The sequence below is a fragment of the Streptomyces sp. NPDC005648 genome, from assembly GCF_040605395.1.
Taxonomy (GTDB): domain Bacteria; phylum Actinomycetota; class Actinomycetes; order Streptomycetales; family Streptomycetaceae; genus Streptomyces.
In genome coordinates this window covers 1-54,755 of the sequence record NZ_JBEXCS010000033.1, presented here as the reverse complement: position 1 = coordinate 54,755, position 54,755 = coordinate 1, and the positions used below count along the sequence as shown (strand labels likewise).

Genomic DNA, 54,755 nt, shown 5'->3' with positions numbered 1-54,755 from the left:
GTCGACGGGCTGATGACCCGGGCCGGCACCGACCTCGTGCTCGCCAACTCGGCCTATGACGCCTGTCGTTTCCGTTCCGTCTTCGAGAACGTCGGCATCGACCCGGAGTCGGTGGTGGAGTGCGCGCTGCCGTTCCTCGGCGGCGACCCCTACCGCCCCTCCCGGGACCGGCCGTTCACGGTCACCTTCGCGGTCCAGCCGTCGGTGCCGAAGGAGCGCGGCGGCCGGCTCAAGCTCCTGGAGCGCGCGGCCGGTCATGCCCGCCGCCATCCCGAGCGCCAGGTCCTGATCAAGCTGCGCAGCCTCCCCGGCGAGCAGACCACCCACGTCGAGTCGGACCCCTACCAGCTCCTGATCACCGACCTCACCGAACCACCGCCCCCCAACCTCCGGCTCGTCTACGGCAACATGGGCGAGGTCCTCGACCGCACCGACCTCCTGGTCACCGTCAGCTCGACGGCCGCCCTGGAGTCCATGCACCGCCGTATCCCCACCGCGATCCTCACCGACATGGGTGTGCGCGAGGCCCACGGCAACCACTACTTCGTACGCTCCGGCTGCCTGGCCTCCTGGGACGACATCGACGCGGGCGCCCTTCCGCAGCCGGACCCCGCGTGGGCGGCGGCGCAGGGCATCGGCAAGGACGACCCGTACGCGGCGGCCCGCACCCGGATCACCGCACTGCGCGCGGCCGGCCCCCTGCCCCCGCTGCGGCCCTACTACTCCCCCCGGACCGCCGAGATCTACCTCACGAGCATCCTGCGCGCCAACGGCTTCGACGAGAAGGGCCGCCCGCTGCTCGTCCCCCTGGGGGCCGGCGGGCCGGGACGGGCCCGGAAGGCCGTCCGCAGGGTCGCGGGCCGCAGCGCGAGGAAGCTGTACCGCATGGGCCACCAGCGGGTGGCACCGGCGCTGCGCCGGTGGGGTGCGGGGTGACCCCGCCGGCGGCGGGCGGCTTCCCGGTCCCGGAAGCCCCCGCTACCGTTCCGTCGGCGTGAGCGGATGGGTCCAGGGCCGTCCCTCCATGAGGTTGCCCAGCCCCGCCCAGGCGAAGTTCATCAGGGTGGCCGCCGCCTGCCGGGCCGTGACGCCCGGGGTGGCGTTGGCCCAGGCGGCGAGGGACTCGGCGGCGCCGACCAGCGCCTCCGCGAGCCCGGCGACCTCGCGCTCGGCCAGGTTCGGGTCGCGGTGGGCCTCGCGCGCCGCGACCACGATCAGCTCCGTCACGAACGCGACGATCTCCTCGCGCATCGCCGTGACCTCGGCGGCGAACGGTTCGCGGGTACGGGCCTGGAGGTGCAACACCGCCCAGCCGTCCGGGTTCTGGCCGGTGTGCGTGAAGAACGCCCGTAGCCCTTCCCAGAGTTGGCGGTCGGCGGGCAGCTCGGGCTGCACACCGGCGCGCACGGCGCCGACCAGCGCGGTGGCCTCACGGCGGATACAGGCCGAGAACAGGTCTTCCTTGGAGTTCAGATACAGATAGACCAACGGCTTGGACACACCGGCGAGTTCGGCGATCTCGTCCATGGACGCGGCCATGTACCCCCGGCGACCGAAGGTCTGCACGGCGGCGTCCAGCATCTGCTGCTCACGGACCGCGCGCGGCATGCGCTTGGTCTTCACGGCACCCATGGGGCCAAGACTAGGACGTCTGCCCCTGAGCGCGCGCCGCCTCGTCGACGGCCTCGTCCTCCTGGGACCGGTTGGCCTCGAGGTTGGCCTTCATCCGGTCGACCCGCTGCGCGACCTTGACGGACGCCCGGTCGCGCTCACCGCGCAGCACCACGAAGCTGATCGGGGCCGAGACCAGCAGGGCGAGCAGCACCATCCACATGCCGTTGGAGGCGCCGAAGCCGCGCGGGACGACACGGAAGTAGACGAGACCCCAGACAACCACGAAGCAGCCCGCGAAGATCCCGAGGCGCATCAGCGTGTAGCGGAACATCTCAATCCACTCTTCCGTAACGAACAGTCCCACCCAGTGAAGCACGCGGCGCGGGAGATCTTGGAGGCGGGTGTGTGGCTCAGGCCAGCGACAGCAGCATGAAGATGTCGTCCCGGTCGTCACCGGGCGCGACACGGATCGCGCCGGGCACCCGGCCGACCTCCTTGTACCCGCAGGAGCCGTAGAACCGCTCCAGGCCGTTCCCGCCACGGCACGTCAGCCGGATCGCCTCGATGCCGTCGAGGGACCGGGCGGCCTCCTCGGCGGCGGCCAGCAGGTCACGGCCGTACCCCTTGCCCTGATGGCCGGGGTGCACCATCACGGTGTACAGCCACACCCAGTGCCGCATCAGCCGGTGCGTGTTGAAGGTGAGGAAGGCGCTCGCGGCCACCCGTCCGTCCTCGTCGTGCCCGACCAGCAGCCGGGTGCGCCCCTCCGCCATCCCCACCAGGTGCTTCACCAGCTCGGGCCGGACCACGTCCCGGGTCACCGGCGGCACGAACCCGACGGACCCGCCCGCGTTGGAGACATCCGTCCACAGGTCGAGAAGACCGTCACGAAGCTCGGCGGTGACGGCGGGGTCAAGAGTGAAGGTAAGGGCCACCCGGGTATCGTAGCCATTACTCCAGTACGCGGGCGGCCGTCTTGAGATCCGAGACGAGCCCCCGGTACGCCGACTCCCTGTCCTCCGCCCGCAGCACGGACGACGGATGCACGGTCGGCAGCAGCCGCTCCCGCCTCCCGTGGATCTCCTCCTCCAGTACGGTCCCCCGCACCCGCGTCACCCTGAACGACGACCCGAGCAACGCCTTCCCGGCCGTCGCCCCCAGCACCACGATCAACTCGGGTTCGACCACGGCCAGTTCGGCGGCCAGCCAGGGCCCGCACGCCGTCATCTCCCGCAGGCTCGGCGCCTTGTGGATCCGCCGCCTGCGCGGCTCGGCCCGCGTGAACTTGAAGTGCTTCACGGCGTTGGTGACGTAGGCGTCCGCCGGGTCGAGACCGGCCTCTTCGAGGGCCCGGTCGAGCAGCTTCCCGGCGGGCCCGACGAAGGGCTTCCCCTGCCGGTCCTCCTGATCACCGGGCTGCTCGCCCACGAGCATCAGCCGGGCGTCCGCACTCCCGGCCCCGAAGACGGTCTGGGTGGCATCCCGATACAGCGGACAGCCCCGGCACTCGGCAGCGGCCCGACGAAGGGCAGGCAGCCCACCACGCTCCGGCAGAAACGGCTCGGCGCCATAGACGTCTTCGGACGACACAGGACGCGAGTACCCACCCAAGGGCGCGGGGAACAGCGCGGCCGGCCCCCACCGACCCGCACCCGCACCCGCCCTACGACCGCGATCAAACCCTCATCGGCTGCGGCGCCTCCCGACGCGCCGGGTCCGGGCCCTCGTACTCCCGGATGATCTCGTACCGGGTGTTCCGCTCCACCGGCCGGAACCCCGCGTCCCGGATCAGGTCCAGCAGATCCTCGCGGGTGAGCTTGTTGGGCGTCCCGAAGTTGTCCGCGTCGTGCGTGATCTTGTACTCGACGACCGAGCCGTCCATGTCGTCGGCGCCGTGCTGGAGCGCCAGCTGCGCGGTCTGGACGCCGTGCATGACCCAGAACACCTTGACGTGCGGGACGTTGTCGAAGAGCAGCCGGGAGACGGCGAAGGTCTTCAGCGCCTCCGCTCCGGTCGCCATCTGCGTCCGCGCCTGGAGGCGGTTGCGGACCTTGCCGTCCTTCAGGTCCACGAAGTCGTGCTGGTAGCGCAGCGGGATGAAGACCTGGAAACCGCCGGTCTCGTCCTGCAGCTCACGCAGCCGCAGCACGTGGTCGACGCGGTGGCGGGGCTCCTCGATATGGCCGTAGAGCATGGTGCAGGGGGTCTTCAGACCCTTCTCGTGCGCCAGCCGGTGGATCCGGGACCAGTCCTCCCAGTGGGTGCGGTGGTCCACGATGTGCTGCCGGACCTCCCAGTCGAAGATCTCGGCGCCGCCACCGGTGAGGGACTCCAGACCCGCGTCGATCAGCTCGTCGAGGATCTCCGACGCCGACAGCCCGCTGATCGTCTCGAAGTGGTGGATCTCGGTCGCGGTGAACGCCTTCAGCGAGACGTCCGGCAGCGCGGCCTTCAGCTCCCGCAGGGACCGCGGGTAGTAGCGCCACGGCAGGTTCGGGTGCAGCCCGTTGACGATGTGCAGCTCGGTGAGGTTCTCGCCCTCCATCGCCTTGGCGAGCTTCACCGCCTCCTCGATGCGCATCGTGTACGCGTCCTTCTCGCCCGGCTTGCGCTGGAAGGAGCAGTAGGCGCAGGACGCCGTGCACACGTTGGTCATGTTGAGGTGCCGGTTGACGTTGAAATGAACGACATCGCCGTTCTTCCGTGTCCGCACCTCGTGCGCCAGCCCGCCCAGCCATGCCAGGTCGTCCGACTCGTACAGCGCGATGCCGTCCTCGCGGGACAGCCGCTCACCGGAGCGGACCTTCTCCTCCAGCTCGCGCTTGAGCCCGACGTCCATGCCTCACCCTTTCCACGACAACGCCGACAACCGTACTCCCACGTGCTCAGACTTCCTCGGGCAGCTCTCCGACGCGGTTCTCCCACTTGGTGGAGAGCACGATGGTGGTACGGGTCCTGGAGACGCCCTTGGTCCCGGACAGCCGCCGGATGATCTTCTCCAGGCCGTCCACGTCGTTGGCCCGCACCTTGAGCATGTACGAGTCGTCGCCCGCGATGAACCAGCAGTCCTCGATCTCGCCGAGGTCCCTCATCCGGCGGGCCACGTCCTCGTGGTCGGTCGCGTCGGAGAGGGAGATGCCGATCAGCGCGGTGACGCCGAGGCCGAGCGAGGCGGCGTCGACGGTGGCGCGGTAGCCGGTGATGACGCCGGCCGCCTCCAGCCGGTTGATGCGGTCGGTGACGCTGGGTCCCGACAGGCCGACGAGGCGCCCCAGCTCCGCGTACGAGGCCCGGCCGTTCTCCCTCAGGGCCTGGATGAGCTGCCTGTCCACCGCGTCCATGCGATTCGATGCCTTCCGCTGAAGAGTCCCCGAAGTGAATCCGAGGTGCTGACGTACTGGTGTGTTCAGGTACCGGGGTACCGAGGTCCTAGTGAGGGGCGCCCAGTTCGCCCTGCCACCTTCGGTACAGGTCGTGCCGGACGCCCGCCGCGTCCAGCACCCGCCCGGCGACGAAGTCCACGAGGTCCTGGATGTGGGTGGCGCCCGCGTAGAAGGCGGGCGAGGTCGGGACGACGACGGCGCCCAGGTCGTCCAGGGTCACCAGATGCCGCAGCGTCTGGCCGTTCAGCGGGGTCTCGCGTACGGCCACCACGAGCGGCCGGCGCTCCTTGAGCGTGACGCTCGCCGCCCGTTGCAGCAGGTCCTTGGACAGACCCAGCGCGACACCCGCCACGGACGCCGTCGAGGCCGGCACGATCAGCATGCCCTTCGTCGGGTACGAGCCCGAGGACGGGCCCGCGGCCAGGTCACCCGCGTGCCAGTAACGCACCCGGTCGAGGTCCGCCGCGAAGACGCCGGGCTTGCCGTCGGCCCCACGGCCGAGCCATTCCCGCAGGTCGTCGCGCCAGTGCGCGTCCCGGAAGGAGATGCCCGTCTCATCCAGCAGGGTGAGCCGGGAGGCCCGGCTGACGACCAGGTCCACGCTCTCTCCCGCGTCGAGGAGTGCGCGGAGCACCGACGCGGCATAAGGCGTGCCCGAAGCGCCCGACACCCCTACGATCCAAGGTGTACGCGGCGTCTCTCCTGGCTTGACTGGGTTCACGACACCGAGCCTATCCGGCGTCGCGGGGTGGGAACCGGTCGAGGGGGCCGGACCGTTCCTCATGGGGGACGGTCGAGAGACGGTCGGACAGTGGGGGACGTCATGGCGGGAACCGAACCGGAGTGGTCGCGCGGCGACCGCGCGAAGGCCGCGGCCAAGCTGATGGTGGGCTGGGTCGCGCTGTTGTGGCTGCTGGAAGTGGTCGACGTGGTCAGCGGTCACGCCCTGGACGGCCTGGGCATCATGCCGCGCCGGGCGTCCGAGCTGGTGGACGTCGTCCCCGCCGCGTTCATCCACTTCGGCTTCGCCCATGTGGCGTCGAACAGCATCCCGCTGCTGGTCATGGGCTTCCTCGCGGCGCTGGGCGGCCTGCGCCGCTTCGCCGCCGTCTGCGCGGTGATCATCGTCGCCGACGGGCTGGGTGTCTGGCTGATATCACCGGCCAACAGCAACACCGCGGGCGCCTCCGGCCTGATCTTCGGCCTCTTCGGCTTCCTCCTGGTCACCGGTTTCGTGGAGCGCCGCCCGCTGGGCATCGTGGTCGGCCTCCTGGTCGGCGCGATCTGGGGCACGTCGATCCTGCTGGGCCTCTCGCCCCTCCAGACGGGCGTCAGCTGGCAGGGCCACCTGGTGGGGTTGATAGCGGGAGTCGCGGCCGCGTTCGTGTTCCGGCGCCGGGCAGAAGAGCCTCGCGCCCTTCAGCGCTGAGGGCGCGCCTCCGGGGCCGCGGGCAGGCGGTCGGTGCCGATGCCCCGGCCTCCCTGTCTCCGCACTCGACGGGAGGCCGCGCCGGGGTCAGGCGGTCAGTCCCCGGAGCCCGAGATCCAGCACCGCGCACACGAACAGGGCGATCCCGATGAAGCCGTTGACGCTGAAGAAGGCCCTGTTCAGGCGGGACAGGTCATGGGGGCGGACAATGTTGTGCTCGTAGACGAAGGCCGCCGCGACGATCATCAGGCCGACCCAGAACAACACGCCCGCGTCGGTGGCGACGGCGTACCAGACGAGCAGGACCATGGTCGCCAGGTGGCACACCCGCGCGCCCCAGATGGCCGCCGGGATGCCGAAGCGGGCCGGGACCGACATGACGCCGATCTCACGGTCGGTCTCCACGTCCTGGCAGGCGTAGATCAGGTCGAAGCCGCCGATCCAGATGCCGACGGCGAGACCGAGCAGCACCGCGTTCCAGGACCACTCACCGGTGATGGCGAGCCAGCCGCCGACCGGGCCCATGGCCTGGGCGAGACCGAGGATGGCCTGGGGGAAGTTGGTGAACCGTTTCCCGTAGGGATAGACCACCATCGGGATCACCGCGACGGGAGCGAGGGCCAGGCAGAGGGGGTTGAGCAGGGCCGCCGAGCCCAGGAAGATCACGACCGCCACCAGGGCGCCGGTCCAGGCGTGCCGCACCGACATCGCGCCGGTGACCAGCTCGCGGTGGGCCGTGCGGGGGTTGCGGGCGTCGATCTCCCGGTCGATGATCCGGTTGACCGCCATGGCGAACGTACGCAGGCCCACCATGCAGATGGTGACCAGGAGCAGCCGGCCCCAGTGGATGTTCCTGTCCCACTCGAACATCGCGGTCAGCGCGGCGATGTAGGCGAAGGGCAGCGCGAAGACCGAGTGCTCGATCATCACCAGGCGCAGAAAGGCCTTGGTGCGTCCCGGCTGTGGGATCGCGGCAGAGGCGGAGCTCACAGGCCGTACTCCTTCCAGCGGCGGTCGACCTTCGCCGCCGTATCCGGGTCGGACAGAACCATGTCGGGCCAGCCGCCGTCGCGTGTGTAGCCCTCCTCGGGCCACTTCCTCGTCGCGTCGATGCCCGCCTTGCCGCCCCAGAACTGCTGGTAGGAGGCGTGGTCGAGATGGTCGACGGGGCCTTCGACGACGCTGAGGTCACGGGCGTAGTCCGTGTTGCCGAGGGCCCGCCAGGCGACCTCGTGCAGATCGTGGACATCGCAGTCGGAGTCCACGACCACGATCAGCTTCGTCAGGGACATCATGTGTGCCCCCCATACAGCGTGCATCACCTTCTGGGCGTGCTTGGGGTACTTCTTGTCGATCGAGACGATCGCGCAGTTGTGGAAGCCGCCGGCCTCGGGCAGGTGGTAGTCCACGATGTCCGGGACGATGATCTTCAGCAGGGGCAGGAAGAACCGCTCCGTCGCCCGCCCCAGCGGTCCGTCCTCCGTCGGAGGCCGGCCTACGACGATCGACTGAAGCAGCGGCCGCTTCCGCATCGTCACACAGTCGATCTTCAGGGCCGGGAAGGGCTCCTGCGGGGTGTAGAAGCCGGTGTGGTCGCCGAAGGGGCCCTCGGGCAGCATCTCGCCGGGCTCCAGCCAGCCCTCGATGACGACCTCCGCCTGCGCCGGGACCTGCAGCGGCACGGTCTTGCAGTCGACCATCTCGATCCGCTTGCCGGCGATGAACCCGGCGAACAGGTACTCGTCGATGTCACCGGGGAGGGGTGCGGTGGACGCGTACGTCACCGCGGGCGGGCAGCCGAAGGCGATCGCGACCGGCAGCCGCTCGCCCCTGCGCGCCGCCACCTGGTAGTGGTTCCGGCTGTCCTTGTGGATCTGCCAGTGCATACCGATGGTGCGCCGGTCGTGGCGCTGCAGGCGGTAGAGCCCGAGGTTGCGGATCCCGGTCTCCGGGTCCTTGGTGTGCGTGAGCCCCAGGTTGAAGAAGGAACCGCCGTCCTGCGGCCAGGTGAACAGCGCGGGCAGCTGGTCCAGATCCACGTCGTCGCCGGTGAGGACGACCTCCTGCACCGGCGCGTCCTTCACCTTCTTCGGCGGTACGTGCGTCATCGCGCCGAGCTTGCCGAAGGCCTCCCGCACCCCGACGAACCCGTGCGGCAGCTCGGGCCGCAGCAGCCCGCCGATCTTGTCGGAGATCTCGCCGTACGACTTGAGGCCCAGGGCCTTCAGCAGCCGCCGGTCGGTCCCGAAGACGTTCATCGCGAGGGGCATGGCGGAGCCCTTCACGTTCTCGAAGAGCAGCGCGGGCCCGCCCGCCTTCTGCACCCGGTCGACGATCTCCCCGACCTCCAGATACGGATCGACCTCGGCCTTCACGCGCTTGAGGTCGCCCTCGCGCTCCAGGGCCCTGAGCAGAGAGCGAAGATCGTCGTAAGCCATGCGTCCCAGTATCGGCCACCCGCTACCCTGACCCCGTCACCGGGGCCGTCACACCACCGCTGGGAGAGCACACGAGCATGCTGAGGTATCTGCCGTTTCTTCTGGTGCTGGCCCTGTGGATCTACGCCTTCGTGGACTGTCTGAACACTCCCGAGGAAGAGGTGCGCGGTCTGCCGAAGGTGGTGTGGATCATCATCATCCTGCTGTTCGGCGAGGTGCTGGTCGGTCCGATCGCCTGGCTGATCGCGGGCAGGAACCGGTCGGCCGCCACCGGGTCCGCGGGGCGCGCCACGCCGGGGCGCTGGGTCGCGCCGGACGACAACCCCGAGTTCCTGAAGTCCCTGGACGACACCAAGGGCGACAAGGACACGGACAGGAACAAGGACTGAGCTCCGTGGCGGCGGGCCGTACAAGGTGTACGTCGCCGCGGCCCCCGAAGCGGACAGTGCGCCCCTGGGCCGGGACCGGCCGGAACCGGACACTTGGCTCGCATGACGACTGCACCCGCCGACTCCGCCGGCACCCTCGCCCCCGCTTACGGTGACAAGGTCATCGCCGTCGAGACGGCGGGCTCCGAGCCCATCCCCGACGCCGAGCGCCATGGCTCCCCGCTCCAGCTGCTGTGGACGTGGGCCTCGCCGAACATCGAGTTCGCGACCGTCTTCATCGGCGTGATCGCGGTGCTGTTCTTCGGGCTGAGCTTCTGGGCGGCGACCGCCGCCATCGTCCTCGGCACCGCCGTGGGCGCGATCACCCAGGGCTTCCTGTCCCTCGACGGCCCGCGCTTCGGCGTCCCGCAGATGGTGATCGGCCGGTTCTCCTTCGGCTACTTCGGCAACATCCTGCCGTCCGCCGCCAACGGTCTGATCGCCGGTGTGGGCTGGTTCGCGGTGAACAGCGTGAGCGCGGCCTTCGCGCTCAACACGCTCACGGGCCTGCGACCGCTGCCGTCCCTCCTGCTGGTCGTGGTCGCCGAGATCGTGATCGGCTTCATCGGCCACAACTTCGTGCACACCTTCGAGAAGTACGCGTTCCCCGCGCTCGCCGTGATCTTCCTGCTCGCCGGGGTGTGGACCTTCAAGGACGCGCACCTGAGCGGAGGCGGCTCGGGCGGCGGCGTCGGCGGCTTCCTGCTCGCCTTCAGCGCGGCCTGGGGCTACGCGGCCGGCTGGAACCCGTACGCCACGGACTACTCCCGCTACCTCCCCCGCACCGCGAACAGGCTGAAGACGATCGTCTACCCGGCCGTCGGCCTGTTCGTCTCCGTCGCTCTGGTCGCGGTCATCGGCGCGGCCTCGGCGACCATCGTGGCCCCGAAGGACGCCACCCCGACCGCGGCCTTCACCGGCCATCTCCCGGGCTGGCTGGGCGACCTGGTCCTGCTCGCCATCATCCTCGGCGCCATCTCCGCCAACGCGCTCAACATCTACTCGGGCGCGATCTCCATCGCCTCCTTCGGCCTGCGGCTGCCCACCTGGCTGAGCCGCAGCGTGCTGGTCGTGGTGTCGGGTGTGGCGGGTACGGCGGCGGCCTGGGCGTCGCTGGACGACGCGGGGTCGGCGTACGAGGCGTTCCTGCTGGTGATCGCGTACTGGGTCGCGCCGTGGCTCGGTGTGGTCCTGGTGGAGCGGTGGCTGCAGACCCGGACCGCCACGGACGAGGAGCTCGCGGCCCGGCTGACCGACCGCACCTTCGCCAACTGGCCCGGGTTGGCGGCCCTGTTGATCGGCGTCGCGGTCTCCGTCCCACTCTTCTCCAACCAGGAGGACTACGTCGGCTACGTCCCCAAGCACTGGCCGTCCTTCGGTGACATCACACCGCTGGTCGGCTTCGTGGTGGCGGCGGTGCTGTACGCGGCGCTGCGGCGGGGGCCGAAGGCTCAGCCGGCCAGTGCCTCGGCCTGATCGACGTACACGACCTTGATGTAGCCGCTGTCGGCCTTCCCGTAGGCCTTCTCGATGATCGGCCGGGCCTTGTCGGGGTGATCGACCCCGACAAGGACGAACCCCCTTTCGTCCACGCCCACTTGACGCATCTGGAAGGTGCCGTCCCAGCGCCGCATGTCGTCGGCGATCCGGTCGGAGAGGGCGTCGAGGGTCTTCCGGTCGACATCGGTGCTGTACAGCCGGACGGTCACGCCCTTGACCGCCGACCCGCAGACATCGGCGTCGAAGGCGTCCGAGGGGACGCGCCAGACGTTGGCGATCTGGCGGTCCTCGTCGATGGAGAGCCCGGTGAAGACGGTCGCGTACCGCTCACGCTGAGCCAGCTTGTCGATGTGGGCGAGGACCCGCTCCAGCGGGGAGCCGTCGTCGACCGCGGGCAGGCTGCCGACGGGCCGGTGCCCCGCGCACTCGTGCCGGGTGGCGAGGGGCGCCACGACCGAGGGCACCCGCCCGGGATCCACCCTGAGACCGCCGCCGTCCTCGCCGTGCCCGGTCTCCAGCGCCTGGACATACAGCCCCGAGGCCACCAACAGGGCGACGGTCGCTCCGGCCGACGCGATCCAGGTGCGATTGCGCATATCCCCTCCGTCCGTTGGCGTCAGCACTGTGACGCCGGAGGGGGCCCGAAGGTTCAGCCGCCCCGGTTCAGCCGCCCCAATTCGGCCGCCTGCTGATCCCGGGTGAGGACCTTCCGCGAGGCCGACCACACAACCTCAGGCGTCCTCGGGGTTGGTCTCCAGCCAGGTCAGTTGCATGTCGTCGAGGAGGGCCTCCAACGGGCGGCCGGAGGCATGGGCGTTGATCTCCACCTGGACGGTCGCCCAGCAGGTGAGGCTCATGACGAGGACACGCAGGCCCTCCACGCCGTAGCGCTCCAGGACGTCGTCGGCGCAGTCGAGGGCTTCCTGGGCGACGCGTTCGGCCGGGAAGGTGCCGACGGATCGGCGCAGCAGGGCGATGGAGAGCCGGGACACCTCCGGCGCGAGGGCGGCCAGCCGCCGGTCCTCATCCTCACCGAGACCGCTCTGCCAGTCCGGGAGACCCTCGCCGAAGCCCTCGTCATCCACACGGTTCAGCCTATGCCCGGACGTCGATCCGATACGGGTTCCCACCCGAATCCCCCCGCTGGTGAAGATCGCCCCCGCGCCCCCACAGCGCTTCCCTAGGCCCCCCTAGGCCACCGTCCGCAACCCCCGCACGGCCGCCGCTCCCATCCCCCGGACCACCCGGTGCGCACACGTCGCCGCCAGCAACTCCCCCAGCAGATCGGGGTCGTCGATCTCCAGGCCGAGCAACGACTCGATGCGCTCCAGGCGTTGGTAGAGGGACTGACGGCCGATGTGGAGGAGGGACGCCGTGCGGGTCGGGGAGCAGCCGTTGCGGAGGTGGACCTCCAGGGTGCGGACGAGATCGCTCGGGTGGGCCGCCTCCCAGGCCAGCAGCGGGGCGAGGGCGTGCTCGACGAGACGGGCCAGCCGGTCCCGGTTGGTGTCGACACCGCCCCGCGTCAGCTCCCGCTCCAGCGCGAGCGCCCGCGCGGAGGTCACCAACGGACCGTCGGGCACGGAGGGTTCGGCCGCCGGCACGGTGAGCGCCAGCTCCAGCGTCGTACGGGCCGCACGCAGTGTGTCGCTCCACCGCAGCCACCCGCCGCCCGCGTCCACGGCATGGCCGACGGCGACGGTGAGCCCCGGTTCGGCGGCCGCGCGGAACGCCTCCTGGACGGCACGGATCGGGTCGCCCGCCCTCCCCGCGGGCAACGCGATCAACGCCAGTACGTCCCCCGGAAGCGCCGCCCGCATCACCCCCACCCCGCCCAGCACCCGTACCGCCCGGTCCACCGCGCCCACTTCCCGCGTCCCGTGCACCGACACCCCGATCAGCCGCGCCCCCGGCCGGGGATGGAACCCGGCGAGCGCCGACCGCGCCTCGACCTCCGGCTGGTTCAGCGCCGCCCGGTCGGCGAGATCCGCCAGCAGCGCCGCCGTATGGTCGTCGCCCCAGGGCCGTACCACCGAACGGCCCGACAGCCCGCGCGCGACGATCGCCCGGTTGGCCGCCTCGGTGATGCGCACGAAGGGCACGACCCGGTGCAGGGCGAAGAGGGGCAGGCCGAGGAGCCGCGCCTCGTCGGTGACCTCCTCCGGCATCCGGGGCAGCGACCGGCCCACCTCCACCGCGAGCCCGGCGGCGCCCCGCGCGGCCAGCTCACGGACGTACCGACGCCGAGTCTCCTCGTCCGCGCCGGTCAGGCCGAAACCGTTGGTGAGCAGCAGTTCCCCGCCGTCGAGGAAGTTCGCGCCCTCGTAGACCTCACTGGAGTGCACCCAGCGCACCGGGCGGTCCAGCGCGCCCTGTCCGGCCAGCAGCTCGGGCGCCGAGGCACGTACGGGATCGAGGTCCAGGACCTCGCGGAGGGTGAGTGCGGCCACGGGCACCTCCAGGGACAGTGCGTGGACAGTTCGTCCGGCGGCGGGATGCCCGGAGAGTACTTTCCGCACGTTGCCCTCGTGTTTCGGCCACAGGAGAGTGGGACGTATGGATCAGGCACAGGCACGCACCTGGCTCGCCACCGCCGTGGCGGAGGCCCGCGCCGGCCTCGCGGCGGGCGGCATCCCGATCGGCGCCGCGCTCTACGGCGCCGACGGCACCCTTCTCGGCCGCGGCCACAACCGGCGCGTCCAGGACGACGACCCCTCGACGCACGCGGAGACGGCCGCGTTCCGGAACGCGGGACGGCAGCGCTCGTATCGCGGGACGACCATGGTCACCACGCTCTCCCCCTGCTGGTACTGCTCCGGTCTGGTCCGCCAGTTCGGGATCTCCCGGGTGGTCGTCGGCGAGTCGGCGACCTTCCACGGCGGACACGACTGGCTGGCCGAGCACGGTGTGGAGATCGTGCTGCTCGACGACCCCGAGTGCGAGGCCATGATGCGCGACTTCATCAAGAACAATCCGGCTCTGTGGAATGAGGACATCGGTGAGTAGCACCCCCGGCGGCTCCGGCGAGCCGCGCATCCCGACCATCGACCTGCGGCCCTGGCTGGAGGGCGGCGAGGAGGACCGCGCCGCCATCGCCCGGACCGTCGACGAGGCTCTGCAGACCGCCGGATTCCTGCTGGTGACCGGGCATGGAGTGGACCCGGAGCTGCGGTCCGCGATCCGTGCGGCGGCCCGCGCCTTCTTCCGGCTGCCCGTCGACGTCAAACAGCCGTACGAGGCGAAGGTCGGCGGCCGCGGCTGGCTCGGACCCGGCGCCGAGGCCAACGGCTACTCGGAGGGCACCGAGACCCCGCCGGACCTCAAGGAGTCGCTGACCTTCGCGACCCACGACCCCTTCGAGGACCCGGTGGTCAACGCGGAGTGGTACGCGCCGAACGTCTGGCCCGACGAGGTCCCGGAACTGCGCACCCTGTGCGAGGAGTACCTGGACCGGATGGCCGAACTGGAGAAGCGGCTCCTCTCCCTGCTGGGCGAGGCCCTGGGCCTGGAACCCGACTTCTTCTCCCGCCACATGGACCACCCCACCTACGGCTTCAACATCAACTGGTACCCGGGCACCGAGGTCATCGGGGAGCCGCAGCCGGGCCAGTTCCGCATCGGCCCGCACACCGACTTCGGGACGGTGACGATCCTCGACCGGCAGGCCGGCAAGGGCGGCCTCCAGGTCTTCACCGACGAGGGCGGCTGGGAGGACGCGCCCTTCGACCCGGAGGCCTTCACCATCAACATCGGTGATCTGATGGCCCGTTGGACCGGTGACCGCTGGCGCTCCGGCCGCCACCGGGTGCTGCCGCCGCCCTCCGACGCCCCCGCCGAGGAGCTGCTGTCCCTGGTCTACTTCGGCGAGTGCACACCGGGGACGACGGTGGAGTCGGTGCCCGCGCCGGTGGGGCGGGTGGCGTACGAGCCGGTGGACTCGCACGTGTACCTGAGGGCGAAGCTGGACTCGATCACCGTCGACTGACCGGTTCCGTCGGCTGCTCAGTCTCCCGGACCGCCGGCCAGCCGCTCGAAGCGTGACCGCCACAGCGGCTCGGGTCCGGTCCCGGCCCGGTACTCATGGGTGAAGCGGAGCGTCGTCGCGTCGTCCCCGTCCCGCTCCAGATGGAACCGGATCCGGTCGCCGCCCTCCACCGTGTACTCGGCGACCCGGTCCACGTCCCAGGCGGTGATCCGGCCGCTTCCCAGCTCACGCAGGGCGACCGCGCCGCCGAGCCGCGGTTCGAGGACGTCGGCGGCGGTGAACCACTCCGCGAGCCCCTCCGGGGTGGCCACCGCCTGCCAGACCTCACCCATGGGACGGGGGACCCGCACCAGGAAGTGCAGCAGGGAACCAGTCATGACTCCAGACTGACCCGAAAGGGCGACATCCGCACCCCTCAGGGCCGCTGACCTGCGCGATCGACGACAGCCCAGTCCAGGATCGCGTCGCTGCGCGCCTCCCTGCCGCGTCCAGCTCCCGCTCCCCGAGGAACACGTACGTCCGCGCCGTCCCGGGTGACCGCGACGCCCGCGCGGCCCACCGCGTCCTTCACCCCGGCAGACCCCGGTGCCTGCCGTCGACCGACAGCCAGTTCTCCCGGTCATGGACGGGATCGATGTCCGTACGACGAAGGCCGGTTCCGGTGACCTGAGTCACACGGAACCGGCCTTCGACCGGGTGCACCGGCCTCAACCGGTCAGACCCGTACCGGACTTACACGCCCGCGTACGAGTGCTTGCCGCTCACGAAGATGTTGACGCCGTAGTAGTTGAACAGCCAGCAGCCGAAGGCGATCAGGGCCAGATAGGCGGCCTTGCGGCCCTTCCAGCCGGCCGTGGCGCGGGCGTGGAGGTAGCAGGCGTAGGCGACCCAGGTGATGAACGCCCAGGTCTCCTTGGGGTCCCAGCCCCAGTAGCGGCCCCAGGCCGACTCGGCCCAGATGGCGCCCGCGATGATCGTGAACGTCCACAGCGGGAAGACGGCCGCGTTCAGGCGGTAGGAGAACTTGTCCAGGGACGAGGACGCGGGCAGCCGCTCCAGGAAGGACGTGGCGAAACGGCCGGGCGTGCCGCCGTTCTCCAGCTTGGTCTCGTAGGAGTCCTTGAAGAGGTAGAGCAGCGTGCCGGCCGCGCCGACGTAGAAGACCGCGCCGCAGAGGATGGCGGTCGAGACGTGGATGTACAGCCAGTACGAGTGAAGGGCGGGAACCAACTGGTCGCTGGCGGTGTACAAGACAGTGACGGCGATGCCGAGATCGAGGAGGACCGTCGTGACCAGGAACAGCCCGAGCCAGCGCACGTTCTTCTTCAGCGCGAGCAGCCCGAGGTACACGGCGACCGCGACGGTGGAGAAGGTGATGTTGAACTCGTACATGTTGCCCCACGGCGCCCGCTCCACCGAGGCCGCGCGGGCGACCACCCCACCGAGATGGATGAGGAAGGCGAGCACGGTGAGCGAGATGGCGATACGCCCGTAGAGATCGCCCTTCTCGTCCCCACCGTGCGCCCCCGGCCCGTCGGGCACGTCCCGCGCCCCGGCCGACGACCGTACGACGACCTTGGGCCGTTCCAGCACAGCGGTCCCGCCGGCCGTCTGCACGGTCACGGCCGGCGCCTTCGCCGCCTTGGCCCTGGCCTCGGGGGTGAGCGCGGCGGCGGTCCGGCCGATCTTGCTGCGGCTACCGAAGATCCACTCGGCGATGTAGGTGAAGAAGGCCAGGGTGTAGACGGCCATCGCGGAGTAGATCAGCGTGTTGCTGATGTTCGCGAGGTGTTCGTTGGTGGCCGTGGCCAACTCGGTTCCGGCGGCGAGAGTCATTTCGTCTCAGCCCCTTCGGCAGGCAGGACTTGGGGGTCGGGGGTGGTGGTGTCGTCTTGGTCTGCGGAGCCGGCGTCGGAATCGGCGTCGGTGTCCTGGGGATCGGCGGCAGCGGGCTCGGGCGCGCCCGGCAGCCGGTCATAGAGGATTCCGGCGAGGTCACCGAGTTCCTCGGGCACCTTGGCGGACTCGCTGCGGCCGAGGCCGCCCATTTCCACCACCGTCGCCCCGTCGGCACCGCGCGTGGCGCGCACCCATACACGGCGGCGCTGGATGAACAGGGAGCCGGCTAGGCCGAAGATGGCGACGAGGGCGCCGCCGAGCGCCCAGGTGGTGCCGGCCTGCTGCACCACCTGGAAGTTGGCCCACTCCTTGGTGGACTCATAGGTGATGGAGCCGGCGCCGTTCGGGAGCTGCATGGTCTGGCCCGGCTTCAGGTTGTCCCGCAGCTGCCGGCCCTGGGCGTCCTTGTATTCCTTCACATGCGACTTGTCGAGCTGGTACACGCTCTGCGGGATACCGGAGTCGACACCGAGGTCGCCGTGGTACGGCGTCAGGTTGAGGACCGGGTTGTCCAGCGCCGGGAAGGTGGACGCCGTCTCGCTGCCCTGGGTGTAGGTCGGCAGGAAGAAGGCCGAGATGCCGATCTGCTCGCTGACGCCCTTCGCGTTCCTGTAGCCGTCGAGGACCTTGACCACACCGGTGGAGGTGACATTGGAGTCGAGCGGGAGGAGGGGCACGGCATCGCGGTAGACGACGTTGCCCTTGCCGTCGCGGACGGTGATGACGGGGGCGTAGCCATGGGCGGTGAGATACACCTTGGCATCGCCGATGTGCAGCGGCTCGTTGACCTTGACGAGGTCCTTCTTGTCCTTGCCGTAGGCGCCCTTGGCGTAGGTGAGGGCGGCCTGGTAGGTGCGCGGGGTGCCCCTGTTCGGGCCGCTGGTCTCGTAGGTGCCGGTGAACTTGTCCAGGGTGAAGCTGAACGGCACCAGGTCGTCGGTGGTGAAGAGGTTGCCGGACTTGAAGTCGTCGTACTGGGTGATGGTGTTGGAGAAGCCGTCGCCCTCGACGATGAGCTTGTTGCCCTCGGACTTGTAGAGCTGGCCCCAGGCGAAGGCGATCAGCATCACGATCAGCGCGATGTGGAAGGCGAGGTTGCCGACCTCGCGCAGATAGCCCTTCTCGGCGGCGACGGCGTCACCGGAGAGGTGGGCGCGGAAGCGGCGCTTCTTGAGGAGGGCGAGCGCGGCCTCGCGGACCTGCTCGGGCTCGGCCCCGGTGCGCCAGGTCGTGTAGGCGGGCAGCCGGGTCAGCCGCCTGGGCGCGCCCGGCGGGCGGCCGCGCAGCTGGCCGACGAACTGCCAGGTGCGGGGGATGATGCAGCCGATGAGGGAGACGAACAGCAGGATGTAGATCGCGGAGAACCACACCGAGCTGTAGACATGGAAGAGGCCGAGCCTGTCGTAGACCGGCGCGAGGAAGGTGTGGGACTTGCGGAAGTCGGCGACCTTCGTGGCGTCGATACCGGACTGCGGGATGAGCGAGCCGGGGATCGCGCCGAGGGACAGGAGCAGGAGCAGCAGCAGCGCGACCCGCATCGAGGTGAGCTGCCGCCAGAACCAGCGGGCCCAGCCGATGACGCCCAGGGAGGGCAGATTGGGCAGCTCCTCCTTGGGGGCGGTGGACAGCTGCGAGCCGGCCGCGCCGAGGTCCGGGTCCTCGGCCGTCTCGGTGGGCGTGCCGGTGGCGGTGGTCTTGCTCATCGATCAGATCCCCACGGTGAAGCCGGCGGACCAGGACTGCATGTCCTGCACGAGTTGGTCCCAGACGCCGGTGAGCAGCAGCAGACCGGTCACGATCATCATCGTGCCGCCGATCCGCATCACCCACACATAGTGGCGCTTGACCCAGCCGAAGGCGCCGAGCGCCTTGCGGAAGGCGACCGCGGCGAGCACGAAGGGCACACCGAGGCCGAGGCAGTAGGCGATGGTCAGTACGGCCCCGCGGCCGGCGCTGCCCTGCTGGGAGGAGAGAGCGATGACGGAGGCGAGGGTGGGTCCGATGCACGGAGTCCAGCCGATGCCGAACAGCGCGCCGAGCAGCGGGGCACCGACCAGTCCGCCCACCGGGCGCCTGTGGATACGGAACTCACGCTGGGTCATCCAGGGCATCAGCCCCATGAAGAAGACGCCCAGCAGGATCATGAGCGCGCCCAGCACCTTGTTCAGGACGCCCTTGTTGTCCTGGAGGGTGTCGCCGAAGTAGCCGAACAGGGCGCCGCTGGAGACGAACACGGCGGTGAAACCGAGCACGAAGAGCGAGGCCCCCGCGACCATCCGCCCCCGGCGGGCCTCGGCGAGATCGGTGCCGGCGACTCCGGTGACGTACGACAGATAGCCGGGTACGAGCGGCAGCACACAGGGCGAGAAGAAGGAGACGAGACCGCCGAGCAGGGCGATGGGCAGGGCGAGCAGCAGGGCGCCGTTGAGCACCGTGCCGTTGTAGCCCGCCTCGGCGAGCGTGGTCGCTGCGCTCACGTCACTTCTCCGCGAGGACCGGGTCGATCATCTTGCGCAGCTTGTCCTCGCTGAGCGCGGCCAGCGACCGGGCGGCGATCTTCCCCTCGCGGTCGATGACGAGGGTGGAGGGGATCGCCTGCGGGTTGAGCGTGCCCTTCTTGAAGCGGAGCATCAGCTTGCCGGTGGGGTCGTACAGGCTGGGGAAGGTGACGCCGTACTGCTTCTCGAAGGCGGCGGCGTTGGAGGTCTTGGCGTCGCGGGTGTTGATGCCGACGAACTGGACGCCCTTGGGGCCGAGGGCCTTGTAGACCGTCTCCAGGTTGGGCGCCTCGGCGCGGCAGGGAGCGCACCACGAGCCCCAGACGTTCACGACGACGATCTTGCCCTTGAAGTCGGCGTCCACGTCGAGCTGTTTGCCGTCGACGGTCGTGCCGGACAGGTCGGGCGCGTCGGCCCGCTCCCCCTTCTTGGCGGTGGAGATGCCGTCCTTGCCCATGACGAAGTTGGTGTCACCGCCGCCACCCGAGGTGCCGCCCGAACTGCACGCGGACAGGGTGAGAGCGGAGGCCGCGGCCACCGCGGCGAGCAGGGTGGCACGGCTTCGATTCGAGCGCAGGGGGGTGCGGCTGGTGGCACTCATGTGAAAAGTTTCGCATGCCCGTTCTGGGGATCTTGCGCGCCCCCCTCAAGGGCGCCCGCCGGGCCGAAACCCGCATTTCAGGCGGCCTGTCCGGTGGGGGATGCGGAGTTGGCGGGGGCGGTCGAGGACGAGGACGAGGGGGCTTCCTTCAGGAAGGTCTTCCAGCCGCCCGCCGGGGCCTGCCCGACATCGAGGGTCCGCAGCTTGGCGAGCACCTGCGGCTTCTGCACGTCCATCCAGTCGACGTACTGCCGGAAGGAGACCAGTCGTACGTCCGCGCCCTTCTCCCTCTCCCGGGCGATGTGCTTGAACGCCTCCTCGACGGCGTCCATGTAGATGCCGCCGTTCCAGTGCTCGAAGTGGTTGCCTACGAAGAAGGGTGCCCGATTGGTCTCGTACGCCCGCTTGAAGCCGGATATATAGGCCTGGGCGGACTGGGTGCGCCAGGCCGGGTAGTGGTAGGCGGGCGCCTGGGTGGAGTTGATCGACTGGTTGGCGAGCATGTTGTAGTCCATCGACAGCACCTCGAAGGACCGCCCGGGGAACGGTATCTGCTGCAGCGGCAGGTCCCAGATGCCCAGCTTCCTCTCCGGCCAGACCTGGCGGCCGCCGGGCGAGGAGGCGTCGTAGCGCCAGCCGAGCCGCTTGGCGGTGGGCAGCAGGTTGTCCTGGCCGAGGAGACAGGGCGTACGGCCGCCGACGAGTTCCTTCTCGTAGTCGAAGGGCAGGGCGGGCAGATCGGTCCAGCCGGTGTTGGTCCGCCACTCCTTCACGAAGGCCTTCGCCTGCTGGATCTCGCTCTGCCACTGGGCGGGCGTCCAGTGGCCGACGGTGCCGTAGCCGGAGCAGAAGTGGCCGTTGAAGTGGGTGCCTATCTCGTGGCCCTCGAGCCAGGCGCGGCGGACGTTGGTGAGCGTGGACCTGATGTGCTCGTCGGTGAGGTAGCCGATGTCGGAGGCGCCGCGCGGGTTGTTCGGCGGGTTGTAGAGGCGCTTCTTCGACTCGGGGAGCAGATAGAGGCCGCTCAGGAAGAAGGTCATGGACGCGCCGTGCTGCTTCGCCAGATCGAGGAAGCGGGGGAAGAGGCCGTTGCCGACCTCGCCGGCGCCGTCCCAGGAGAAGATCACGAACTGGGGCGGGGTCTGCCCGGGCTCCAGCGGCTCGGGATGGGACGGCTGGTGGGGCTGCTTGCCCGTGTAGGAGGTGGAGCCGTCGCCCAGGGGCTTGGCGGGGTGGGACGTACTGCCGCCTTTCCCGCCCGTCTTGGAACCCGGGGAGTGGGTCTCCCCGTCTGACGGCTTGAGGGTGCCGCAGCCGGCGAGTCCGGCGGCCGCCGCGGCACCCGCGCCGAGACCGAGCATTCCCCTGCGTGAGAGAGCGCTACGCGTGCGCATTCCAACCCCGATTCGTCATGTGCTCTGGTGGTCACCCATTCAGAGGACATGACGAACCGGGAGGTTCCTCTCGATCACAGAGATCTCACAACAAACGTCACAAGGGTGTCTTAAGCCCCGAAGGCCTTGCTCTTGCCCTTCGCCGGCCTGGCTCCGGCACGCAGATGCGCCGGGACGAGATCGATGGCCGGTTCGCTGTAGCCGACGGACACGATCCTGTCGCCCTGGTACGTGAAGGACGTGAGCGAGGCGAGCGTGCACTGCCGCTTGCGCGGGTCGTGCCACAGCCGCCGCTTCTCGACGTACGACCGCACGGTCCAGATCGGCAGCTGATGACTGACCAGCACGGCCTCGTGCCCCCGCGCCTGCTCCTTCGCGGCGTCCAGCGCCTGCATCATCCGTACGACGATGTCGACGTACGCCTCGCCCCAGGACGGCCTGAACGGGTTGGTGAGGTACTTCCAGTTGGCGGGCTTCTTCAGCGCCCCGTCGCCGACCCCGAAGGTCTTGCCCTGGAAGACGTTGTCGGCCTCGATGAGCCGCTCGTCGGTGGCGAGGTCGAGACCGTGCGCCTTGGCGATCGGCGTCGCGGTCTCCTGCGCGCGCTCCAGCGGGGAGGAGCAGACGTAGGTGATGTCACGCGGCGCCAGCTGCTCGGCGACCCGGTCGGCCATCTGCCGGCCCAGCTCCGACAGGTGGTACCCGGCGAGACGGCCGTAGAGGACCCCGTCCGGGTTGGCGACCTCACCGTGCCGCATGACGTGTACGACGGTGATGTCGCCGGTGGTCGCGTTGTCGCTGTTCGTGTTGTCGCTGCCCGCGTTGTTGCTCTCGCTCATGCTGCCGTGGCCTCCGCCGCCGCTCGGGCCGCCGCCGGGAGGGCGTCGGCGATGCGCTGTACGGCCTGTTCGTCGTGGGCCGTGGACACGAACCAGGACTCGAAGGACGAGGGCGGGAGATAGACGCCCTGCGCCAGCATCGAGTGGAAGAACGCGGTGAAGCGGAAGGACTCCTGCTTCTTGGCGTCCTCGTAGTCACGGACGTCCCGGTCCGTGAAGAAGACCGAGAACATGTTGGAGGCGTTCTGCAGCCGGTGCGCGACGCCTTCCTTGGCGAGCGCCTCGCCGACGAGCCCCCGGACGGTCTCCGACACGGCGTCGACCTTGTCGTAGGCGGCGTCGTCGAGGAGCCGGAGCTGGGCGAGACCGGCCGCGGTGGCGATCGGGTTCCCGGAGAGGGTGCCGGCCTGGTAGACGGGGCCGGCGGGGGCGAGGTGGCCCATGACATCGGCGCGCCCGCCGAAGGCGGCGGCCGGGAAGCCGCCTCCCATCACCTTGCCGAAGGTCATGAGATCGGGCGTGACCCCGTCGATCCCGAACCACCCGGCCCGGCTGGTCCGGAACCCGGTCATGACCTCGTCGGAGATGAAGAGGGCGCCGTTCTTGGAGCAGGCGTCCTTGAGCCCCTGGTTGAAGCCGGGCCGGGGCGGGACGACCCCCATGTTCCCGGGCGAGGCCTCGGTGATCACACAGGCGATCTCGCCGGGGTGGCGGTGGAAGGCCTCGTTGACCGCTTCGAGGTCGTTGTAGGGCAGGACGATGGTGTCGCCGGCCTGGGCGCCCGTGACACCCGGGGTGTCGGGCAGCGCGAAGGTGGCGACACCGGAGCCGGCCGCGGCGAGGAGTGAGTCGACGTGACCGTGGTAACACCCGGCGAACTTGATCACCTTGCTGCGCCGGGTGAAGCCCCGGGCGAGCCGGATGGCGCTCATCGTGGCCTCGGTACCGCTGCTGACGAGCCGTACCTGCTCCACGGGCCCGACCCGGGCGACGATCTCCTCGGCGAGCGCGACCTCTCCCTCACCGGGCGTACCGAAAGACGTACCGCGTGACACCGCGTCCTGGACGGCGGCGATGACGTCGGGGTGCGAGTGCCCGAGGATCATCGGGCCCCACGAACAGACGAGGTCCACGTACTCCCGGCCATCGGCGTCCGTGAGATACGGACCACGGCCGGACACCATGAACCGGGGTGTACCGCCGACCGCGCGGAAGGCGCGCACCGGGGAGTTCACACCACCGGGCGTGACGGCGGACGCGCGGTCGAACAGCGTCTGCGACACGGGTGCTTCGTAGGGGAATGGCAGTTCGCTCATGACCTGCGGCGTCTCCGACTTCTCGACTTCTTCTCGGGCCCCGATTGGCTGTGACCTCCTCAGGGTAGGCCAGGGGGCACGGACGGCAGGGGGCGCCGTTCCCGACGGCCGCCGGCGGTCGCTGCTGACCGGAGGAACAGTGACGCCCCTCGCCGATCTGCGAAACTGGGACGCGAAACACACAGCTCGAACGGCCTTCTCGTACGTATGCATGTACGGAAGCTTGTTCAGAGACTGCGAAGATCCTGCGGACAGGTGTTTCAGCGCACGTTTCGGCGGGCGGCCGTGGGGGAGGTCACTGACACGATGATCGGGTTGCGCGGCGGGGGCCACGCGTCCTAGAAAAGCAGTCGGGTGGAGATATGCATCGCGGTGGCGGACTGGGCGAAGGGACCGATGACCTCGGTCCTCGTCGTGCCCGGCAGGGAAGGCACCGACGCGAGGCGGAGGAAGCGACCGAGACACGTCAGGGCCAGGGTGTACCGGGTGTACCGGTCGGACCGAATGATCCCGAGCGGATCGACCGGCGAGTCGACCGCCGGATCGATCGCCTTCGGGCGGGGAGCAGGAATGGTGGTCGGGTGGGGGTGACGTACAAGTACTTCGGCGCGCCGGACGGCGCGACCGCGGCCCGCGTCCCGATCTCGATGCGCCCCGAGGAACTCGGCGGCGACGAGCTGGGCATGAACGGCATGTTCACCAAGATCAAGCCGGAGACGATGGCGGCGATGGTCCTCACCGGCATCGAAGGCGTCCCCCTCCACAAGGTCCCGCCCCTCGAACTCGTCGTCCTGCACCCGGACTACGCGGTGGTCAAACTCCCCATGACGGTCGTGGACCCCCTGCGCGGCATAGGCGAGGAGGCGGTGGGCGCGGCAGCGTTCATCTGGTCCACGGTGCCGGACCGGGGCGGGCCCCGGGACGCGTTCAACGTGTACCAGCTGCTGCACGAATGGCAGGACTTCAGCCACCGGCTGCACGAGGCGGGGCATCAGCCGTACTGCTTGGTGTGGCCGTGAGCTGAGGTTTCGCTGGTTTCGGGCGGGGTCTTCGGACCCCGCCCTTTTTGATTGGGAGTGAGCAGTTCCAGCGCCTCTTCCCAGCGGTAGCCTTCGGCCCCGCCGCCGGCCTTCGATCGATGCGGCTCGTACGAGCCGATCAGGACGCCCATCTCGCTCAGTCGCTCCAAGCTCTGCCGGTATGCGGGACGGGCGGCCTGGGCCGAGTTCACGTACGGCAGGACTGCGGTGGGGATGCCCATGCCGTACGCCTCGCACAGGATGCCCGGGGCAAGGGTGTCGGAGATCCCTGCCGCCCACTTGTTGACCGTGTGAAGGTGGCCGGCGCCACCGCGATGGCGTCCGCGGGCGGCATTGGACGAGGATCGCCGGGCGAGCGCCAAGCCGAGCGGATCGGGTAGCCGGTCTGGGCCTCGACCGCCTCCGTGTCGATGAAACCCAGGCCCTGCGGAGTGGCCACCACGCCGACGTCCCAGTTTGCCTCTTGAGCGGCCGTGATCAGCTTGCCGGAGTCGCCGGCGACCCCGGCCGCGCACACCACGACGTACAGGAACGGCTTCTTGCCCGGCACCTGCGGCTCGGTCACGTGAAGCCCCTCATAAGCCGATGGTCTCGGTGGGCCGCCAGCATGGCAGCCAGGGCTTCCGGCCCGATCCGGCTCAGCGCCCAGAGGCTGCTGATGTGGCGGGCCCACCGCCAGAGTGGGTCGCCCGTGTCCACAGGGGTGTGGAAGGACAGCACCCGGATGCCGTGGCCATCGAACGCCTGAGTGTCGAGGTAGCGCCAGCCGCCCGTGCCGCAGAGGTAGTGGGTGCTGCTGGTGACCGCGGCGAGGTCGGCGAGTCTCTCTGACCGGCCCACCCGGGTCGGAATCGCGCTGCTGCGCAATACCTCGCCGCTCCAGCCCAACGCGGTGAGCAGGGCGACCGTCGACGCCTTGGCAACGTCGGATACACGGTCGGTGTCCTCGAACTGATCGAGAACCGCGTCCAGGACGTCGCGCACCGCGGGCCAGTAGCGGCTGCGGCCGTAGTACTGGCGTGTCAACAGGCTGACGGTGCGACGGGATCGGCCGGGTTCGGCGAGCCGTGCCTGGTCGATCGGTGTCGGGCGCCCGTGAGGAAGGCGGGTCGGGAGCGTGAGCCACTGCTGCCGAGCGGGCTCGTCCAGGGCCGCCAGACGAGCCCGGTGCTGGTAGTCGCGCCGGGCGAACTGGACGTCGTCGAGGACGATCCACCGGTCGGCGGCGTACAGCTTCGCCACCGTAGACAGCCGCGGGAACAGGTTCGGTTGGTGGATCGCGCACACCCCACCCGGCGAACCGGCACGGGACGGGTCAGGTGCCGATGAGGCGGCTGTCGAATCCGTCGCGCAGAAGGCGCTCGTAAGCGTCATACACATCCCCCGGTACGTCCTGCTCGACGGCGAAGCCGAGCTTCGGGTACTCGATCACCCGTTGCAGGTCGCCGACGAGCATGTCGACGACGAGCTTCTCGTCGCCGATGGACTTGATGTAGTCGTCCAACTCCAGTGGCTCGGAGGCGCAGACAACCTCCGCCTCGGGCCACAGCTTGCGGCACGTCGCGTACGAGCGGCGCTCCATGTACGGCTTGGAGATCAGCAGCAGCGACTCCACCGCGATGTCGGCCTTGGCCAGCAGCTCGCGGGAGAACGTGATGTTCTGACCAGTGTTGGCCGCCTTCGGCTCGACCAGGATCGCTTCGTCCGGCACACCCAGGCTCAGCGCATGCTCGCGGTAGTGCACCGCCTCGCCGCGCGGGAAACGGGCCCGGGTGGTGGGGCTGTTGCCGCCGCTGAACACCACGACCGGGAAGAGACCGGCGCGGTACAGATCGGCGGCCGCGGTGGCCACCCCGAGGTCGTGGCTGCCCAGGCCGATCGCCGCCGAGCAGGGCCGCTGCTCGTGGCCCATCTGGTGGTAGTTCCAGATCAGCGTCGCGTCGTGGAACTGCTCGTCGGTGATCTGGCGCTGCTCGTGCTCCGGCACTGGCACTCCCTGACTCATCCCTGCTGGTCCTTGCGGATGCCCTCGATGCTGCGCAGTTGGTGGCTCAGCCCGTACTGCCGGGCCACGTGTGCCGCCTGATCGAGGACGGACAGCCCATCATTCCGGGTCGCCGCATCCGACAGAAGGATGTGCCCGTACGCGGTGTCCAGCCGCACCCGCTGCATCGGGGAGTCGACCGTGCCGGTCGTGCGCGCGATGCCGATGTAGTGCAGGGCCTGCTTCAGGTCGCCGTCACCGCGGTGGGCCAGGGCCAGCTTCTGGTGCGCGACCGACCAGTCCTCCGGTTCGCCCAGGTCCTCGAAGGAGCGGGTGGCCTCGACCATGACGCCGGTGGCGTACTCGTTGTCGCCCTCCTTGCTCAGCGCCGTACCCACCCAGAGCCGGGCCCTGGCGCGGTCGCGCGGGCTCAAGCGCTCGTCCCCGGCGAGCAGTTCGTAGTGGCGGGCGGAGGATTCCAGCTGGCCCGACATCTCCTGGACGACAGCGAGGGACAGCTCGATCTGGGCCACCCGGCGCGGGATGTCGAGCTCGGTGAACATGCCGCGAGCGGTCAGATAGGAGTGCCGGGCTGAGAGTGGGCCGAGGATCGCGCCCTGATCGCGCTGGAGGTCGCCAAGGAGCACGAGGGAACGGCCGTACAAATAGAGGCCCTTGTCGTCCAGTTGGTGTGGTGCACGGCTGCCCAGCCGGCGGTTCAACAGGGTTGAGGCGAAAGGGAAGTCCTGGCGGCTGATGCAGACAACAGCGCGCTCGATGTCCTCGGTCCAGGTCTCGTAGTCCGTCGGCCGCGCGCTCTGCCGTTCAGGGAACAGCACTGTCTCGAACCGGGATTGGGAGGCGAAATCCGCCCGTGCGAGCGCAGTGTCGAGGATGGCCTGGGTGTCCGGGCGTGGCTGCGTCTCCACGCCGAGGCTCTCCCACTTCGCAACCGTGCGCAGCGCGACACCGAGGTGCTCGGCGAAAGCGCGCATGCTCATACGCAACGCGGCGCGCAGGGCGCTCGCCTCCCGACCTGTCCACTGCTGCACGCTGACCACGGATGACCTCCCTACGTCACGTATGGAAGCACTGTCAGTGACGACGTGGGGCGGGAAGTGCAACGGAAGTACAACAGCAGGTCATTTCGAGGCCGTTCACGACGGCCGACGCTGTGGTCATGGACGACGACCTCATCACCGAACGCCGCCCCATCGCCTTCCCTCAGGTCTTCGGCTACCTGCGTCACGTCACCGGCGGAGCGCCCCGCCATACGGCGCTCGTCGACTGCCTCACGGAATACTGCGACCGGCACGAACTGACGCTGTGCGGCGTCTTCACCGAGCGCGACGCCACAGTGATCATCCGCTCCCCCGCCTTCGTCGGTCTGCTCGACGCGCTCGACCTCCCCGATGCCTACGGGGCCGTGGTTCCGTCCCTCAGCCACCTCGGCCCGAAGGGCCTCGGTGCCGAGCGCAAGCGGCAGATAACGACAGCAGGCGCTCGCCTGATCGTGGTCCGCCCCCTCATGCCGACTACGCGATCCGCCTCGTCACTCGGCGCGAGCCATAGCTTTCGACCGCAGGGAGATGTGTGATGTCCGTGCGTAACGCGTTGCGGAGCGCGCCCATGGTGAACGAGGTGCCGGGGCTGCGGCTGCTGAAGGTCGGCGACGGCTGGGACGTGGTGCGCACCTCGGCCGAGATCGGCCTCTTGGCTCTGGCCTACCTCCGCGGCACCGGCATCTCCGTCGGCCCCGTGCTCTACGACAGGCCCAACGGGCGTCTCTACTACGCCGTGCCGACCGACTCGGCAGCCAGCTGGGACGACCTTCCGGTACGGCACCTCTCCACCAATTCCTGGCTCGTCGCCCCCGGGCTGGAGTTGCTCGACGACTGGTTCGGCGGATGGTGCGAGCTGCCTGACGACGACACCCTCACCGACGCGGATGCCCTCCGCGCCGCGCTCCAGCACCCGTACGTCACCGCGGCCAACGACGAAATGCATCCCGACGCCTGCCTCTAGAACTCGGGCCCATGCCCCTCTACCCCAACCTCAAGGGGACACCTGTGACGACCCACCCCGTCTCACCGAACACCGTCCTCGCCAACGCACTTCTCCGCACAGAGGACGTCCTGACCCCACGCATCCTGGCCACCCCACCCGAGCGGATCGTGCTGGTCGTCGGCACCCAGATCAACGGCGCCCCGCACATCGGCACCTCGCTCGTCCAGTCCCTCGCCTTCGCCATGGCCGCCCGCCTGCGCGACCGATTCGGCATCCCCACCACGGTCCTCTTCAGCGCCCTCGACAACGCCCCGTACGAAATGACCACAGACCCAGCCAGCGGACATCGCTACCAGCGCGCCTACGCCCAGGCCCTTGGCGAGAAGGCTCTGACCGACCTCGTCACCGCCCTATACCAACCCCTGTTCACGGCCCTGTCCCGGCGCCTGGGCATCCCTCACCATGTCGAGACCTACACCCAGCAGCAAGCCGGCGAACTGTTCCGCCGAACCTGGCTACGGCTCCTCCCCCGCATCGACGCAGCCCGCTGGTGGCTGGCCCCCTCCACCGGCACCCCACACCTCCGAGTCCCGTGCCCCCACCACGGCTGCGGCTGGGCCGAAAAGCACGCTGAGCGCACCAGGGTCCTCCTCAGCGAGCGGGAAACCGCCGCCATCTCCGCGGTCTGTCTCCACCACGGCCCCTACCGGGTCACCATCACGCCCACCACCGGCGCCTACCTCGACCTGGCGACCCTGTACCGCAACCTGGTCAAGGAACTCACCCTCACCAGCACACCGAGCCGGGAAGCCCTGTACGTCATGGTCAAGGGCGGCGACTGGGTCTTCGGCTCCCTCCTGGTCGACGAAGCCCTCCAGGCCGTCGGCCTCACCCGTGCACAGCTACCGGCCCGACTGTTCTGCCCACAGGTCGTCACCGACACCGGCGCGAAACTCTCCAAGTCGCTCATCCGCGAAGGCCACGCTCCCTTGCCCGAGGGGGCTGCCCGCTGGATGCTCGACACCCGGGAGTGGCCCGGCACCGTCACCGAGTACGCCGATCAACTGCTGGCCATGACGGAGACGATGCTGTCCGACCCTCGCCACTTCTTCCGCTCGTACTCCGCAGCCGAGATCGGCCGCCTGATCACCGCTCCAGCGCCCAGGAGTGTTACCGCCCCATGAGCAACACCGCCCCGCGCGTCCACGAACTCAACCTCTACCGCCAGTACTTCGACCTCGTCGCATCAGGCGAGAAGACCATCGAGGTACGGGTCAGATACCCGCACCTCGCCGACCTCGCCTCGGGCGACACCATCCGCTTTCGGATCAAAGGCACCGACGAGACCTGTGAGGTCAAGGTCAGACGGGTCACCGAGTATCCCGACTTCGAGGCCCTGCTCGACGGCGAGGGGCCCTCCAACGTCAACCCCACCGCCACCCGCGACGAGCAACTCACCCGAATCCGGGCCATCTACCCACCGGAGAAGGAAGCCCTGGGCGCCATGGCTATCCGGATCGACCTTCTCTCCTAGGGACGGGGTCGTTTCGGAGCCCGCCCTCACCACGTGCGGTCCTACTCGACGTCCCGCTCCCCAGAAGTCCCGGGCGGCGGCGCGGTGGTAGCCCACGGGATCAGCGTCGTCGGCAGGACGATGTGCTGCTCATGGTCCGCTCGGAGTCGTCGATCAGCCGCAGGGCCAGTTCGCCGGCGATGCGGCCCATCTCGGAGGGTGATTGGGCCACCGTCGACAGGTCGAACCACTCCAGCCGCTACGGCCGTAGGCCGCAAAGAAGTGGCTGGCCAACGAGTCGAACGTCCCGGCCGACCTCGCCCTCGGCACCCGGCGCGCCCGCGCCGCAGCCCTCCTCACGCTCGCCCTCCCCGGCGGCGCCCACATCTACCAAGGCGAGGAACTGGGACATTGGTTTCGCAGGGTGCGCTTGGAGTGCTCCTTGGCCCCTCTCCCCCGCGCCCAGCCGTCGTCCGGCGTCTCCTTGAGTACTGGTTCGCGGTCGGCCCGGTGGCGACGCGGGTGGGGAGTTGGCGTTCGCGGAGCACGGCTCCCGGCACTTCTTCCGCTCGTACCCCGCAGCCGGGATCGGCCCGCCTGATCACCGCACCAGCACCCTGCGGTCCCCGAACCTCGGCCCGAAGAACGACGGCCGTTCGAGGACCGCGTCGCCGGTCCGGTGTCAGCCGATCTTGTCCGTGAAGCCCACCGACAGGAACGTCTGACGGGTGACCTTGCCCTTACTGGCTCCCGCCGTCCACGTGAAGGTGTACTCCAGAATGGAGCTCGTCTTCGGGTCGACGATCACCCGGCCGACGCTCTTGGCCTCCGCGAACTCCACGGCGGTCCCGGCGCGCCCGGTGCTGTCCTTGACGCTCCCGACGAGTTTGACGCCCTTCAGTCCCGCCATCGCCTTGAACAGCCCTGCCCGCAGTTTCGGGCTCGCCGGGGACTCGCCGAGCAGGGTGACCGCCTGGTCGAAGGGGGAGATGCTGTCGGGCCCCGGCGGAGTCTGGAGCAGCCGGAGCAGTTGCGCCGGGTCCGTGGTCAGCTGGTCCAGGGACTTCCAGTCGAGGTCCTTCGGCCCCAGCTGCCAGTCGGGCCGTTGACCCTTCTTGTACGCCTTGCCGTTGTTGACGACGTAGAAGTCCATGGACTGCGAGAGGTACGAGTCGCCGATCGTCAGGTGCGTCTTCCAGTACTTCCCCGACGAGACCGACCGGGCGGCGGCCACCGTGGAGATGTCGTCGAGGAAGACGGACGCGGTGTCCGCGCGCGCCTCGCTCCGCGTGCCCGTGTTGGCGGGTGTCTCACCGGTGTTCGCGTACGTCACCACGCCGGCCGCGACCGCTGCGGCGGTGAACAGGCCGACGAGGACCCGGCGACGCCCGGACATCACCCGCAGCGGTGCGACCACCCCAGCGCCCCGCTCGCGCTGGGCGGCGCGCCCTGCCTCCTGCACGGCCACCGCCATCTCGATCCCCTCCATCGCCCTGGCCAGCGCCTGTTCCGACGGCGGCTCGACCCGCCCTGCGGCCACCAGTTCCTCGGCGCCGGGGAAGTCCAGCAACACCGCCCGCTCGTTCATGCCGGTCTCCTCCACGTCCTGCGTGCTCATGCCGGTCCGTTCCATGTCGTCGTACGTACTCATGCCATGTCTCCCGTCACGCTCAGGTGCCGACCGGCCGGGCGTGTTGGCCCGAGCCGGTCGCGCAACCGGCCCCGTGCCCGGTGCAGCCGCGAGCGGACGGTGCCCGCCGGGATGCCCACGGCGGCCGCGGCCTCCGCGGGAGTGAGCTGCTCCCAGCTCACGAGCAGCAGCACCTCCCGCTCCTCGACGGGCAGTTCGGCCAGCGCCCGGCGCAGCGCGGGGGCCAGCGCGGCCGCGTCGAGCCGCTGGTCCACCGCCTGCCAGGGATCGGTGATCTCCACTCCCGGTACGGCCTCCTGCCGCCCCGCCCGCCGCAGGTGCTGGGCCAGTACGTTGCGGGCCACCCCGAACAGCCAGCCCCGCGCCGAGCCGCGCGAGGGGTCGAACGTGCGCCGCGCGGCGAACGCCTGCAACCACGCCTCGGCCAGCAGATCGTCCGCCGCGCCGGGCAGGCGCCGGGCGAAATAGCCGTGCAGGGCGGGCGAGTACGCCTCCACCAGCGGGGTGAACGCCGCCGCGTCCCCCGCCGACCGCGTCAGCAGGGCGTCACTGTCGCCGTCCCGGTCGGGGGCGCCGTCGCCGCGTTCCTCGTGTTGCCGGGTATCCGGTTTCACGGAATCTCCGTCTCCGACCGCCGGACGACGGTCTCACCCAGTACTTGTCATCACGTCGCGGATCCGTTCGCACCCCTCGGCCGCCTCGACGGTGGTGTGTTCGGTGAGGGCCGGGGCGAGGTCGGCGCGGTCGCCGAGCAGGGTGACGCCGGGGGTGGGTTCCCAGGTGTGGGGGACGGGACGCCCGGGAAGCGGTGCATGCTGCCGAGGGCGGGCATCTTCCGACGCGCATCGGTACTTCGGGGAAGCGGGGTCGTACCGGCCGCTCGCTCCGGCTGAGCGGCCTCGATGCGAGCCGTCAGGACCAGTGCCACACCTGGTTGACGCTGCCCGCGCATCCCCAGCCCTGGACCCCCTGCCCGTCCTGCCCGGAGGTTGACGCCTCCGCGTCCAGGCAGAAGCCGTCCGGGGCGCTGACCAGTGTTCCGCCGCTGCCCAGCTGCCATGTCTGGGCGCTCAGCCCGTCGCAGCTCGTGGCCCGCACCTTCTGGCCGTTCTGGCCGGTCGTGCCGGCGTCGGCGTCCAGGCAGAGATGGCTGCCCCGATTGACGACACGGTACTGGGAGTCCTGGCCGGCCACGCGGTACAGGGCCCACTGCTGGGCGTCCGTGCCGTTGCACCCCCACACCTGGACGTCCGAGCCGCGGTTGTCGAGACACCGGGCGACCGAGGCGGCGTTGACGTTCTCGGTCACCGTGACCGAGCCGGCCTGGACGACTCCGCGGGGCAGTGCGTACAGGAGCTTCTTGGTCTGCGCGTCCACCGTGCCGTCGACGGTGAGACCGGCCTCGGTCTGGAAGGCCCTGACCGAGGCGCCGGTCGCGGCGTCGAAGTCCCCGCTGACCGGGGCGTGGAGACCATGGCCGCCGAGGAGGAGTTGCAGGGCCCTGACGCAGGCGCCGGTGGCTCCCGAGGCGAGCTCGGCGCGGCACGCGGCGGTGCGGAGGTCCGGTGTCCCGGAACCCCGCGTGGTGGGGTTCTTCGTCGCCTCCGCACTCGGCGACCGCTTCGCCGCCTGGCCCGCCTGCGACCCGGAGGACGTCGGCGCCTTAGGTGAACTGCTGGGCGTGGAGGCCCGGTTGTCCGTCCCGGTCGCCGAGGTGTCCGGCCCGGGAGCGGCCGCCGTGGAGGAGTGGCTCTGCGGCAGCAGTGCCACGGTGACGGCCGCGACGACCGCGACACCCACCGCGGCGGCCGCGCCCACGACCAGCTTCCCGCGCCGGCCGGGAGAAGGGGTGGCAGGGGAATCGGAGGCGACGGAGCCGGCGGGACGGTCCGCGGGTGGCGCGGGGACGGGGGCGGCGCGTCGTCCGTCGAGGAGGGGCGCCCTGTTCGGCGCGGACCGTGACGGCTGCTCGGTCGGCGCGGGGAACTGGTGCCCGATGGCGGTGCGGAACACCGTCTCCGGCGAAGGGCGCGATCCGGGTTCCTTGTCCAGGCAGGTGCGGATGAACGCGGCCAGTGCCGTGTCTACGGCCGCCACCTTCTCCAGGACCTCCTCCTTCGGCGGTTCGAAGGCGACCCGGTGCAGGACGTCGACACCGGTGCCCTCGCCGAACGGCGCCTGGCCCGTGACGGCGTAGGCGAGGGCGGAGGCCAGCGCGAAGATGTCGGAGGCCGCGGTCACCTCCTTGCCCCTGACCTGTTCCGGGGACATGAAGGCGGGGGTGCCCACGTTCTGGCCGGTGACGGTGATCGAGGTGCCGTCGGTGGCCTGGACGACACCGAAGTCGATGACGCGGGCGCCGTCGGCCGCCAGGATGACATTGGACGGCTTGAGGTCGCGGTGGACGATCCCCGCGCGCCAGATGGCCTCGACCGCGCGCCCCATGTCGGCCAGCAGCCGCCAGGCGGCCCGCGCGTCGATCGGCCCCCGCGCGTCGATGAGTTCGGCGAGTGTCGGGCCGGGGACGTACTCGGTGGCGACCCACACCAGATCCTCGTCGCAGCCGCTGCCCAGCAGCCGTACGATGTGCGCGCCCTGGACGCGGTCGAGCGCGCCGACCTCCCGCTCGAAACGCTTCCGGAACTGGGGGTCCTCCGCGTATTCGGGCCGGATCACCTTGACCGCCGCCAGGCCCGACCCGCCGGTGGCGTCCTGGCCCAGGTAGACCCGGCCCATCCCGCCACTGCCGAGCACCGACATCAGGACGTACGGGCCGACCCGCGTGGGGTCGGTCTTCTTCAGCGGGACCGGAGGCGGGGGTTCCATGCCGACCGCGGCGTAGGCGAGCGCGCTGGACCGGCTGTGGTGGGGGACAGACATGGGAATCCCGGTCTCTCGCGTGACATGTGCGACGTGCGCGCCTGACGTCGGTCAGCGTGGAGACTATCGCAACGGTCCTTCAAAAAAGGCGAGTTAATGTTCGATTCAACCGCGTGCAGCGGGCCGTCCACGACAAGGCCGCCGCACGTGTCCGCCCGTGCCGAGTCCAGTTCCGAACGAGGCAACCGCCCGATCAACGCGGTTGTGACAGACCGCCGAGCGGCAACGCGGCACCCCTGTCGCACAGGTGCCGGATGGCGGCGGCGAGGGAATGGCAGTCGAAGAGGGCCGAGTGTTCCTTGCCGGGGGCGGGCTGGGGCAGCCCCAGCGTCTGCCACAGACGGCCCGAGTTGGAGGTCACCGTCTCCGGTGCGAGGGAGTGCACCCAGGGGCGGATATCGAGGAAATGGGCGTCCAGGAAACCGTTCTTGACTTCCTCTCCACGGGCGCGCGCCCAGCCGATGTTCTCCCCTACGACGACCATGTCATTGCCGTAGGACAGAACCGACTCCCCCCGGCAGAACCCGAGGAACCCCCCGAGCGCTTCCGCCGCGGGCACCCCTTCCCGGTCCAGCCTCTCCTGCTCGATACCGGTGAGCTCCGTGAAGAAGGCGGACAGCCGGGGGTTGACCACGGGGTGGACCAGCGCCTCGTACTCCTCCGCCACGGAACAGTCCTCCCGCAGCCGCAACGCACCGATCTGCACGATCTCGCGCAACTGCCCCGGCGCTCCCCAGTCCCCCTCGAGCGCCCCCGGCCATGACGTGAACTCCAGGTCGAACACGACGAACGTGGACACAGCGCTCTCCCTCTCACCCGACCACCGCCAGGCTACCCAGCCGCAACGGGACGGACCGTCTCCGGCACGAGGTGCGGCGGACCACACCCCGAGGTTGAGCTCAGCACGTCACGGACTCGGCACCGCACGGAGCAGGAGAGCCCCCATGCGGCACCCGACCGCCCGGCTCACACGTCGTCGTCCCCGATGCAGCGGGCGTGGCGCGGGATCGCCCTGACCGCGCGGCTCATCTCCACCAGCACGTCATCGGTGGCGCCGACCCGGTCGGAGATCGCCACCTCGACGGCGGGGTCGCGGCCGTAGGTGACCAGGACTCTGCGGTCCTCACCCGACTTCGCCGGACGCCACACCCAGTCCACGCCGTCGACGCTCACGCACGCGTCCGTCGTCGGGGCCGGCGGCTCGACCCCGCAGCGCGCGGTCACCGTCCCCCCACCCCAGACACCCACCCCGGGCTGCGAGTTGTCGTCCCGCCGCTGTCCGGCGAGGCTGTCGGCATACCCCCGTACGACCCGCGCGCACTGAGCCGTGCCCCCGTGCGCGGCGGCCTCGACCCCGCCTCCCGTCGAGTTCGCCGTACGCCACACGAGCACGCACCCGACCAGCAGCAGCCCCAGCACGACCGCGCCGCGAACCCGGCGATCACGCACAACGCCCTTCACCGGCAGGCCCCTTCCCCCACAGCACGACGGCCGGTCGGCCCCGGCGCAAGTCTCGCACCGGGGCCGACCGGCATCAGGGTCGGCCCTCCTGGACCGCCTCCAGAGCAGCCCTGGACCAGCCCTGGATCAGCCGTGGATCAGCGGGGAGCCCTGAAGCTCCTGTGTGATGGCGCCCTTACCGTCGCCCTCGATGTCGTAGACGATCGTCGAGTCGCTCGACCAGAACACCTCGCCGTCGTAGAGGGCGGAGGGGGCGGCGCAGTTGTTGACCGGCTCGTCCTGGAACCAGGTGTAGTTGTCGTTGACGAGCTTGGTCAGGTCGCAGGTCTTCGACGAGTACACGTTGTCGGTGCCGTCCTTGGTCAGCCGCTCCTCGATCCGGCTGGTGATCTTGAAGCTGGTGAACCGCTTGGACAGGTCGATGGCCTGGTCGTCGAGGATCTGCCAGCTCAACCGCGATCTGCCCGCTATCGTCCCGTCCTTCTGCGTCGCGATGTTGTCGACGTAGTAGCTGGTCGCGGGCTTCTGCCCGGGGAAGTACACGTCGAACTGCGAATGGCCGGTCGTGGTGGCGGCGAGAGCCGGCGCGGCGAGCAGCACGGTGGCGGCGAGGGCGGCTGCGCCGAGGCCCGCCGGGACAAGTGCCTTGCGCGTCATTGTTTCTGATGTCCTTTCAGCAGCTGTAGCTGCGCTTGCCGTTGATGAGGTACCGGTCCTCCGCCTCGGTCTTCATCTTGTACGAGGCCGTCCAGCAGCCGCCCGTGCCCTGACTGATGTAGACCGGGCCGGCGTACTTGCTGTAGTAGCCGTCGTCCGTGCCGCAGGCGCTGCTCGCGCTGGTGCCCGGACAGGCCTGGAGGAACATGTAGTTGGCCTTGCCCGGTGTCTCGTTCTTGAAGATCACACAGAGCAGTCCGCCGCCGGCGTAGGCGGCCATGCTGCCGTCGTCGCCGTTGACGTCACCGGGCAGGTTGCCGTCGATGTAGACGAGGGTGTTGTAGTTGCCGCCGCACTCGGTGGACTGGGCCACGACCTCCTGCGGGTGGGCGACGGCCCAGGCCCGGGTCCCGGCGTCGGCGTTGGAGGCGACGGTCACCTCCGGAGTGACCCCCGCGGCGGACGCGGGGGTGAGCATCGCCGCCGTGGCGGCAACGGTGGCGGCGAGCACGCCGGCTATTCGCTTCATGTTGGGATCTCCCCTGTTCTAACGGAACGTCGCCTCGCGCAGGCCCGCGGCCAGCGCGGGCAGCCGCTCGTCCTGCGGCCCCACGGCGACGTAGAAGAGCGACTCGTCGACGGGCCGGTCCTCGCCGCCCCAGCGGACGACGCCCCGGCAGTCCGCGAGAATGTCCCGCACGGCGTCCACCTGGAGCGGGAAGAGCGAGCCCCGCGCACGGGCACCCGGCCGGATGCGTACGGCGGTGCCGGAGGCGAGGTTGGACTCCGGCAGGTCGCGGCGCAGCCCCTTGGCGGGACGCCATCCGGCCAGGTCCACCGCCGTGAGCTCCTGCACCTCGTAGTGGAAGCGGCGTACGACGTGGACGAGCACCGTCTCCACGTCGCCGATCCACACCGGCACGCCCAGTGCCGTACCGGAGACCGGCCGGGTCCACACCTGCGAGTCGCGGTCCGTGTTCGCCTGCACGGTCCAGCCGTTGGCGGAGGTCGCCGGCCGCTTGGGTCCGCGCCGCTCAGCGGCCGTCGCACTGCCCACGGGCAGCACCGAACCGGCGGCGACGGCCGCGCCGATGACGGCGGAGGCCTTGACGACCGTACGCCGTGTCATGTCGTGATCCACGTTTTCCTGTCTCCCCTTGGACCGGAGTTGTCAGAACAGACCGAAGATCACGAAGAACGGGGCGAGGGAGGCGACGGCACACACCGGCCAGTAGCGGGACGACCGGACCGGAGTCCGGCGTCGCAGCCAGGCGTTGGCCAGTCCCCAGACGAGTCCGAACAGGCAGAACACCGGGGCCGCGATGACCAGCCAGAGCAGCATGCCGTCGTTCTCGTTGGGGTCCTGCATCGTCCAGCCGAGCGCCGCGAGCGGGCCGTTGGCGAGGATGTACCAGGCCAGGAACAGCGGGACGACGGCCGGAATCCCGAGCAGCAGATTGACGGCCACGGGGATCCACAGCTTCCGCATGCGCCCATTCTTCACGATCGTGTCCGGTCTACTTGGCGCGGCTGAGCTTGTTGTAGTTCTCCAGCACGCTGTAGAGGCCGATCAGCTCCTGGCCGTACTTCTCGGCCTTTTCACCGGTGCCGTTGTAGCGGGCGAGGAGCTTTTGCGTGTCGGCCAGGCCGGTGGTGAGCGAGGGCCTGGCGATACCGAGCTGATGGGCGTTGTAGACGGTCAGATAGGCCACGGACGGGATGTTGTACTCGGGCTCCTGGAGGTTGTTCCAGACCGCGCGGGTGTCGGAGCTCGTCAGTGGGGCGCCGTTGATGATCCCCTGCTCCCGGCAGTAGTTGCGGGCATCGATGGTCACCCAGGCGAAGATCTGCCCCCAGCCGGTGCTGCAGTCGTCCTTCACCCCGGCCTTCACCGCCTCGTCGGCGAGCGCGTCCAGCGGGTTGAGCTTCCGCAGCTCCCACAGGACGGGCGCCTGGATGAGCGCCTTGCGCAGCTTCAGCGTCCTGGCCAGGTTGGTGAACAGCCAGTCGGCGTCCATGACCATGTTGAACGCCTCGGTCGTGGAGACGACGTTGTACGTCACCCAGTCGTCGTCCACGGTCCAGCCCTCACCGCCGGTCTCCGGGACGCCGATCGAGTTCAGATAGGTCTGCACGTCCTTGAGCAGGGGAGCGCGATAGGCGGCCTTGTCCAGGTCGACGTCGAGATCGGAGGTGACCGGGACGCCCGGATCGAAGTCTCCCTGTCCGGTGTCCCGTCCGGAGGCGATGTTGTTGTCGATCTCGATGGCGCCGTCGCCGGAGCCGATCTTCACGGTGGCGATCTGGTCGAAGGCCCAGTTGGTGGGCAGCGGGTAGCCGAGGTTGCCGGAGAAGCCGGACGACATGTCGGAGACGAAGCTCGCGGCGGCGTAGCCGGCGTCGGCGACCCGCTGACACACATTGCGCGGTCCGTAGACTCCGACGCCGTACGACGAGTTCTCGCCGACCGTCCGGTAGACGCCCCGGAAGTGCTTCAGCACATAGTCGGTGATCTCACCGTCCTGGGCGTCGTAGTCGACGGCGAAGTAGATGATGGTCCCCGGCTTGAAGCCGTGGATCCTGGCCCACTCGATGGCGTTGGTCGCGTCGACGCAGCCCTGCGGGTAGCTGAAGTAGTCCGCGGACCGCGACCAGGTCTGGTAGATCGGGAAGCAGCGCAGACCGTTCTGCTTGATGGTCGCGAGCTCACCGGGCTGGATCTGCTTCTCCGGCAGGCTGGTGGTGGACGGGTTGGACAGATACCGCCCGATGTACTGGTACCCGGCGCTCTTCAGGGCCTGAGCCCGGGCCGGCGTGATCTTGGTGACGCCGTCGCACGCGGTGCCCTTCCGGGTCTGGTCACCGTAGGAGACCAGCAGCGAGGCCCAGGTCTGGAAATCGCCGACACCGCTCACCGGAAGCTTGGCGAAGGACTGGAACGCCTCGACGCCCGCTTTGACATCACCGGTGAAGTTGCCGAAGGGCACGTTCCGCTTGTTGAGGATCATCGCGGCGGTGAACAACGACGCCCATGTGCCGGTCGTGCCGACCGCCACGGTGTGGTTCTTCAGTCCGCTCTGGGTGCCGGGGCCGAAGACTCCGTTGGCGGTGCCGTCGGCCATACCCAGCTCGAACTGGATGGCGAACAGCATCGACTTCGCGACATCCCGTGAGTGATGCCCGTCGCACGGGATCACGAAGAAGTCCCGGCGTCCGACGTAGCGCCGGTTCAGCCACTGCTGGATCTCACGAACGGTGTCCGACCCGCCGTTGACGGTCACATAGGCGTCCATGTTCAGGAGCCCCTTGACCACCTTCGGCTCAAGCGAACTTCCCGGGTAGACACCGTCGACGCCCATGTTGGCCTTGAGCTTGGCCACGGCGTCCTTGACGCGACCGTTGTAGATACCGTCGATCTCGCCGCCGTCGTACCCCTTGCAGTACAGGGCCGACTGCAGGATGCGGCAGAAGTTGGCCGACGGGACCGTGGAGTCGTCCAGCTTCGGGTACTTCGACTGAAGCGTGGACAGAGTGGTCGGGCCGAACGAGTCCGACAGACTCGTGATCCCCATCTCGTACTGCAGCGCCCGCGTCAGGGCGTACATCACCGGCCAGCCGGTCTTCCCGTTCTCGTCGAGCTTGGATATGCCCAGCGCGGCCCCGTTGTTGTACGTCGTGTTGACGAACCTCTGCGCTCTGAGCACCATCTCGTCGGCCATGCCGAATCAACCCCCGTCGATCCACGCGCTCCCCTCGGCTCGGTCAAGCCGTTGCGCGGCGATCACCATAGGCGTGGCGTCCGGGATCAATACAAGACCGGCAAAGAAACATGGCTGAATGGTCATGTCCAGGCAAAGTTTATGAACGCAGCGTCAACTGGCGTTCCGATCAAGGAGTTTCCTGTGTGAGGGGAGGGGAGCGAGCAGGCGATTGGTTGGCTGGTTTGTGCCGTCGGGGGTGGGGAGTTGTTGGGCGGGTGCGGCGCCGTCGTGGCCGATCGCGCAGTTCCCCGCGCCCCTGAAAAACGTACGGGCACCCGGCGTCGCGATGAGCCCTTGGCCTCGTGCATCACAGTGCGGCGCCATCGTGGCCGATCGCGCAGTTCCCCGCGCCCCCAAGAAAACCCACACGCGGCCGGCGTTGCCATGTGCCGTCGGCCTCGTGGATCACAGTGCGGCGCCGTGGGGGCTGGTCGCGCAGTTCCCCGCGCCCCTGAAAAGCGTGCCGGCGCCCGGCGTTGACACGGGCCGTCGGTCCTGCGCGCCTGAAAAGCAGGGCGTGCAGGCGCCCTCGGGCAGAAGGCCAGGTGGGCTTGGGCGTCGTGCAGGCGCGTACGGCGGGGAGGGGACGGGACGGGGGGTGTCCGCCCGCAGCGGCGGGCGTCCGGCACCGGTGCCCTCTCCAGCTGGCAGTGGCGCCCGACCGAGGACGGATACCCCCCGGCCCGGCCCCGACTCACCCACCACCCCTAGGCGCTACACAAGCCCCCACCCCACCCGCAGCTGCGCCGCAGGCATTCTCAGGCGCCCCGCCCACCCCCACTGGCGCCGCAGGCATTCTCAGGTGGCCGCGCTCACTCAACCGCCGCCCGCGCCGCAGGCATTCTCAGGCGCTCCGCCCACCCGCACTGGCGCCGCAGGCATGCTCAGGCGCCCGCGCCCACGCCGCCCACTGTGAACCCGATCACCGAGCCCCCGCCGTCCCTCGTCATGGCGAACGGTGCTCCCCCATGCGCCATAGCCACCTCCCGCACGATCGACAACCCCAACCCCGACCCCGGCAACGACCTCGCATCCGCCGCCCGGTAGAAGCGGTCGAACACCCGCGTAAGGTCCGGCGCCGAAATCCCCGGCCCCCGGTCAAGCACCTCCACCCGAACCACCCCCGCCCGAGCAGGCCCCGACACCGCGATCTCGATCGGCCCACTCCCCCCACGATCGAACTTCGCCGCGTTCTCGACCAGATTGGAGATCGCCCGCTGCAACATCCCCGGCCGCCCGTCGGTCGTCGTGTCCCCACTCACCCGCACCGTCACAGCCCGCCCCGTCCGCCGCCGAGCCAACCCCGCCACGTCCTCGGCGATATCCGCGAGATCCACCCGCTGCGGCGGCTCCGTATCCGACTGCCCCGCCGCCAGATCCACCAGCTCATTGACCAGATCGGTCAGTTCCCGAGCCTCCTGGCCGAGGTCCGCCACCAGCTCCGCCCGCGTCGAGAGCGGCAGCTCGTCGAGCCTCCGCAGCAACGAGATGTTCGTACGCAAGGACGTCAGCGGCGTACGCAGCTCGTGCCCCGCGTCCTGCACCAGCCGCCGCTGGTCCTCCTCCGACTGCGCGAGCCGCCCCAGCATCCGGTCGAAGGCCCGCCCCAGCCGCCCCACCTCGTCATAACCCGTCACCGGCACCTCGATCCCCAGCTGCCGGGTCCGCGCGACATCCTCCGCCGCCGAGGTCAGGATGATCAGCCGGCGCGTGATGCGCCGAGCGAGCCACCACCCGAACAACCCGGCCGCCGCGACGACCACCGCCATCAGGATCAACGTCCGCTGCTGCAGCGCCCGCAGCAGATCCTCGGTGTCGCTGAACTCCTGCGCGACCTGCACGGCCCCCCGCCCGTCCCCGAGCGAGACGGTGGCGATCCGGTACACATCGCTCGCGACGACGACGTCCTTGTGCTCGACGCTCTTCCCGGCCGTCCCGGCCCCCGCGATCCGCCGGTCCCCGCCCGTCACGGGCAGCCCAGGACTCCCGGCGTCGACCACCGCCCCGTCCGGCCCCAGGACCTGCACATCCGTCCGCGCGGGCCGCACGATGTCATGCCCGGGCGCCGAGGACGAGAAGTCGTCCGGGGTCATCCGATGCTGCCGCACCTCGTCCTGCAGATCCTGTACGACCTGGACGAACACGGACTCCTGGTCCACCCGCACCAGCCGCGCGGCGGCGCTGTACGACAGCACACCGACCAGCACGGTCACCGCCGCGGTGACCGCCGCGAAGGACACCGCGAACGTCGTACGCAGGGAGACCAGCCCCGGCCGCCGTCTCGCCAGCAGCCGTCTGATCCGGCCCACTCAGTCCTCCCGCACCCGTCCCGCCGTCCCACCGTCCCGCCGTCCCACCGATCCGTCGTGCTCAATCCTCCCGCAGCACGTAGCCGACGCCGCGGACCGTGTGGATGAGCTGCGGGGCGCCGGGCTCGTCGAGCTTGCGGCGGAGGTAGCCGACGTAGACGGCGAGGTTCTTCGAGCCGGGCCCGAAGTCGTACCCCCAGATGCGGTCGTAGATGGTCGAGTGGTCGAGCACGATGCCCGCGTTGCGCACGAGCAGCTCCAGCAGCTCGAACTCGGTCCGGGTCAGCTCCAGCTCCCGCTCCCCACGCCAGGCCCGCCGCGCCTGTACGTCCATCCGCAGCCCGGCGGCCTCGATCTGCCGGTCGCCGGAGGTGACGGCGGGAAGCTCCTTCGGTACGTCGGCCACGGCGCCGCTGTCCGAGGAGGTCCGCCGCAGCAGCGCGCGCAGCCGGGCGAAGACCTCCTCGACGTCGAAGGGCTTCACGACGTAGTCGTCGGCACCGGCGTCCAGACCGGCGATGCGATCCGCGGTCTCCACGAGTGCCGTCAGCATCAGGATCGGGGTGCGGTCGCCCTCGGCGCGCAGTACCCGGCAGACCTGGAGGCCGTCGATGCCGGGCATCATCACATCGAGGAGAAGGACGTCGGGCGGGGTCTTGTGGGCCTGCGCCAGCGCCTCCACGCCGTCGGCGACCGCGGTGACCTGGTAGCCCTCCAGGCTCAGGGCCCGCTCCAGGGCATGACGGATGGCGCGGTCGTCTTCGGCGAGCAGCACAGTTTGGGGCACGGACCCAGTCTGCCAAGGCCTCCGGCGGTTCAGCCGGATGAGCGGGTCTAAGATCGGCCTTTTTACCGCGCTCTCACCGTCACATGGGCAACCCGAGGGCCTCTCCTACCGTCTTCTCACGGAGGCCCGGAGGGCTTCACCGCGTGGGCGACAACGCGGCGAGCCGCTCCTCGAACGGAACCAGGCCGACCCCCAGGTCTCCCTGCTCCTCCCGCTCCCCCCTCCGCGAGACAAGCTCCTCACGCAGCCCCTCACTCAGCCCGTCACGCAGCCCCTCACTCAACCCCTTCGTCAGCCCCTTCCTGAGCCCCGTCATCAGCCCCGCCAGCTCCCCCGCGGCCCGCTCGATCCTGCCGTCCAGCCCCTCCGCGCCCCAGTCCTCCGACGCGGCGTACACGCCCGTCGGCACGACCACGGCCCGCAGGTACGCGAACAGCGGACGCAGCGCGTGCTCCAGCACCAGCGAGTGCCGTGCCGTACCGCCGGTCGCCGCGATCAGCACCGGCTTCCCCGCCAGCGCGTCCTTGTCGCTCACGCTCACCACGTCGAAGAACGACTTGAACAGCCCGCTGTACGAGGCCGAGAACACCGGCGTGACGACGATCAGTCCGTCCGCACCCGCGACGGAGTCGATCGCCGCGGAGAGCGCCCGTCCGGGAAACCCGTTGGTGAAGTTGTGCGCGATCTCGACAGCGAGCTCCCGCAACTCGACGACCTCGACCTCCACCTCAGCCCCCAACCCCGACCCAGCACCAGACCCAGACCCAGACCCAGACCCAGCCTGCCGCCCGACCGCCGCGGCCAGCCGGTCCCCCAGCAACCGAGTGGACGACGGGACACTCAGCCCCGCCGAGACGACAACGAGCTTCATGCGACGTTCTCCTTCTGCGCGGCGCCGCTCTCCTTCTCGGCCGCGGCCACCAGCGACGCATGCGTGGGCGCGTCCGGCACCCCCGCCGGCCGCCCCTTCGCGAACTCCTCGCGCAGCACCGGCACGACCTCCTCGCCGAGCATGTCGATCTGCTCCAGCACGGTCTTCAGCGGCAGCCCCGCATGGTCCACCAGGAACAGCTGGCGCTGGTAGTCACCGGCGTACTCGCGGAAGGACAACGTCTTCTCGATCACCTGCTGCGGCGAACCCACCGTCAGCGGGGTCTGCTCGGTGAAGTCCTCGAGGGACGGCCCGTGGCCGTAGACCGGCGCGACATCGAAGTACGGCCGGAACTCCCGCACCGCGTCCTGCGAGTTGCGCCGCATGAACACCTGGCCGCCGAGCCCGACGATCGCCTGCTCGGGAGTCCCGTGCCCGTAGTGGGCGTACCGGGTCCGGTACAGCTCGACCATCCGCTTGGTGTGGTCGGCGGGCCAGAAGATGTTGTTGTGGAAGAAGCCGTCGCCGTAGTAGGCGGCCTGCTCGGCGATCTCCGGCGAGCGGATCGAGCCGTGCCAGACGAACGGGGGCACCCCGTCCAGCGGCCGCGGTGTCGACGTGAACCCCTGCAGAGGGGTGCGGAACTTCCCCTCCCAGTCGACGACGTCCTCGCGCCACAGCCGCCGTAGCAGGGCGTAGTTCTCGATGGCGAGGTTGAGGCCCTGGCGGATGTCCTGGCCGAACCAGGGGTACACCGGGCCCGTGTTCCCACGCCCCATCATCAGGTCCACCCGGCCGTCCGCGAGGTGCTGGAGCATCGCGAAGTCCTCGGCGATCTTCACCGGGTCGTTGGTGGTGATGAGCGTCGTGGAGGTGGAGAGGACCAGCTTCTCCGTCCGCGCGGCGACGTACCCGAGCATCGTGGTCGGGGACGACGGCACGAAGGGCGGGTTGTGGTGCTCGCCCGTGGCGAACACGTCGAGCCCGACCTCCTCGGCCTTCAGCGCGATGGCGACCATGGCCTTGATCCGCTCGCGCTCCGTCGGCGTACGGCCCGTCGTCGGGTCCGGCGTGACATCGCCGACGCTGAAGATCCCGAACTGCATGGTCGCTCAACCTCCAAGTTGTTGACGATTAAACTATACCGCCCAACGGCCTGGCCGCCCCGCGTATTCCAAATGGGTTGCCCCACGTCGACCACCCATGCAATTTTATCTGCGTGACACAGATTCTTCGTAACGCAGATGAAAAACGGACCCCACCACCGCCCCTCACCCCCCGCGCCCGCTGGGCCGTACTCGCCGTGGTCCTCGCCGCCGACGTCCTCGACCTCCTCGACGCGACGATCACCAACCTCGCCGCCCCCACCATCACGCGGGACCTGGGCGGCGGCGCGGGCCTCGTCCAGTGGCTCGGCGCCTCCTACGCACTCGCGCTCGGCGTGCTGCTGGTCCCCGGCGGCCGGCTCGGCGACAAGTACGGGCGCCGCCGGCTGTTCCTGCTCGGCCTCGCCGGGTTCGTCGCCGCCTCACTGGCCTGCGGACTCGCCCCCACCCCGACCGCTCTGGTCGTCGCCCGGCTCGCCCAGGGCGCCTTCGGGGCGCTCGTCGTCCCGCAGGGCTTCGGGATCCTCGGCGCGACCTGGCCCCGGGAGGAGATCGGCAAGGCGTTCAGCCTGTTCGGGCCGGTCATCGGTTTGTCCGCCGTCGGCGGCCCGATCCTCGCCGGCTTCCTGGTCGACGCCGACCTCGCCGGCCTCGGCTGGCGTCCGATGTTCCTGATCAACCTGCTGCTCGGCGGCGCCGCGCTCCTCGCCGCCGCCCGGCTGCTCCCCCGCGACACCGGCGACCGCTCTCTCGCCGTCGACGGCCCGGGGTCGGCGCTCCTCGCGGGCGCGATGCTCGGCCTCCTCGGTGGCCTGATCGACGGCTCTGACGGCGGCTGGGGCCTCCGTCCGCTCGCCCTGCTCCTCCTCGGTGCCGCTCTGTCCGGCGCCTTCTGCCACCGCCAGCGCACCGCGCCCGAGCCGCTGATCCGCCCGAGCCTCCTGGGCAACCGCGGTTTCACCTCGGGTCTGATCCTGGGCGTCCTCACCTTCGCCGCGGTCGCCGGCCTCCTCTACACCGTCTCCCTCTACTTCCAGCGCGGCCTCGGCCGCTCCCCCGCGGGCACCGCGCTCGGACTGATCCCCCTGTCCGCCGGGATCGTGGTCGCGTCGATCGCCTGTTACCGGCTGATCCACCGCTACGGCCGTCGACTGGTCGTCGCCGGACTGCTGCTGATCCTCACCGGCTGCGGCTGCCTCGCCCTGCTCGCGGAAGGCTCGGCCTGGGCCCTGGTCCCGCCGCTCCTCCTCGTCGGCCTCGGCATGGGCACCTGCTTCGGCACGGTCTACGACATCACCATCGGCGACATCGCCCCCGAGGAGGCGGGCAGCGCGAGCGGGTCCCTCAACGCGGTGCAGCAGCTCGCCAACGCCGTCGGGGCGGCCGCCGTGACCACCGTCTACTTCAAGGCGGCCGGCGACGGCGAGACCCACGCCCTGCACCTGAGCCTCACCGTGGTCGCCGCAGCCGTCACCCTGTGCCTGCCCCTCGTACGACTGCTGCCGCGCAAGGCACCGGTGGAGCAGCACCACTAGGAATCGCGAACCATGAGATTCGAGCGCGGGCCTGTGCCTCGGCGGACTTCTCCAGAGCGCGGTTCTCGGCCACCCACAAGATCAGCGCCCCCTCGTCGGACTCCTAGGCGTCCCCGGCCCGCAGCCGCGCCACCTGGGTGCCGCTGAACTCCACCGTCCGCCTCATGTGCGCCACGATCACGGCGAGTTGGGTGTCGTCCAGCTCCTCGAAGAGGTCGTACCAGCCGCCGCCCAGGCGTTCCCACATCCGGCCGAACTCGGCGATCCGCTCCGGCACGGTCACCACCAGCACCTTGCGCCGGTCGGCCGCGTCCCGTTCGCGGACGACGTACCCGGCCTTCTCCAGCCGGTCCACCAGCCGGGTCGCCGACCCGGTCGTCAGCCCGGTCAGCTCGGCGATCCGGCCGGTCGTCACCGGGCCGCCCTCAAGGGTCAGCAGGTTCAGACACTGCAGATCGGTGGGGTGGAGGCCGAGATGGTCGGCGACGGCCTGGTTGAACAGGGCGTACGAGGCCATGTAGCGGCGCGAGACCCCGGCCAGCTCCTCCAGCAGCCGCTCCCGGCCCGTGCTGCCCGCCATCGCCCCGCTCCCTCGACTCGACTCGACTGCCGATCCCTGCCAACCGCCAGGGGAATCCGTACCCGTCAGAAGTAGTACTCGTCCCCCGTGTCCAGCACGAGTACCCGCTGCCGGTCGTTCACCCGGTTCCGGTCCACGGCACCCCCGCTCCACACCGTATCGATCTCCAGCAGCACCTCGGACGGCGCGCCGACCAGCCGTACCCGCAGATCGATCTGTTCCCCCAGGTCGTCCGCGGCCAGCGCCCCCACCCGGCACAGCACCACCCGCTCCTCCGAGCGGGCACACCCCAGCGGCAGCGCCTGCGCGTCGGCCAGCGCCACCGACCATCTGAGCCGCACCGTCGCGTCCGGTACGGCGGACGGCCCGTGGTTGCGCGGGGTGAACCGCACCTCGACCGTGCCGCGGTCCATGGACGCGGCACCGTGATAGGCGAGATCGGCCTCGGGACCACCGTTCGGCACGGCGGCGGCGGGCAGCGCTCCCGCCCCCGCCACCAGCGCCAGGGCCGCCACCCACACACCGAGCACGCTCCGGACTCTCCCCATACGAACCACCACTCCTCGCTCCGCCGCGGACGTACGGATGTATCCCACGCGGCGCCCGGCACAGGCACCCTCCATCAGGTGACAGCCACCCGGCGTGCGAGTCTGGCGCCATGCTCATCGCCCGCTCCGCAGCCCTCTTCGTCGTCGCCGCCCTCTTCGAGATCGGCGGTGCCTGGCTGATCTGGCAGGGCGTACGTGAACACCGCGGCTGGCTCTGGATGGCCGGCGGCGTCCTCGCCCTCGGCGCCTACGGCTTCGTGGCCACCTTCCAGCCCGACGCCCACTTCGGCCGCATCCTCGCGGCGTACGGCGGCATCTTCGTGGCGGGCTCGATCCTGTGGGGGATGGTCGCGGACGGCTACCGGCCCGACCGGTGGGACGTCGCCGGGGCGCTCGTATGCCTGGCGGGAATGGCCCTGATCATGTGGGCGCCGCGAAACGGGGGGTGAGACCACCCGGCCACCCACACCCTCACGGCGCCTGTCCTCGGGCGCCTATCCTTGCGACCACGAACCCGCACAGGTGAACCAACTCCAGGAGCGAACCCCATGGCCTCCCGCATCGCGGTCGTCACCGGCGCCAGCAGCGGAATCGGCGCCGCGACCGCCCGCCGACTGGCAGCCGCCGGCTACCGAGTAGTCCTCACCGCCCGCCGCAAGGACCGTATCGAGGCGCTCGCGGAGGAGATCACCACGGCGGGCCACCAGGCGACGGCGTACCAGCTGGACGTCACCGACCGTGCGGCCGTGGACGAGTTCGCCACCGCCTTCAGGACGATCGCCGTCCTGGTCAACAACGCCGGCGGTGCCCTCGGCGCCGACCCGGTCGCCACCGGCGACCCCGCCGACTGGCGCACGATGTACGAGACGAACGTCATCGGCACCCTGAACGTCACCCAGGCCCTCCTGCCCAAGCTGGTCGCGAGCGGCGACGGCACGGTCGTCGTCGTCTCCTCGACCGCCGGCCACGGCACCTACGAGGGCGGCGCCGGCTATGTCGCCGCCAAGCACGGCAGCCATGTCCTCGCGGAGACCCTGCGCCTGGAGATCGTCGGCCAGCCGGTCCGTGTGATCGAGATCGCACCCGGCATGGTCAGGACGGACGAGTTCGCGCTCACCCGTTTCGGCGGCGACGAGAGCAAGGCGGCGAAGGTGTACGAGGGTGTCGCGGAGCCGTTGACCGCCGACGACGTCGCCGACACCATCACCTGGGCGGTCACCCGCCCCCACCACGTCAACGTCGACCTCCTGGTCCTGCGCCCGCGCGCCCAGGCGTCGAACACCAAGGTCCACCGGGAACTGTGATGCCCGACGACGACGCCGCCGAGCGTGAGGCGGAAGCCGACCGCCGGCGCCTGTCGCTGGAGAAGAAGCGCGAGCGCTATGTCTGGTACTACCTCGCGTACTTCCTCTTCGGCATCCACATCGTGGCGTTCGTGATGATCTACGCCGTGCTGCACGCGAAGTAGGCATAGGGTCACCCTCTGTGGACCGACACATAGCTTTCGACGCGCTGCACAACTTCCGCGACCTGGGCGGCTATCCGGCCTCCGGCTCTCTCCGCGTCCGCCCCGGCCTCCTGTACCGCGCGGACTCCCTGGGCAAGCTGCGCACCGGTACGGCGGACTGGTCCCGCTTTCTGTCCCTCGGCGTCGGCACGGTGATCGACCTCCGCCACCCCTGGGAGGTGGCCAAGCGGGGCCGGGTGCCGGCCGACGCGTCCTTCACCTATCTCAACCTCAGCGTCGAACACCGCCCGTACAACCAGGCGGTCCTGGCCGACGACATCGAGCCGGACCCGTACCTGGCGGAGCGGTACATGGAGGTGGCGGAGGACGGGGTCGAGGAGATCGGCCGCGCCCTGGAGCTGGTGGCGAAGTCGGCGGAGACCGGGGTCCCCCTCGTGTTCCACTGCGCCTCGGGCAAGGACCGCACGGGCCAGCTGGCCGCACTGATCCTGGGCCTGCTGGGCGTCGGGGAGGAGACGATCGTCGAGGACTTCAGCCTCACGGAACTGGCGACGCCGGCGATCGTGGCGACCTGGGCGGCGAGAGAGGGCCGCACCCCGCCCTGGCCGGGCTTCGGACGGGCTCCGGGGGCGGTGATGCGCCGGTACCTGACGTCGTTCAAGGACCGCTACGGCGGAGTCGAGGCGTACGTCGAGAAGGCGCTGTCCCTCGACCCACGGCAGCTCTCCACCACCCTCCGCACCCACCTCCTGGAGCCCCGCCCCACCACCCACCCGCCCCTGACCTACCGCAGGGCGACCCCGTCGGACGCCCCGGCGCTGGTCCGCCTCCGGGACACGGCGGCGCTGTGGCAGCTGGCGCGTGGCATCGACCAGTGGAAGCCGGGCGAGAAGACCGAGGCCCACTTCACCGCCCGTATGCGGGAGGGCGAGGTCTGGCTGGCCCACGCGGACACCCGTCTGACCGGCGCATGGGAACTGTGGTGGGACGACGTGGCGGCCTGGGGCCCGCGCCCCTCGGACGCGGGCTACATCCACCGCCTGATGACGACCCCCCACACGTCCCCGCCCGGCACCGGCCACCGCATGCTCACCGAAGCCGAATCCCGCATCAGGGCGACGGGCCGCCCCTACGCCCGCCTCGACTGCCTCGCCTCCAACCCCCGGCTCCGCGCGTACTACGAGTCGGCGGGCTACCGGGTGGTGGGCGAACAGGCGGCGAAGGAGGACGGCTTGGGCAGCCCGTACGCGGTGACGCTGCTGGAGAAACGGCTGGGGTGAGTCAGCCCTTCACACACACGACCTGCTTCAGCTTGGCCACGACCTCCACCAGGTCCCGCTGCTGGTCGATGACCTGCTCGATCGGCTTGTAGGCACCCGGGATCTCGTCCACGACGCCGGAGTCCTTACGGCACTCCACGCCCCGCGTCTGCTCCTCCAGGTCCTTGGTCGAGAAGCGGCGCTTCGCCGCGTTGCGGCTCATGCGCCGACCGGCGCCGTGCGACGCCGAGTTGAAGGCCTTCTCGTTGCCGAGGCCCTTCACGATGTATGAACTGGTCCCCATCGAACCGGGGATGATCCCGTACTGACCGGAACCCGCACGGATCGCCCCCTTGCGAGTGACCAACAGGTCCATCCCGTCATACCGCTCCTCCGCCACGTAATTGTGATGGCAGGAGATCTCCGGCTCGAAAGCGGGCTTCGCCTTCTTGAACTCCTTGCGGATCACATCCTTGAGGAGCGCCATCATGATCGAGCGGTTGTACTTCGCGTACTCCTGCGCCCAGTAGAGGTCGTTCCGGTACGCGGCCATCTGCGGCGTGTCCGCAATGAAGACGGCGAGGTCGCGATCGACCAGATCCTGGTTGTGCGGAAGCTTCTGGGCAACGCCGATGTGGTGCTCGGCCAGTTCCTTGCCGATGTTCCGCGAGCCGGAATGGAGCGTAAGCCACACCGAACCCTCATCATCGAACAAAAGTTCTATATAATGATTCCCCGACCCAAGTGTCCCCATCTGCTTCTCGGCACGCTCGTGACGGAACTTCACCGCCTCCGCAACCCCGTCGAACCGCCCCCAGAAGTCGTCCCACCCGCCGGTCGCAAACCCGTGCAGCCGCCCCGGGTCCACGGGGTCGTCATGCATCCCCCGCCCCACCGGAATGGCCTGCTCGACCTTCGACCGCAGTCGGGACAGGTCGCCGGGAAGGTCATTGGCCGTCAGGGACGTCTTCACCGCGGACATTCCGCAGCCGATGTCCACCCCGACCGCCGCCGGGCACACCGCGCCCTGCATGGCGATCACGGACCCGACCGTCGCCCCCTTGCCGTAGTGGACGTCCGGCATGACCGCCAGGCCCTTGATCCACGGGAGGGTCGCGACGTTGCGGAGCTGCTGGAGTGCGACCTCCTCGACCGAGGCGGGGTCGGTCCACATACGGATCGGGACCTTGGCGCCCGGTATCTCTACGTACGACATTTCTTCCTCGATCCCCCGAAAACATGACAGAAGTCCTAGAACGCAAAAACCGCGCCAGAGTCAATGAATGGGACAGCGGACCGGCGTTGGCGGTGTTGCGTGCGATAGACATTGTCTGCAGGGGGCGCCCCCGTGCGGCAAGCGAATAACCAGCAGCGTCGAGAGGAGCCCGTCCGTGCAGCGGAAGGCCTACGTATCCGGCACGGCCGCCCTCCTCGCGGCGCTGCTGGCCGGCTGCACCAGCGGCTCCGGCAGCGGCGGCAGCACCGACGACGCGAACCGCGGCCAGGCCGGCACGGCGACCGCCGCGGCCCAGCCGGGCAAGTACGACACGCTCCCGGAGCCGTGCGGCGCGCTCTCGCACAGCACCCTCGACTCCCTCCTCCCCGGCATCAAGCAGATCACCGACGAGGAGCAGCGCGAGAAGGCCTACGAGGGCGATGCCACGGTGACGTTCGACACGGACCGGAAGGCGGGCTGCCGTTGGAAGGTGGAGTCGACCGACGCCACCGACCATCTCTTCGTCGACTTCGAGCGGGTCGTGTCGTACGACAACTCGGTGAGCGACGACGCCCAGGCGCAGGAGCTGTTCGCGGAGAAGCAGACGGCGGCGGATCTGCCCGAGCCGTCGGCCTCCGCCTCCAGCCCCGACTCCGGTTCGAACGCCGCGTCGGCCGCGGACGTCTCCAGCAGCCCCGACCCCGGTTCCTCCCCCTCCTCCACGCCTTCTTCATCGGCCTCTTCCTCCATCACCCCGTCCGCCCTCCAGCCCCGCACTCTCTCCGATCTCGGTGACGAGGCGTTCCTGAACGACGTGGTGAGCGGTTCCGGTTCGACGGTTCAGCAGCGCACGGTGACTGTGGCGTTCCGCACGTCCAACGTCATCGTGACCATCGAGTACGCGGAGCAGCCGGTGACGGTCGGCGTGGTGCCGGACAGCGAGGAAATGCAGGGCAGGGCCCGGAATCTGGCCTCGAAGCTGGCGGACGTACTGGGCGGTTGACGGCGCCTCGCGTGTCTCTCGCGCCTCCTCGCGAAGGTCTTGAAACAAAACCGCGCCGCTTCCTCACCGCGTACCGTGGCCCCTCGGACCGGAACGCCGACCGCGGGAACCACGAGCGTCATGAGTGAAGGAACCATGCAGCGAGCAGCAGAGCGAGACCAGCGGATCCAGCGAGCGCACGCCAAGGGGCGTGGCCGCGTCCTTGTGTGCGCGGCCGCGGTGCCGGTGGTGCTGCTGGTGGCGGGCTGTTCCTCGGACTCTGGTTCGAGCGACAGCGGCAGCAAGGGTTCGGACGGCGCCGGTACGGCGGCCACGGCCGGCGGTCTCGACCCGTCGCCGACGGTGCAGGCGGCGGCGTACAAGAAGCTGCCGGACTCGTGCGGGGTGCTGTCGAAGAAGACGCTGACGTCGCTGGTGCCGAAGGGGGTCAAGTCCGGCAAGGCGGGCACCTCCAGTGACACGGCGACGCGCGCGAGCTGCTCCTGGAGCAGCCTGGCCAACAACGGTGTGAAGGGCTCCCAGTTCCGCTGGCTGAACGTCTCGCTGCTGCGCTTCGACTCGGACGCCACCCGCGGCGAGGGCAACCAGCTGGCGCACACGTACTTCCAGAAGCAGGTCAAGGACGCCCAGGCGGTCGAGGGCGCGAAGAACACCAAGTGGCAGACGGTCGCCGGGACGGGCGACGAGGCGACGCTGGTGCGTTACGACCTGAAGAAGAAGGAAGGCGCCTTCAAGCAGCAGACGCTGGTGGCACGCGTCGAGAACGTCGTCATCACCCTCGACTACAACGGCGCGGGCCTCGCGGGCGAGAAGGCCCCGAAAGCGGACGACCTCGTGAAGCTGGCCGAGCAGGCGGCGAAGGAGGCGGTGGCCACGGTGTCGGCGGCGAACGGCGTCGGTGGCGGCGCGGGGTCGGGAGCGGGCTCCGGCGCGGGCACGACGAGCCCCTCGCCGTCGAAGTCGGCATCGAAGCCGGCCTCGAAGGCACCCTCGGCGTCGCCCTCGAAGGCCGCGGCCTCGTCTTCGGCGTCTCCCTCCTCCTCAGCGTCGAAGAAGAGCTGACTGTCACACCTGGACGCCAACTCGCAGCTCAACACCGCTGTTTGACGGAGCCCGGACCCCGGTGGGGACCGGGCTCCACCCGTCCGGCAATACGTCCGGCGCACACATGTGCCACCCTGTTGCGCGCAACAACACGCAAGGGGAGGGGAGTACGGGTGGCCGCGCCACTGCAGCTGACTCGGATGCACCGCGTTCTCATCGGCGTGGTCGTGACCGGCGCCGTGATCATCGCCGGTATCGGCTTCGCCGGTTCGTACGCGGCGGTCCGCGAGTTGGCCATCAAAAAGGGCTTCGGGAACTTCGCCTACGTCTTCCCGGTCGGCATCGACGCCGGTATCTGTGTCCTGCTCGCCCTGGACCTCCTTCTCACCTGGATCCGCATCCCCTTCCCGCTGCTGCGCCAGACGGCGTGGCTGCTGACGGCGGCGACGATCGCCTTCAACGGCGCGGCGGCCTGGCCGGACCCGCTGGGCGTGGGCATGCACGGTGTCATCCCGGTGCTGTTCATCGTGGCCGTCGAGGCCGCCCGGCACGCGATCGGCCGGATCGCGGACATCACGGCCGACAAGCACATGGAGGGCGTCCGCCTCACCCGCTGGCTGCTCTCGCCCATCCCCACGTTCCTGCTCTGGCGCCGTATGAAGCTGTGGGAGCTGCGCTCCTACGAGCAGGTCATCAAGCTGGAGCAGGAGCGGCTGGTCTACCAGGCCCGCCTGCACTCCCGCTTCGGCCG

At 69.9% G+C, this 54,755-nt stretch carries 59 protein-coding genes and 2 pseudogenes (1 of these 61 running past the window's edge); 20 read left to right on the top strand and 41 right to left on the bottom strand.

The window, feature by feature from the left end:
* A protein-coding gene (locus tag ABZT17_RS20490) for a DUF6716 putative glycosyltransferase (RefSeq protein ID WP_356350790.1) crosses the window boundary here: on the top strand, positions 1–936 show its 3' portion. The gene continues 357 nt to the left of window position 1, outside the view; the window shows 936 of its 1,293 coding nt (coding positions 358–1,293); its start codon lies beyond the left edge, outside the window; the stop codon is at positions 934–936.
* A gap of 42 nt (positions 937–978) precedes the next feature.
* On the opposite strand, the gene ABZT17_RS20485 is transcribed toward ABZT17_RS20490, so the two are convergent.
* From ABZT17_RS20485 to ABZT17_RS20455, 7 genes are all read right to left on the bottom strand, one after another.
* On the bottom strand, positions 979–1,632 hold the full coding sequence (locus ABZT17_RS20485; protein WP_356350788.1) for a TetR/AcrR family transcriptional regulator: 654 nt from the start codon (positions 1,630–1,632) through the stop codon (positions 979–981).
* A gap of 10 nt (positions 1,633–1,642) precedes the next feature.
* On the bottom strand, positions 1,643–1,945 hold the full coding sequence (locus tag ABZT17_RS20480) for a DUF4229 domain-containing protein (RefSeq protein WP_356350787.1): 303 nt from the start codon (positions 1,943–1,945) through the stop codon (positions 1,643–1,645).
* A gap of 79 nt (positions 1,946–2,024) precedes the next feature.
* Complete coding sequence (locus tag ABZT17_RS20475) at positions 2,025–2,549, bottom strand: GNAT family N-acetyltransferase (protein ID WP_356350785.1); 525 nt, start codon at positions 2,547–2,549, stop codon at positions 2,025–2,027.
* 16 nt (positions 2,550–2,565) lie between these two features.
* The gene (locus ABZT17_RS20470) at positions 2,566–3,204 is read right to left on the bottom strand and encodes a UdgX family uracil-DNA binding protein (protein WP_356350783.1); all 639 of its coding nucleotides are present in this window, start codon (positions 3,202–3,204) and stop codon (positions 2,566–2,568) included.
* A gap of 85 nt (positions 3,205–3,289) precedes the next feature.
* Positions 3,290–4,453 carry an aminofutalosine synthase MqnE gene (mqnE, locus tag ABZT17_RS20465; protein WP_356350782.1) on the bottom strand — a complete coding sequence of 388 codons (1,164 nt, stop codon included), beginning with the start codon at positions 4,451–4,453 and terminating at the stop codon, positions 3,290–3,292.
* A gap of 46 nt (positions 4,454–4,499) precedes the next feature.
* Positions 4,500–4,955, bottom strand: a complete 456-nt coding sequence (locus tag ABZT17_RS20460; protein ID WP_356350781.1) for an Lrp/AsnC family transcriptional regulator — start codon at positions 4,953–4,955, stop codon at positions 4,500–4,502.
* A gap of 88 nt (positions 4,956–5,043) precedes the next feature.
* Positions 5,044–5,718 (bottom strand): UbiX family flavin prenyltransferase, encoded by a 675-nt coding sequence (locus ABZT17_RS20455; protein WP_356350779.1) that lies wholly within the window; start codon positions 5,716–5,718, stop codon positions 5,044–5,046.
* Between the two features lie 102 nt (positions 5,719–5,820).
* Here ABZT17_RS20455 and ABZT17_RS20450 point away from each other — a divergent pair, with 102 nt between their 5' ends.
* Complete coding sequence (locus ABZT17_RS20450) at positions 5,821–6,426, top strand: rhomboid family intramembrane serine protease (RefSeq protein ID WP_356350777.1); 606 nt, start codon at positions 5,821–5,823, stop codon at positions 6,424–6,426.
* A gap of 87 nt (positions 6,427–6,513) precedes the next feature.
* Here the strand turns inward: ABZT17_RS20450 and mqnP are convergent, their stop codons facing one another.
* Both mqnP and ABZT17_RS20440 read right to left on the bottom strand, forming a co-directional pair.
* Complete coding sequence (gene mqnP, locus ABZT17_RS20445; protein ID WP_356350776.1) at positions 6,514–7,416, bottom strand: menaquinone biosynthesis prenyltransferase MqnP; 903 nt, start codon at positions 7,414–7,416, stop codon at positions 6,514–6,516.
* On the bottom strand, positions 7,413–8,864 hold the full coding sequence (locus ABZT17_RS20440) for a menaquinone biosynthesis decarboxylase (RefSeq protein WP_356350774.1): 1,452 nt from the start codon (positions 8,862–8,864) through the stop codon (positions 7,413–7,415). The genes mqnP and ABZT17_RS20440 overlap by 4 nt, the downstream gene beginning before the upstream one ends.
* Before the next feature lie 77 nt (positions 8,865–8,941).
* Between ABZT17_RS20440 and ABZT17_RS20435 the strand changes: the two genes are divergently transcribed.
* Together ABZT17_RS20435 and ABZT17_RS20430 are read left to right on the top strand one after the other, a co-directional pair.
* A complete protein-coding gene (locus ABZT17_RS20435; RefSeq protein WP_356350772.1) occupies positions 8,942–9,253 on the top strand; it encodes a PLD nuclease N-terminal domain-containing protein in 312 nt (103 codons plus the stop codon).
* Positions 9,254–9,355: 102 nt separating this feature from the next.
* The gene (locus ABZT17_RS20430; RefSeq protein ID WP_356350770.1) at positions 9,356–10,768 is read left to right on the top strand and encodes a cytosine permease; all 1,413 of its coding nucleotides are present in this window, start codon (positions 9,356–9,358) and stop codon (positions 10,766–10,768) included.
* Here the strand turns inward: ABZT17_RS20430 and ABZT17_RS20425 are convergent.
* The 3 genes from ABZT17_RS20425 to ABZT17_RS20415 all read right to left on the bottom strand — a co-directional run bounded on the left by ABZT17_RS20425 (position 10,744) and on the right by ABZT17_RS20415 (position 13,242).
* On the bottom strand, positions 10,744–11,388 hold the full coding sequence (locus ABZT17_RS20425; protein ID WP_356350768.1) for a hypothetical protein: 645 nt from the start codon (positions 11,386–11,388) through the stop codon (positions 10,744–10,746). The genes ABZT17_RS20430 and ABZT17_RS20425 overlap by 25 nt on opposite strands.
* A 135-nt stretch (positions 11,389–11,523) precedes the next feature.
* A complete protein-coding gene (locus ABZT17_RS20420) occupies positions 11,524–11,877 on the bottom strand; it encodes a hypothetical protein (RefSeq protein WP_356350766.1) in 354 nt (117 codons plus the stop codon).
* Between the two features lie 105 nt (positions 11,878–11,982).
* Positions 11,983–13,242 (bottom strand): PucR family transcriptional regulator, encoded by a 1,260-nt coding sequence (locus ABZT17_RS20415; protein ID WP_356350765.1) that lies wholly within the window; start codon positions 13,240–13,242, stop codon positions 11,983–11,985.
* 106 nt (positions 13,243–13,348) lie between these two features.
* Here ABZT17_RS20415 and ABZT17_RS20410 point away from each other — a divergent pair, with 106 nt between their 5' ends.
* Positions 13,349–13,798 carry a nucleoside deaminase gene (locus ABZT17_RS20410; RefSeq protein WP_356350764.1) on the top strand — a complete coding sequence of 150 codons (450 nt, stop codon included), beginning with the start codon at positions 13,349–13,351 and terminating at the stop codon, positions 13,796–13,798.
* Positions 13,779–14,777 (top strand): 2-oxoglutarate and iron-dependent oxygenase domain-containing protein, encoded by a 999-nt coding sequence (locus tag ABZT17_RS20405; RefSeq protein ID WP_356350762.1) that lies wholly within the window; start codon positions 13,779–13,781, stop codon positions 14,775–14,777. The genes ABZT17_RS20410 and ABZT17_RS20405 overlap by 20 nt, the downstream gene beginning before the upstream one ends.
* 17 nt (positions 14,778–14,794) lie before the next feature.
* Here ABZT17_RS20405 and ABZT17_RS20400 read toward each other — a convergent pair whose 3' ends face one another.
* From ABZT17_RS20400 to hemL, 8 genes are all read right to left on the bottom strand, one after another.
* Positions 14,795–15,154, bottom strand: a complete 360-nt coding sequence (locus ABZT17_RS20400; RefSeq protein WP_356350760.1) for an SRPBCC domain-containing protein — start codon at positions 15,152–15,154, stop codon at positions 14,795–14,797.
* Positions 15,155–15,509: 355 nt separating this feature from the next.
* Positions 15,510–16,613 (bottom strand): c-type cytochrome biogenesis protein CcsB, encoded by a 1,104-nt coding sequence (gene ccsB / locus ABZT17_RS20395; protein ID WP_356350758.1) that lies wholly within the window; start codon positions 16,611–16,613, stop codon positions 15,510–15,512.
* A complete protein-coding gene (locus ABZT17_RS20390; RefSeq protein ID WP_356350757.1) occupies positions 16,610–18,379 on the bottom strand; it encodes a cytochrome c biogenesis protein ResB in 1,770 nt (589 codons plus the stop codon). The genes ccsB and ABZT17_RS20390 overlap by 4 nt, the downstream gene beginning before the upstream one ends.
* Before the next feature lie 3 nt (positions 18,380–18,382).
* Complete coding sequence (locus tag ABZT17_RS20385; RefSeq protein WP_356350755.1) at positions 18,383–19,153, bottom strand: cytochrome c biogenesis protein CcdA; 771 nt, start codon at positions 19,151–19,153, stop codon at positions 18,383–18,385.
* A 1-nt stretch (position 19,154) separates the two neighbouring features.
* Positions 19,155–19,775 (bottom strand): TlpA disulfide reductase family protein, encoded by a 621-nt coding sequence (locus ABZT17_RS20380; protein WP_356350753.1) that lies wholly within the window; start codon positions 19,773–19,775, stop codon positions 19,155–19,157.
* 77 nt (positions 19,776–19,852) lie between these two features.
* Positions 19,853–21,169, bottom strand: coding sequence for a hypothetical protein (locus tag ABZT17_RS20375; protein WP_356350751.1), 1,317 nt, complete (start codon positions 21,167–21,169; stop codon positions 19,853–19,855).
* Positions 21,170–21,279: 110 nt separating this feature from the next.
* Positions 21,280–22,008 (bottom strand): histidine phosphatase family protein, encoded by a 729-nt coding sequence (locus ABZT17_RS20370; protein WP_356350749.1) that lies wholly within the window; start codon positions 22,006–22,008, stop codon positions 21,280–21,282.
* Positions 22,005–23,324, bottom strand: a complete 1,320-nt coding sequence (hemL, locus tag ABZT17_RS20365; RefSeq protein WP_356350748.1) for a glutamate-1-semialdehyde 2,1-aminomutase — start codon at positions 23,322–23,324, stop codon at positions 22,005–22,007. The genes ABZT17_RS20370 and hemL overlap by 4 nt, the downstream gene beginning before the upstream one ends.
* A 581-nt stretch (positions 23,325–23,905) precedes the next feature.
* Between hemL and ABZT17_RS20360 the strand changes: the two genes are divergently transcribed.
* The gene (locus ABZT17_RS20360) at positions 23,906–24,343 is read left to right on the top strand and encodes a hypothetical protein (protein WP_003974483.1); all 438 of its coding nucleotides are present in this window, start codon (positions 23,906–23,908) and stop codon (positions 24,341–24,343) included.
* Here ABZT17_RS20360 and ABZT17_RS20355 read toward each other — a convergent pair.
* The 4 genes and pseudogenes from ABZT17_RS20355 to ABZT17_RS20340 all read right to left on the bottom strand — a co-directional run bounded on the left by ABZT17_RS20355 (position 24,316) and on the right by ABZT17_RS20340 (position 27,409).
* Positions 24,316–24,929, bottom strand: a pseudogene (locus ABZT17_RS20355) (flavoprotein). The gene ABZT17_RS20360 and the pseudogene ABZT17_RS20355 sit on opposite strands and share 28 nt — an antisense overlap.
* On the bottom strand, positions 24,926–25,651 hold the full coding sequence (locus tag ABZT17_RS20350; protein WP_356350746.1) for a WbqC family protein: 726 nt from the start codon (positions 25,649–25,651) through the stop codon (positions 24,926–24,928). Before ABZT17_RS20350 ends, ABZT17_RS20355 begins: the two are co-directional and overlap by 4 nt.
* A gap of 28 nt (positions 25,652–25,679) precedes the next feature.
* On the bottom strand, positions 25,680–26,369 hold the full coding sequence (locus ABZT17_RS20345) for a YdcF family protein (RefSeq protein ID WP_356350744.1): 690 nt from the start codon (positions 26,367–26,369) through the stop codon (positions 25,680–25,682).
* Positions 26,366–27,409 carry a hypothetical protein gene (locus tag ABZT17_RS20340; protein WP_356350743.1) on the bottom strand — a complete coding sequence of 348 codons (1,044 nt, stop codon included), beginning with the start codon at positions 27,407–27,409 and terminating at the stop codon, positions 26,366–26,368. Before ABZT17_RS20340 ends, ABZT17_RS20345 begins: the two co-directional genes overlap by 4 nt.
* A gap of 119 nt (positions 27,410–27,528) precedes the next feature.
* Here ABZT17_RS20340 and ABZT17_RS20335 point away from each other — a divergent pair, with 119 nt between their 5' ends.
* The 5 genes and pseudogenes from ABZT17_RS20335 to ABZT17_RS20315 all read left to right on the top strand — a co-directional run.
* Complete coding sequence (locus ABZT17_RS20335; RefSeq protein ID WP_356350742.1) at positions 27,529–27,945, top strand: hypothetical protein; 417 nt, start codon at positions 27,529–27,531, stop codon at positions 27,943–27,945.
* A complete protein-coding gene (locus ABZT17_RS20330) occupies positions 27,945–28,373 on the top strand; it encodes a hypothetical protein (RefSeq protein WP_356350741.1) in 429 nt (142 codons plus the stop codon). Before ABZT17_RS20335 ends, ABZT17_RS20330 begins: the two co-directional genes overlap by 1 nt.
* Positions 28,374–28,417: 44 nt before the next feature.
* Complete coding sequence (locus ABZT17_RS20325) at positions 28,418–29,539, top strand: hypothetical protein (protein ID WP_356350822.1); 1,122 nt, start codon at positions 28,418–28,420, stop codon at positions 29,537–29,539.
* Complete coding sequence (locus tag ABZT17_RS20320) at positions 29,536–29,889, top strand: ASCH domain-containing protein (RefSeq protein WP_280902894.1); 354 nt, start codon at positions 29,536–29,538, stop codon at positions 29,887–29,889. The genes ABZT17_RS20325 and ABZT17_RS20320 overlap by 4 nt, the downstream gene beginning before the upstream one ends.
* A gap of 227 nt (positions 29,890–30,116) precedes the next feature.
* Positions 30,117–30,277 (top strand): annotated as a pseudogene (locus ABZT17_RS20315) (alpha-glucosidase); the annotation flags it as partial.
* 273 nt (positions 30,278–30,550) lie between these two features.
* Here the strand turns inward: ABZT17_RS20315 and ABZT17_RS20310 are convergent.
* The 14 genes from ABZT17_RS20310 to ABZT17_RS20245 all read right to left on the bottom strand — a co-directional run bounded on the left by ABZT17_RS20310 (position 30,551) and on the right by ABZT17_RS20245 (position 45,351).
* The gene (locus tag ABZT17_RS20310; protein WP_356350740.1) at positions 30,551–31,519 is read right to left on the bottom strand and encodes a hypothetical protein; all 969 of its coding nucleotides are present in this window, start codon (positions 31,517–31,519) and stop codon (positions 30,551–30,553) included.
* Positions 31,516–32,133: an RNA polymerase sigma factor gene (locus tag ABZT17_RS20305; protein ID WP_356350738.1), complete on the bottom strand. Its 618-nt coding sequence runs from the start codon at positions 32,131–32,133 to the stop codon at positions 31,516–31,518. Before ABZT17_RS20305 ends, ABZT17_RS20310 begins: the two co-directional genes overlap by 4 nt.
* 298 nt (positions 32,134–32,431) lie before the next feature.
* On the bottom strand, positions 32,432–34,399 hold the full coding sequence (locus ABZT17_RS20300; RefSeq protein ID WP_356350737.1) for a protein kinase: 1,968 nt from the start codon (positions 34,397–34,399) through the stop codon (positions 32,432–32,434).
* Between the two features lie 193 nt (positions 34,400–34,592).
* Positions 34,593–35,198, bottom strand: a complete 606-nt coding sequence (locus ABZT17_RS20295) for an exonuclease domain-containing protein (RefSeq protein WP_356350736.1) — start codon at positions 35,196–35,198, stop codon at positions 34,593–34,595.
* Between the two features lie 167 nt (positions 35,199–35,365).
* A complete protein-coding gene (locus tag ABZT17_RS20290) occupies positions 35,366–35,860 on the bottom strand; it encodes a DUF3515 family protein (protein WP_356350735.1) in 495 nt (164 codons plus the stop codon).
* Positions 35,861–35,986: 126 nt separating this feature from the next.
* Positions 35,987–36,517, bottom strand: coding sequence for a hypothetical protein (locus ABZT17_RS20285; protein WP_356350734.1), 531 nt, complete (start codon positions 36,515–36,517; stop codon positions 35,987–35,989).
* A gap of 16 nt (positions 36,518–36,533) precedes the next feature.
* Positions 36,534–37,046 (bottom strand): hypothetical protein, encoded by a 513-nt coding sequence (locus ABZT17_RS20280; protein ID WP_356350733.1) that lies wholly within the window; start codon positions 37,044–37,046, stop codon positions 36,534–36,536.
* Positions 37,047–37,064: 18 nt separating this feature from the next.
* Positions 37,065–37,646, bottom strand: a complete 582-nt coding sequence (locus ABZT17_RS20275) for a twin-arginine translocation signal domain-containing protein (RefSeq protein WP_356350732.1) — start codon at positions 37,644–37,646, stop codon at positions 37,065–37,067.
* Between the two features lie 42 nt (positions 37,647–37,688).
* A complete protein-coding gene (locus ABZT17_RS20270) occupies positions 37,689–38,006 on the bottom strand; it encodes a hypothetical protein (protein ID WP_356350731.1) in 318 nt (105 codons plus the stop codon).
* 28 nt (positions 38,007–38,034) lie between these two features.
* On the bottom strand, positions 38,035–40,236 hold the full coding sequence (locus ABZT17_RS20265) for a glycoside hydrolase domain-containing protein (protein ID WP_356350730.1): 2,202 nt from the start codon (positions 40,234–40,236) through the stop codon (positions 38,035–38,037).
* A 926-nt stretch (positions 40,237–41,162) separates the two neighbouring features.
* Positions 41,163–42,587 (bottom strand): HAMP domain-containing sensor histidine kinase, encoded by a 1,425-nt coding sequence (locus tag ABZT17_RS20260; protein ID WP_356350729.1) that lies wholly within the window; start codon positions 42,585–42,587, stop codon positions 41,163–41,165.
* A 61-nt stretch (positions 42,588–42,648) separates the two neighbouring features.
* Positions 42,649–43,362 (bottom strand): response regulator transcription factor, encoded by a 714-nt coding sequence (locus ABZT17_RS20255; RefSeq protein ID WP_356350821.1) that lies wholly within the window; start codon positions 43,360–43,362, stop codon positions 42,649–42,651.
* 148 nt (positions 43,363–43,510) lie between these two features.
* A complete protein-coding gene (locus ABZT17_RS20250; protein WP_356350728.1) occupies positions 43,511–44,245 on the bottom strand; it encodes a CE1759 family FMN reductase in 735 nt (244 codons plus the stop codon).
* Positions 44,242–45,351, bottom strand: coding sequence for an LLM class flavin-dependent oxidoreductase (locus ABZT17_RS20245; RefSeq protein ID WP_356350727.1), 1,110 nt, complete (start codon positions 45,349–45,351; stop codon positions 44,242–44,244). The genes ABZT17_RS20250 and ABZT17_RS20245 overlap by 4 nt, the downstream gene beginning before the upstream one ends.
* Positions 45,352–45,464: 113 nt before the next feature.
* Here ABZT17_RS20245 and ABZT17_RS20240 point away from each other — a divergent pair, with 113 nt between their 5' ends.
* Positions 45,465–46,886: an MFS transporter gene (locus ABZT17_RS20240; RefSeq protein WP_356350726.1), complete on the top strand. Its 1,422-nt coding sequence runs from the start codon at positions 45,465–45,467 to the stop codon at positions 46,884–46,886.
* Between the two features lie 103 nt (positions 46,887–46,989).
* On the opposite strand, the gene ABZT17_RS20235 is transcribed toward ABZT17_RS20240, so the two are convergent.
* Positions 46,990–47,466 carry a MarR family winged helix-turn-helix transcriptional regulator gene (locus ABZT17_RS20235; RefSeq protein WP_356350725.1) on the bottom strand — a complete coding sequence of 159 codons (477 nt, stop codon included), beginning with the start codon at positions 47,464–47,466 and terminating at the stop codon, positions 46,990–46,992.
* Between the two features lie 65 nt (positions 47,467–47,531).
* Positions 47,532–48,014, bottom strand: a complete 483-nt coding sequence (locus ABZT17_RS20230; protein ID WP_356350724.1) for a hypothetical protein — start codon at positions 48,012–48,014, stop codon at positions 47,532–47,534.
* A gap of 110 nt (positions 48,015–48,124) precedes the next feature.
* Here ABZT17_RS20230 and ABZT17_RS20225 point away from each other — a divergent pair, with 110 nt between their 5' ends.
* From ABZT17_RS20225 to ABZT17_RS20210, 4 genes are all read left to right on the top strand, one after another.
* Positions 48,125–48,463 carry a YnfA family protein gene (locus ABZT17_RS20225; protein WP_356350722.1) on the top strand — a complete coding sequence of 113 codons (339 nt, stop codon included), beginning with the start codon at positions 48,125–48,127 and terminating at the stop codon, positions 48,461–48,463.
* A 99-nt stretch (positions 48,464–48,562) separates the two neighbouring features.
* Positions 48,563–49,318: an SDR family NAD(P)-dependent oxidoreductase gene (locus tag ABZT17_RS20220; protein ID WP_356350720.1), complete on the top strand. Its 756-nt coding sequence runs from the start codon at positions 48,563–48,565 to the stop codon at positions 49,316–49,318.
* Positions 49,318–49,482 (top strand): hypothetical protein, encoded by a 165-nt coding sequence (locus ABZT17_RS20215; RefSeq protein WP_356350719.1) that lies wholly within the window; start codon positions 49,318–49,320, stop codon positions 49,480–49,482. The genes ABZT17_RS20220 and ABZT17_RS20215 overlap by 1 nt, the downstream gene beginning before the upstream one ends.
* Before the next feature lie 17 nt (positions 49,483–49,499).
* Positions 49,500–50,762, top strand: a complete 1,263-nt coding sequence (locus ABZT17_RS20210) for a tyrosine-protein phosphatase (RefSeq protein WP_356350718.1) — start codon at positions 49,500–49,502, stop codon at positions 50,760–50,762.
* 1 nt (position 50,763) lies between these two features.
* Here ABZT17_RS20210 and ABZT17_RS20205 read toward each other — a convergent pair whose 3' ends face one another.
* Entirely contained in the window at positions 50,764–51,957 is a 1,194-nt protein-coding gene (locus ABZT17_RS20205) for an RtcB family protein (RefSeq protein WP_356350716.1), read from the bottom strand.
* A gap of 175 nt (positions 51,958–52,132) precedes the next feature.
* Between ABZT17_RS20205 and ABZT17_RS20200 the strand changes: the two genes are divergently transcribed.
* From ABZT17_RS20200 to ABZT17_RS20190, 3 genes are all read left to right on the top strand, one after another.
* Positions 52,133–52,960: a DUF3558 domain-containing protein gene (locus tag ABZT17_RS20200; RefSeq protein WP_356350714.1), complete on the top strand. Its 828-nt coding sequence runs from the start codon at positions 52,133–52,135 to the stop codon at positions 52,958–52,960.
* 135 nt (positions 52,961–53,095) lie between these two features.
* Positions 53,096–54,022, top strand: a complete 927-nt coding sequence (locus ABZT17_RS20195) for a DUF3558 family protein (protein ID WP_356350713.1) — start codon at positions 53,096–53,098, stop codon at positions 54,020–54,022.
* 155 nt (positions 54,023–54,177) lie between these two features.
* Positions 54,178–54,755: DUF2637 domain-containing protein (locus ABZT17_RS20190; protein ID WP_356350711.1), on the top strand; the 578-nt coding region annotated here is incomplete at its 3' end.

What these genes read in the sequence shown, in the direction of transcription:
- ABZT17_RS20330 (WP_356350741.1), top strand. Translation starts at nt 27,945, where the DNA reads ATGTCCGTGCGTAACGCGTTGCGGAGCGCGCCCATGGTGAACGAGGTG.
- hemL (WP_356350748.1), bottom strand. Translation starts at nt 23,324, where the DNA reads ATGAGCGAACTGCCATTCCCCTACGAAGCACCCGTGTCGCAGACGCTG.
- ABZT17_RS20310 (WP_356350740.1), bottom strand. Translation starts at nt 31,519, where the DNA reads ATGAGTACGTACGACGACATGGAACGGACCGGCATGAGCACGCAGGAC.
- ABZT17_RS20400 (WP_356350760.1), bottom strand. Translation starts at nt 15,154, where the DNA reads ATGACTGGTTCCCTGCTGCACTTCCTGGTGCGGGTCCCCCGTCCCATG.
- ABZT17_RS20380 (WP_356350753.1), bottom strand. Translation starts at nt 19,775, where the DNA reads ATGAGTGCCACCAGCCGCACCCCCCTGCGCTCGAATCGAAGCCGTGCC.
- ABZT17_RS20205 (WP_356350716.1), bottom strand. Translation starts at nt 51,957, where the DNA reads ATGTCGTACGTAGAGATACCGGGCGCCAAGGTCCCGATCCGTATGTGG.
- ABZT17_RS20450 (WP_356350777.1), top strand. Translation starts at nt 5,821, where the DNA reads ATGGCGGGAACCGAACCGGAGTGGTCGCGCGGCGACCGCGCGAAGGCC.
- ABZT17_RS20375 (WP_356350751.1), bottom strand. Translation starts at nt 21,169, where the DNA reads ATGCGCACGCGTAGCGCTCTCTCACGCAGGGGAATGCTCGGTCTCGGC.
- ABZT17_RS20220 (WP_356350720.1), top strand. Translation starts at nt 48,563, where the DNA reads ATGGCCTCCCGCATCGCGGTCGTCACCGGCGCCAGCAGCGGAATCGGC.
- ABZT17_RS20460 (WP_356350781.1), bottom strand. Translation starts at nt 4,955, where the DNA reads ATGGACGCGGTGGACAGGCAGCTCATCCAGGCCCTGAGGGAGAACGGC.
- mqnE (WP_356350782.1), bottom strand. Translation starts at nt 4,453, where the DNA reads ATGGACGTCGGGCTCAAGCGCGAGCTGGAGGAGAAGGTCCGCTCCGGT.
- ABZT17_RS20230 (WP_356350724.1), bottom strand. Translation starts at nt 48,014, where the DNA reads ATGGGGAGAGTCCGGAGCGTGCTCGGTGTGTGGGTGGCGGCCCTGGCG.
- ABZT17_RS20225 (WP_356350722.1), top strand. Translation starts at nt 48,125, where the DNA reads ATGCTCATCGCCCGCTCCGCAGCCCTCTTCGTCGTCGCCGCCCTCTTC.
- ABZT17_RS20215 (WP_356350719.1), top strand. Translation starts at nt 49,318, where the DNA reads ATGCCCGACGACGACGCCGCCGAGCGTGAGGCGGAAGCCGACCGCCGG.
- ABZT17_RS20280 (WP_356350733.1), bottom strand. Translation starts at nt 37,046, where the DNA reads ATGAAGCGAATAGCCGGCGTGCTCGCCGCCACCGTTGCCGCCACGGCG.
- ABZT17_RS20270 (WP_356350731.1), bottom strand. Translation starts at nt 38,006, where the DNA reads ATGCGGAAGCTGTGGATCCCCGTGGCCGTCAATCTGCTGCTCGGGATT.
- ABZT17_RS20275 (WP_356350732.1), bottom strand. Translation starts at nt 37,646, where the DNA reads ATGACACGGCGTACGGTCGTCAAGGCCTCCGCCGTCATCGGCGCGGCC.
- ABZT17_RS20430 (WP_356350770.1), top strand. Translation starts at nt 9,356, where the DNA reads ATGACGACTGCACCCGCCGACTCCGCCGGCACCCTCGCCCCCGCTTAC.
- ABZT17_RS20285 (WP_356350734.1), bottom strand. Translation starts at nt 36,517, where the DNA reads ATGACGCGCAAGGCACTTGTCCCGGCGGGCCTCGGCGCAGCCGCCCTC.
- ABZT17_RS20195 (WP_356350713.1), top strand. Translation starts at nt 53,096, where the DNA reads ATGCAGCGAGCAGCAGAGCGAGACCAGCGGATCCAGCGAGCGCACGCC.
- ABZT17_RS20300 (WP_356350737.1), bottom strand. Translation starts at nt 34,399, where the DNA reads ATGTCTGTCCCCCACCACAGCCGGTCCAGCGCGCTCGCCTACGCCGCG.
- ABZT17_RS20410 (WP_356350764.1), top strand. Translation starts at nt 13,349, where the DNA reads ATGGATCAGGCACAGGCACGCACCTGGCTCGCCACCGCCGTGGCGGAG.
- ABZT17_RS20235 (WP_356350725.1), bottom strand. Translation starts at nt 47,466, where the DNA reads ATGGCGGGCAGCACGGGCCGGGAGCGGCTGCTGGAGGAGCTGGCCGGG.
- ABZT17_RS20405 (WP_356350762.1), top strand. Translation starts at nt 13,779, where the DNA reads ATGAGGACATCGGTGAGTAGCACCCCCGGCGGCTCCGGCGAGCCGCGC.
- ABZT17_RS20485 (WP_356350788.1), bottom strand. Translation starts at nt 1,632, where the DNA reads ATGGGTGCCGTGAAGACCAAGCGCATGCCGCGCGCGGTCCGTGAGCAG.
- ABZT17_RS20440 (WP_356350774.1), bottom strand. Translation starts at nt 8,864, where the DNA reads ATGGCTTACGACGATCTTCGCTCTCTGCTCAGGGCCCTGGAGCGCGAG.
- ABZT17_RS20320 (WP_280902894.1), top strand. Translation starts at nt 29,536, where the DNA reads ATGAGCAACACCGCCCCGCGCGTCCACGAACTCAACCTCTACCGCCAG.
- ABZT17_RS20480 (WP_356350787.1), bottom strand. Translation starts at nt 1,945, where the DNA reads ATGTTCCGCTACACGCTGATGCGCCTCGGGATCTTCGCGGGCTGCTTC.
- ABZT17_RS20435 (WP_356350772.1), top strand. Translation starts at nt 8,942, where the DNA reads ATGCTGAGGTATCTGCCGTTTCTTCTGGTGCTGGCCCTGTGGATCTAC.
- ABZT17_RS20370 (WP_356350749.1), bottom strand. Translation starts at nt 22,008, where the DNA reads ATGAGCGAGAGCAACAACGCGGGCAGCGACAACACGAACAGCGACAAC.
- ABZT17_RS20245 (WP_356350727.1), bottom strand. Translation starts at nt 45,351, where the DNA reads ATGCAGTTCGGGATCTTCAGCGTCGGCGATGTCACGCCGGACCCGACG.
- ABZT17_RS20425 (WP_356350768.1), bottom strand. Translation starts at nt 11,388, where the DNA reads ATGCGCAATCGCACCTGGATCGCGTCGGCCGGAGCGACCGTCGCCCTG.
- ABZT17_RS20250 (WP_356350728.1), bottom strand. Translation starts at nt 44,245, where the DNA reads ATGAAGCTCGTTGTCGTCTCGGCGGGGCTGAGTGTCCCGTCGTCCACT.
- ABZT17_RS20265 (WP_356350730.1), bottom strand. Translation starts at nt 40,236, where the DNA reads ATGGCCGACGAGATGGTGCTCAGAGCGCAGAGGTTCGTCAACACGACG.
- ABZT17_RS20335 (WP_356350742.1), top strand. Translation starts at nt 27,529, where the DNA reads ATGGACGACGACCTCATCACCGAACGCCGCCCCATCGCCTTCCCTCAG.
- ABZT17_RS20345 (WP_356350744.1), bottom strand. Translation starts at nt 26,369, where the DNA reads ATGAGTCAGGGAGTGCCAGTGCCGGAGCACGAGCAGCGCCAGATCACC.
- ABZT17_RS20390 (WP_356350757.1), bottom strand. Translation starts at nt 18,379, where the DNA reads ATGAGCAAGACCACCGCCACCGGCACGCCCACCGAGACGGCCGAGGAC.
- ccsB (WP_356350758.1), bottom strand. Translation starts at nt 16,613, where the DNA reads ATGACTCTCGCCGCCGGAACCGAGTTGGCCACGGCCACCAACGAACAC.